This is a genomic window from Amycolatopsis coloradensis, from assembly GCF_037997115.1.
Classification (GTDB): domain Bacteria; phylum Actinomycetota; class Actinomycetes; order Mycobacteriales; family Pseudonocardiaceae; genus Amycolatopsis; species Amycolatopsis coloradensis_A.
Window position 1 is genome coordinate 5,725,105 of the sequence record NZ_CP150484.1, and the last position, 57,671, is coordinate 5,782,775.

Annotated in this window: 46 protein-coding genes and 1 pseudogene (1 of these 47 running past the window's edge); 21 read left to right on the plus strand and 26 right to left on the minus strand. The window is 70.8% G+C overall.

What is annotated here, in order from left to right; translation table 11 throughout:
* Nucleotides 1-54 precede the first annotated feature (54 nt).
* Entirely contained in the window at nucleotides 55-996 is a 942-nt protein-coding gene (locus LCL61_RS26840; protein ID WP_340682283.1) for an aldo/keto reductase, read from the minus strand.
* A gap of 69 nt (nucleotides 997-1,065) precedes the next feature.
* On the opposite strand from LCL61_RS26840, the gene LCL61_RS26845 reads away from it, so the two are divergent.
* Nucleotides 1,066-1,782 (plus strand): SDR family oxidoreductase, encoded by a 717-nt coding sequence (locus LCL61_RS26845; protein ID WP_340688687.1) that lies wholly within the window; start codon nucleotides 1,066-1,068, stop codon nucleotides 1,780-1,782.
* Here LCL61_RS26845 and LCL61_RS26850 read toward each other — a convergent pair.
* Nucleotides 1,699-3,078: an amidohydrolase gene (locus LCL61_RS26850; protein ID WP_340682284.1), complete on the minus strand. Its 1,380-nt coding sequence runs from the start codon at nucleotides 3,076-3,078 to the stop codon at nucleotides 1,699-1,701. The two genes, LCL61_RS26845 and LCL61_RS26850, sit on opposite strands and share 84 nt — an antisense overlap.
* Nucleotides 3,079-3,128: 50 nt before the next feature.
* Between LCL61_RS26850 and LCL61_RS26855 the strand changes: the two genes are divergently transcribed.
* The 3 genes from LCL61_RS26855 (at nucleotide 3,129) to LCL61_RS26865 (ending at nucleotide 6,195) form a co-directional block, all read left to right on the plus strand.
* The gene (locus LCL61_RS26855) at nucleotides 3,129-4,232 is read left to right on the plus strand and encodes a zinc-binding dehydrogenase (RefSeq protein WP_340682285.1); all 1,104 of its coding nucleotides are present in this window, start codon (nucleotides 3,129-3,131) and stop codon (nucleotides 4,230-4,232) included.
* A gap of 83 nt (nucleotides 4,233-4,315) precedes the next feature.
* Nucleotides 4,316-5,275, plus strand: coding sequence for an aldo/keto reductase (locus LCL61_RS26860; protein ID WP_340682286.1), 960 nt, complete (start codon nucleotides 4,316-4,318; stop codon nucleotides 5,273-5,275).
* Nucleotides 5,272-6,195: an alpha/beta hydrolase gene (locus tag LCL61_RS26865; RefSeq protein ID WP_340682287.1), complete on the plus strand. Its 924-nt coding sequence runs from the start codon at nucleotides 5,272-5,274 to the stop codon at nucleotides 6,193-6,195. The genes LCL61_RS26860 and LCL61_RS26865 overlap by 4 nt, the downstream gene beginning before the upstream one ends.
* Here the strand turns inward: LCL61_RS26865 and LCL61_RS26870 are convergent.
* Nucleotides 6,179-7,624 carry a GMC family oxidoreductase gene (locus tag LCL61_RS26870; protein ID WP_340682288.1) on the minus strand — a complete coding sequence of 482 codons (1,446 nt, stop codon included), beginning with the start codon at nucleotides 7,622-7,624 and terminating at the stop codon, nucleotides 6,179-6,181. The two genes, LCL61_RS26865 and LCL61_RS26870, sit on opposite strands and share 17 nt — an antisense overlap.
* A 138-nt stretch (nucleotides 7,625-7,762) precedes the next feature.
* Between LCL61_RS26870 and LCL61_RS26875 the strand changes: the two genes are divergently transcribed.
* Together LCL61_RS26875 and LCL61_RS26880 are read left to right on the plus strand one after the other, a co-directional pair.
* The gene (locus tag LCL61_RS26875; RefSeq protein WP_340682289.1) at nucleotides 7,763-9,196 is read left to right on the plus strand and encodes an aldehyde dehydrogenase family protein; all 1,434 of its coding nucleotides are present in this window, start codon (nucleotides 7,763-7,765) and stop codon (nucleotides 9,194-9,196) included.
* On the plus strand, nucleotides 9,193-9,864 hold the full coding sequence (locus tag LCL61_RS26880) for a GntR family transcriptional regulator (protein WP_340682290.1): 672 nt from the start codon (nucleotides 9,193-9,195) through the stop codon (nucleotides 9,862-9,864). Before LCL61_RS26875 ends, LCL61_RS26880 begins: the two co-directional genes overlap by 4 nt.
* 141 nt (nucleotides 9,865-10,005) lie before the next feature.
* Here the strand turns inward: LCL61_RS26880 and LCL61_RS26885 are convergent, their stop codons facing one another.
* Complete coding sequence (locus LCL61_RS26885) at nucleotides 10,006-10,902, minus strand: hypothetical protein (RefSeq protein WP_340682291.1); 897 nt, start codon at nucleotides 10,900-10,902, stop codon at nucleotides 10,006-10,008.
* A 290-nt stretch (nucleotides 10,903-11,192) separates the two neighbouring features.
* Here LCL61_RS26885 and LCL61_RS26890 point away from each other — a divergent pair, with 290 nt between their 5' ends.
* The gene (locus tag LCL61_RS26890; protein WP_340682292.1) at nucleotides 11,193-12,071 is read left to right on the plus strand and encodes a DUF2268 domain-containing protein; all 879 of its coding nucleotides are present in this window, start codon (nucleotides 11,193-11,195) and stop codon (nucleotides 12,069-12,071) included.
* Here the strand turns inward: LCL61_RS26890 and LCL61_RS26895 are convergent.
* Nucleotides 12,068-13,693 carry a choice-of-anchor A family protein gene (locus tag LCL61_RS26895; RefSeq protein ID WP_340682293.1) on the minus strand — a complete coding sequence of 542 codons (1,626 nt, stop codon included), beginning with the start codon at nucleotides 13,691-13,693 and terminating at the stop codon, nucleotides 12,068-12,070. The genes LCL61_RS26890 and LCL61_RS26895 overlap by 4 nt on opposite strands.
* A gap of 176 nt (nucleotides 13,694-13,869) precedes the next feature.
* Between LCL61_RS26895 and LCL61_RS26900 the strand changes: the two genes are divergently transcribed.
* Both LCL61_RS26900 and LCL61_RS26905 read left to right on the plus strand, forming a co-directional pair.
* Nucleotides 13,870-14,832, plus strand: a complete 963-nt coding sequence (locus LCL61_RS26900; protein ID WP_340682294.1) for a permease — start codon at nucleotides 13,870-13,872, stop codon at nucleotides 14,830-14,832.
* Nucleotides 14,829-15,476, plus strand: coding sequence for a TIGR03943 family putative permease subunit (locus LCL61_RS26905; RefSeq protein ID WP_340682295.1), 648 nt, complete (start codon nucleotides 14,829-14,831; stop codon nucleotides 15,474-15,476). Before LCL61_RS26900 ends, LCL61_RS26905 begins: the two co-directional genes overlap by 4 nt.
* Here LCL61_RS26905 and LCL61_RS26910 read toward each other — a convergent pair whose 3' ends face one another.
* Nucleotides 15,477-16,385, minus strand: a complete 909-nt coding sequence (locus LCL61_RS26910) for an XRE family transcriptional regulator (RefSeq protein ID WP_340682296.1) — start codon at nucleotides 16,383-16,385, stop codon at nucleotides 15,477-15,479.
* A gap of 194 nt (nucleotides 16,386-16,579) precedes the next feature.
* On the opposite strand from LCL61_RS26910, the gene LCL61_RS26915 reads away from it, so the two are divergent.
* The 10 genes and pseudogenes from LCL61_RS26915 to LCL61_RS26960 all read left to right on the plus strand — a co-directional run.
* Entirely contained in the window at nucleotides 16,580-18,703 is a 2,124-nt protein-coding gene (locus LCL61_RS26915; RefSeq protein ID WP_340682297.1) for a metallophosphoesterase, read from the plus strand.
* 15 nt (nucleotides 18,704-18,718) lie between these two features.
* The gene (locus tag LCL61_RS26920) at nucleotides 18,719-19,933 is read left to right on the plus strand and encodes an MFS transporter (protein ID WP_340682298.1); all 1,215 of its coding nucleotides are present in this window, start codon (nucleotides 18,719-18,721) and stop codon (nucleotides 19,931-19,933) included.
* Nucleotides 19,930-20,829, plus strand: coding sequence for a hypothetical protein (locus LCL61_RS26925; protein WP_340682299.1), 900 nt, complete (start codon nucleotides 19,930-19,932; stop codon nucleotides 20,827-20,829). Before LCL61_RS26920 ends, LCL61_RS26925 begins: the two co-directional genes overlap by 4 nt.
* A complete protein-coding gene (locus LCL61_RS26930; protein WP_340682300.1) occupies nucleotides 20,826-21,854 on the plus strand; it encodes a hypothetical protein in 1,029 nt (342 codons plus the stop codon). Before LCL61_RS26925 ends, LCL61_RS26930 begins: the two co-directional genes overlap by 4 nt.
* A gap of 8 nt (nucleotides 21,855-21,862) precedes the next feature.
* Entirely contained in the window at nucleotides 21,863-22,966 is a 1,104-nt protein-coding gene (locus LCL61_RS26935) for a sensor histidine kinase (protein WP_340688688.1), read from the plus strand.
* Nucleotides 22,959-24,029, plus strand: coding sequence for a histidine kinase (locus LCL61_RS26940; protein WP_340682301.1), 1,071 nt, complete (start codon nucleotides 22,959-22,961; stop codon nucleotides 24,027-24,029). Before LCL61_RS26935 ends, LCL61_RS26940 begins: the two co-directional genes overlap by 8 nt.
* Nucleotides 24,008-24,664 (plus strand): response regulator transcription factor, encoded by a 657-nt coding sequence (locus LCL61_RS26945; protein ID WP_340682302.1) that lies wholly within the window; start codon nucleotides 24,008-24,010, stop codon nucleotides 24,662-24,664. Before LCL61_RS26940 ends, LCL61_RS26945 begins: the two co-directional genes overlap by 22 nt.
* Nucleotides 24,665-24,764: 100 nt before the next feature.
* Nucleotides 24,765-25,310, plus strand: a complete 546-nt coding sequence (locus tag LCL61_RS26950) for a hypothetical protein (RefSeq protein ID WP_340682303.1) — start codon at nucleotides 24,765-24,767, stop codon at nucleotides 25,308-25,310.
* 142 nt (nucleotides 25,311-25,452) lie between these two features.
* Nucleotides 25,453-26,076 carry a hypothetical protein gene (locus LCL61_RS26955; protein WP_340682304.1) on the plus strand — a complete coding sequence of 208 codons (624 nt, stop codon included), beginning with the start codon at nucleotides 25,453-25,455 and terminating at the stop codon, nucleotides 26,074-26,076.
* 224 nt (nucleotides 26,077-26,300) lie between these two features.
* Nucleotides 26,301-26,579, plus strand: a pseudogene (locus tag LCL61_RS26960) (AfsR/SARP family transcriptional regulator); the annotation flags it as partial.
* A gap of 138 nt (nucleotides 26,580-26,717) precedes the next feature.
* Here the strand turns inward: LCL61_RS26960 and LCL61_RS26965 are convergent.
* From LCL61_RS26965 to LCL61_RS27040, 16 genes are all read right to left on the minus strand, one after another.
* The gene (locus LCL61_RS26965) at nucleotides 26,718-27,740 is read right to left on the minus strand and encodes a 3-deoxy-7-phosphoheptulonate synthase (RefSeq protein ID WP_340682305.1); all 1,023 of its coding nucleotides are present in this window, start codon (nucleotides 27,738-27,740) and stop codon (nucleotides 26,718-26,720) included.
* Nucleotides 27,727-29,133: a DHA2 family efflux MFS transporter permease subunit gene (locus LCL61_RS26970; RefSeq protein WP_340682306.1), complete on the minus strand. Its 1,407-nt coding sequence runs from the start codon at nucleotides 29,131-29,133 to the stop codon at nucleotides 27,727-27,729. Before LCL61_RS26970 ends, LCL61_RS26965 begins: the two co-directional genes overlap by 14 nt.
* Complete coding sequence (locus LCL61_RS26975; protein ID WP_340682307.1) at nucleotides 29,130-39,086, minus strand: amino acid adenylation domain-containing protein; 9,957 nt, start codon at nucleotides 39,084-39,086, stop codon at nucleotides 29,130-29,132. The genes LCL61_RS26970 and LCL61_RS26975 overlap by 4 nt, the downstream gene beginning before the upstream one ends.
* Complete coding sequence (locus LCL61_RS26980) at nucleotides 39,080-39,856, minus strand: ABC transporter ATP-binding protein (protein ID WP_340682308.1); 777 nt, start codon at nucleotides 39,854-39,856, stop codon at nucleotides 39,080-39,082. Before LCL61_RS26980 ends, LCL61_RS26975 begins: the two co-directional genes overlap by 7 nt.
* The gene (locus tag LCL61_RS26985; RefSeq protein ID WP_340682309.1) at nucleotides 39,853-40,893 is read right to left on the minus strand and encodes a FecCD family ABC transporter permease; all 1,041 of its coding nucleotides are present in this window, start codon (nucleotides 40,891-40,893) and stop codon (nucleotides 39,853-39,855) included. Before LCL61_RS26985 ends, LCL61_RS26980 begins: the two co-directional genes overlap by 4 nt.
* On the minus strand, nucleotides 40,890-41,873 hold the full coding sequence (locus LCL61_RS26990) for an iron ABC transporter permease (RefSeq protein ID WP_340682310.1): 984 nt from the start codon (nucleotides 41,871-41,873) through the stop codon (nucleotides 40,890-40,892). Before LCL61_RS26990 ends, LCL61_RS26985 begins: the two co-directional genes overlap by 4 nt.
* Nucleotides 41,870-42,874 (minus strand): ABC transporter substrate-binding protein, encoded by a 1,005-nt coding sequence (locus LCL61_RS26995; RefSeq protein ID WP_340682311.1) that lies wholly within the window; start codon nucleotides 42,872-42,874, stop codon nucleotides 41,870-41,872. The genes LCL61_RS26990 and LCL61_RS26995 overlap by 4 nt, the downstream gene beginning before the upstream one ends.
* Nucleotides 42,875-42,902: 28 nt before the next feature.
* Nucleotides 42,903-43,757: a siderophore-interacting protein gene (locus tag LCL61_RS27000; protein ID WP_340682312.1), complete on the minus strand. Its 855-nt coding sequence runs from the start codon at nucleotides 43,755-43,757 to the stop codon at nucleotides 42,903-42,905.
* Nucleotides 43,754-43,987: a phosphopantetheine-binding protein gene (locus LCL61_RS27005; protein ID WP_016333892.1), complete on the minus strand. Its 234-nt coding sequence runs from the start codon at nucleotides 43,985-43,987 to the stop codon at nucleotides 43,754-43,756. The genes LCL61_RS27000 and LCL61_RS27005 overlap by 4 nt, the downstream gene beginning before the upstream one ends.
* The gene (locus LCL61_RS27010; protein WP_340682313.1) at nucleotides 43,984-44,655 is read right to left on the minus strand and encodes an isochorismatase family protein; all 672 of its coding nucleotides are present in this window, start codon (nucleotides 44,653-44,655) and stop codon (nucleotides 43,984-43,986) included. The genes LCL61_RS27005 and LCL61_RS27010 overlap by 4 nt, the downstream gene beginning before the upstream one ends.
* Nucleotides 44,652-46,274: a (2,3-dihydroxybenzoyl)adenylate synthase gene (locus LCL61_RS27015; protein WP_340682314.1), complete on the minus strand. Its 1,623-nt coding sequence runs from the start codon at nucleotides 46,272-46,274 to the stop codon at nucleotides 44,652-44,654. The genes LCL61_RS27010 and LCL61_RS27015 overlap by 4 nt, the downstream gene beginning before the upstream one ends.
* The gene (locus LCL61_RS27020; protein WP_340682315.1) at nucleotides 46,271-47,467 is read right to left on the minus strand and encodes an isochorismate synthase; all 1,197 of its coding nucleotides are present in this window, start codon (nucleotides 47,465-47,467) and stop codon (nucleotides 46,271-46,273) included. Before LCL61_RS27020 ends, LCL61_RS27015 begins: the two co-directional genes overlap by 4 nt.
* 149 nt (nucleotides 47,468-47,616) lie before the next feature.
* The gene (gene dhbA / locus LCL61_RS27025; protein WP_340682316.1) at nucleotides 47,617-48,366 is read right to left on the minus strand and encodes a 2,3-dihydro-2,3-dihydroxybenzoate dehydrogenase; all 750 of its coding nucleotides are present in this window, start codon (nucleotides 48,364-48,366) and stop codon (nucleotides 47,617-47,619) included.
* A 445-nt stretch (nucleotides 48,367-48,811) separates the two neighbouring features.
* Nucleotides 48,812-49,273 (minus strand): GerMN domain-containing protein, encoded by a 462-nt coding sequence (locus tag LCL61_RS27030; protein ID WP_340682317.1) that lies wholly within the window; start codon nucleotides 49,271-49,273, stop codon nucleotides 48,812-48,814.
* Nucleotides 49,270-50,676 (minus strand): ATP-binding protein, encoded by a 1,407-nt coding sequence (locus tag LCL61_RS27035; RefSeq protein ID WP_340682318.1) that lies wholly within the window; start codon nucleotides 50,674-50,676, stop codon nucleotides 49,270-49,272. Before LCL61_RS27035 ends, LCL61_RS27030 begins: the two co-directional genes overlap by 4 nt.
* Nucleotides 50,673-51,407 (minus strand): response regulator transcription factor, encoded by a 735-nt coding sequence (locus LCL61_RS27040; protein WP_340682319.1) that lies wholly within the window; start codon nucleotides 51,405-51,407, stop codon nucleotides 50,673-50,675. The genes LCL61_RS27035 and LCL61_RS27040 overlap by 4 nt, the downstream gene beginning before the upstream one ends.
* Before the next feature lie 154 nt (nucleotides 51,408-51,561).
* Between LCL61_RS27040 and LCL61_RS27045 the strand changes: the two genes are divergently transcribed.
* On the plus strand, nucleotides 51,562-52,068 hold the full coding sequence (locus LCL61_RS27045; RefSeq protein WP_340688689.1) for a D-alanyl-D-alanine carboxypeptidase: 507 nt from the start codon (nucleotides 51,562-51,564) through the stop codon (nucleotides 52,066-52,068).
* 412 nt (nucleotides 52,069-52,480) lie between these two features.
* On the opposite strand, the gene LCL61_RS27050 is transcribed toward LCL61_RS27045, so the two are convergent.
* Nucleotides 52,481-53,482: a saccharopine dehydrogenase family protein gene (locus tag LCL61_RS27050; protein ID WP_340682320.1), complete on the minus strand. Its 1,002-nt coding sequence runs from the start codon at nucleotides 53,480-53,482 to the stop codon at nucleotides 52,481-52,483.
* A gap of 99 nt (nucleotides 53,483-53,581) precedes the next feature.
* On the opposite strand from LCL61_RS27050, the gene LCL61_RS27055 reads away from it, so the two are divergent.
* Nucleotides 53,582-54,511, plus strand: a complete 930-nt coding sequence (locus tag LCL61_RS27055) for a helix-turn-helix domain-containing protein (protein ID WP_340682321.1) — start codon at nucleotides 53,582-53,584, stop codon at nucleotides 54,509-54,511.
* Here LCL61_RS27055 and LCL61_RS27060 read toward each other — a convergent pair.
* The 3 genes in view from LCL61_RS27060 to LCL61_RS27070 are tightly spaced (at most 10 nt apart) and all read right to left on the minus strand, a layout consistent with a single transcriptional unit that may run on beyond the window.
* Nucleotides 54,492-55,313, minus strand: a complete 822-nt coding sequence (locus tag LCL61_RS27060) for an SGNH/GDSL hydrolase family protein (protein WP_340682322.1) — start codon at nucleotides 55,311-55,313, stop codon at nucleotides 54,492-54,494. The genes LCL61_RS27055 and LCL61_RS27060 overlap by 20 nt on opposite strands.
* Before the next feature lie 10 nt (nucleotides 55,314-55,323).
* Complete coding sequence (locus tag LCL61_RS27065; protein ID WP_340682323.1) at nucleotides 55,324-56,580, minus strand: carboxyl transferase domain-containing protein; 1,257 nt, start codon at nucleotides 56,578-56,580, stop codon at nucleotides 55,324-55,326.
* Nucleotides 56,573-57,671 carry the 3' portion of an acyl-CoA synthetase gene (locus tag LCL61_RS27070; RefSeq protein ID WP_340682324.1) on the minus strand. Its footprint extends 317 nt past the window's final position, so 1,099 of the gene's 1,416 nt are visible here — the last part of the coding sequence; its start codon lies beyond the right edge, outside the window — the gene reads right to left on this strand; the stop codon is at nucleotides 56,573-56,575. The genes LCL61_RS27065 and LCL61_RS27070 overlap by 8 nt, the downstream gene beginning before the upstream one ends.

Genomic DNA, 57,671 nt, shown 5'->3' on the forward strand with positions numbered 1-57,671 from the left:
TTTCATAGCAAATTCTGCTATGAAAGCGTCCTTCATCGCAGCCGCGAAAGGCGTTCAGAAAGTTCCGTCCGTGGCGACCGAGCGGTCCAGCCAGAGATCCTCCAGAGCCGCCCGCACCTCAGAACCTCGGGAAGCAGCCAGCGCGACAGCGCCCAGGTTGTCCTCCAGCTGAGCCATCCGGCTCACGCCGAACAGCACGTTCGCCACCGGCGTGTACGCGAGGCAGAACGCGAGAGCCAGCTGCGAAGGACTCACCCCGAATTCCCCGGCAACAGCGGCGACACGCATGGCGGCGGCACGGATCGACTCGCGGATCCCGCCCGGGTCGGCGCCGATCTTCCGCGACGGAGTCTTGCCGAGCAGCACGCCACCCTCGAACACGTCGGACGCCTGCAACGTCAACCGTCCCGCCTCGAAATGCGCGCCGTAGAAAGGACCTTCCGCCATCGAACGCCGCACGACGCTGTACTTCAGCTGAGCGAATCGCGGTGCCGGAAGCCCTTCGCGGGAAGCGAAGTCCAGTGCCCGGTCGAGGTCCGCGGCCTGCCAGTTGTTCACGCCCCAGACATCGAAGCGGCCGAGCCGGATCTGTTCGGCCACCTCGGTGACGATCCGCGGGATGTCCGGGCGCTCGAAATAGTCGCCGACCACGACGGCTTCCGCACGCTCGACGCCGACACGGTCGAACGAGGTCGCGAGCTGCTCGGCGAAACCGGTGTTCGGGTAGTCCCAGAGCCAGAGTTTCCCGCACAGCTGGTACTCGTCGCGCTTGATGCCGGCGGCACGGACGGCCTCGCCGAAGAGGAGGTCCGTGCGCGATTGCTCGGAATGCGGCCCCATGTTGTAGTGAGCCACGTCGAAGAGCGTGATCCCGGAGTCGATCGCGTACCGGAGCAGGCGCACCGCGTCGTCGAAGTCCATGCGGTCCCAGGTGTTCCAGGATCCCAGGCTCAGCGCCGAAGTGACGAAGCCGAGCCCGTTCTGCTTCTCGTCCACGAGATTTCCTTTCGCTGGTAACGGAAACCAGTTTTAGTCTACGATCGTAGAATGAACAAGAGACTTGTTGTGGTGACCGGCGGTGCCAGTGGCATCGGCCGTGGAGTCGCCGAAGCCTTCCAGTCCGCGGGTGACCGCGTGGTCATCGCCGACGTCGATGTCCGCGCCGCGCACGACCTGGCCGGAGAACTCGGCGCGGAGCACGTCGAACTCGACATCTCCGACCCCGGATCGGTCGACGCGGCGCTGGCGCTGGTCACCGATCGGTTCGGCCCGGTGGAGGTCCTGGTCAACAACGCGGGCCTCGCCGGGGGCGGCGGGCCGTTGGTGGGCTTGGACATCGGCGTCTTCGACCTCTGCATGCGGGTGAACTTCCGCGGCACGTTCCTGATGACGCGCGCGGTCGGCGCGCACATGCTGGAAGCGGGCACCCGGGGCGCCATCGTGAACATCACCTCCATCGGCGCCCGGCAGCCGACCCCGGGACTCGGCCATTACGAGGCCACCAAGGCAGCCGTCGAGGCCCTCACCCGCTCGGCCGCGCTCGAACTGGCACCGCACGGCATCCGCGTCAACGCCGTCGCGCCCGGCCCGGTACTCACTCCGATGACCGCCGGGTTCGCTTCGGACACCGCCGCCCGCGCGGCATGGGAAGCGAGGATTCCCCTGGGAACCATCGCTTCCGTCGCCGACGTGGTGCCGTCAGTCCTGTTCCTCGCCTCCGCCGACGCCGGCCATCTCACCGGAGTGAGCCTCCAGATCGACGGCGGGCAGCTGCTCACCTGAGTACACGACGCGGCCGCCGGACACGGTGAGTTCGACACCGACGTCCGGCAGGTCCGCGAATCCGACCTCAAGCGGGTTCGCCGCCAGCACACAGAAGTCCGCGACGCGGCCCACGGTCAGCGATCCCTTCCAGTCCGCCCCACCGTCCTGCTCGGCGGCCGCGACGGTGTAGCAGCGCAGCAACCGGCTCATCAGCTCGGCGTCCACATCGGACACTTCCAGCATCCGGGCGGCCGCCGCGATGTGCACCCGCCAATCGGGCGTCACCACCGGCGCGTCACTGCTCAAGGTCAGCGGGACCCCCGAGGCCAGCATTTCCGCCAGCGGCCAGGCACGGGCACCGACCTCGGCACCGAGTGCGTCCGTCAGCATCCCCCGCATGGCCACCGCGATAGCGGGCTGCGTGGTCAGGCCCACGCCCGCCGAGGCCATTCGCGCGAGTTGATCCGTCGTCACCAGATCGCCGTGCACCAGATGGTCGCCACGGCGGAGCGAGGCGAGCGCCGCCTCGATGCTGCGATCCCCCGTGGCGTGCACCGCCACCGTCATCCCGGCGTCGTGGGCGAGACTGATCATCGCGGCCAGATTGCCCGCACGGCCAGGATCGTCGTCGCCGTCGACGAGCAGCGCTCCGTGTGAACCGTCGGCGTAGCAGTGGCGCGTCCACGCGGAGCGCATCGGCGGAATTCCGTCGGCGAAGATCTTCACGCCGGGCACGGTGAGCCACAACGGATTCGCGGCAGGCGGCGGAATCGCCAGCCCGCGCCGGAAGTCCGCCAGCGAACTGGCACCGTCGAGCAGCCCGAACAACCTCAGCGCGGTCACCCTCGCGCGCAGAAGCCCGTCATCGGCCAGCCTCGCGTACTCCTCCAGCACCTCGACGCTGAAACACCCGGTCTCGCCAGGCCCCAGGCCGGGTTCGGTGTAGCTCGTGATGCCCAGCGACGCGCACAGGTCACCCGCACGCAGGATGGCGGCTCGCCGTTCGACCGCGGAACGCACCGTTTTCTCTTCTCCCCCGGTGAATCCGGCACCGCCGATGAGCGTGTCCGGCCACCGCGCACCGAGCCAGGTCGCATGCAGATGGGAATCGTTGATACCGGGCAGAACGGTTCTCCCCGCCAGGTCGACCACCTCGGTCTCCGGGCCGATGTGGTCCAGCGCGACATCGCCGAGGGCGACGATCCGGCCGTCACGCACGGCCATCGCCCGCACGACGGTGTCCGCCGGGTCGAAGGTGAGCACAGGACCGCCGCGAACCACGAGTGAAGCGGGACGAATACGGTGCGACGGCATGGTTTCCTCCAGGATCTGGACTTTTTCTCCTACGACTGTAGACTAAAAAGATGGTCAACAGAACCGAAGCGGCGGTGCTCACCGAACACGGCTCCGCGCTCACCTTGCGGGAACTACCGCTGCCCGAGGAGCCGGAACCGGGCGCCGCGCTGGTCCGGATCACCTGCACCACCTTGTGCGGCACCGACGTGCACCTCTGGTCCGGCCAGATGACCTTCCCCGGCATGCTCCCGATGGTGCTGGGCCACGAAATGGTCGGCGAGGTGGTGGCCGTCGGACCGGGGACCACCGACACGCTCGGCCGCGAGATCACTGAGGGCGACCGCATCGGCTGGTCCGAGTCGACCTGTGGAAAGTGTTACGGCTGCACGATCTTGCGTGAACCGGTCGCGTGCGACAGACGCGGATACGGGTTCCTCCAGCGTTCCGACGTCTTCCCGTACGCCACCGGCGGGCTCGTGCGGTACTGCTACGTGACTCCCGGCGCGGCGAAGCTTCTCCTGCCCGACGACGTCAAGGACACTTGGGCCTCGATGTCGGGCTGCGCGGGCAAAACCGTGCTGCGAGCCGTCTCGCGATCGGGCGGGATCCGTCCTGGGGCGACCGTCGTGGTCCAGGGCGCGGGCGCGCTGGGCGTGTTCGCCACCGCGGTCGCGCGGATCTCCGGCGCGGGCGACGTGATCACCATCGGCGGTCCCGCCGATCGGCTGAAGATCGCTGAGCGTTTCGGGGCCACAGCGACGATCCCGGTCGACGGCAGCGCCGAAGACCGCGTCGAGCGAGTCAAGGAACTCACCGGCGGCCGGGGCGCCGACCACGTCTTCGACTTCGCCGGCGGGCCGACCATCGGCGAAGAGGCCGTCGCCTTCGCCGCCCAGCGCGGGACCATCGCGATCGTCGGCTCCACCGGTCCCGCGCCCTCCCCCGTGGCGCTGGGCACTGTGATGGGCAAGGAACTCACGGTCGTCGGGTCGCTCAACGGCGACATCGCCGACTACCACGGCTCGGTGGACTTCTTCCGCACGTTCGCCGATCGGCTGCCGTGGGACGAACTCTTCAGCGCGCCCGTCGGTCTTTCCCAAGCTTCGCAGAGTGTCGAGTCGATGTCGCGGCTCGGTGAACTCAAAGCCGTCATCGACCCCCGTCTGCCCTAGTCAGGCGTGGGCCGGGCGGATTCACGCGTACGGCACCTTCCCGACTACACCTCGGCTCCGCCACCCCAGCCCTAGGAGACTCCATGACCGTCATCCCGCAGCGCCGGATCGGCCGCGACGGCCCGCTCACCGGCGTCCTCTCGCTCGGTTCCTGGCACACCTACGACCGGATGGACTTTCGCGAGGCGGTGGACCTCGTCCGCACCGCGGTCGATTCCGGAATCACGCTCTTCGACGTCGGTGTCTACGGTTTCCCCGGCGCCGCACCGGTTTTCACCGACGTGCTGTTCTCCGCCATGGTCCGCGCGGCCGGGATCCGCCGGGAGGACTACCTGTTCTCGGCCAAGCTCTGGCTGGAGGGCTATCCGGAGCACAACCTCCGTGGCCAGCTGGACAACGCACTGTTCCGCGCGGGCGTCGAGCACGCCGATCTGGTGGTGCTGGGCGACCTCCGTCGCGACGACACCGATCTGCACCGGCTGGTGCTGGATCTGAACGAGCTCCGCGAGGCCGGGCTCATCCGGCAGTGGGGCGTCAACAACTGGTCCGCCGGCACGATCCAGGCCCTGCACGATTTCGCCGCGGCCGAGAACGTGCCCGGTCCCGCGATCGCGCAGCTGAAGTACAGCGTCGCGCGACGGTCCATTCCGGACGGTGACCCCTTCAAGAAGGTCTTCGGCGAACTCGGGGTCACGCTCCAGTCGTCGGACATCTTCGAAGGCGGGATCCTGCTGGGCAAGAACAGCGGAGCGCGCCAGGTCGGCCGCGACCCCGGCGACATCCGCGAGCGCATCGCCGCCTCCGCCCCGGAACTGGCGAAGATCGCGGCCGGGCTGGACGCGACACCCGCTCAGCTGTGTCTCGCGTTCACCCTCACCCATCCGGCCAACACGACCACGCTCTTCGGTGCGACGAGCACCCAGCAGCTCAAGGACAACCTGGGCGCCGTCGACCTCGTCGAGCGCGTGGGAGCGGAGCAGCTCCGCGAACTCGTCGAGCCGTATTGGGCCGACCGGGGCGTCGTCGATCCGGAGGGACCGTGACGGCCTTCGATCCCGAACTCGCCGAAGCCCTGAGCGGGCTGCCTTCCGGACCGCCACTGGGCGCCGAATCGCTGGCGGAGATCCGGCGGGTGATGGCCGACGCGAACCTGAGTTGCGCCGAGGCGATCGGCGACCGGGATCTCGTGTGGGAGGACCGACGGGTCCCTGGCACCGACGTGGTCGTCACGGTCGTCAGGCCGAGGGACGCCAAGGACGCGCCGGGGTTCTACAACATCCACGGCGGCGGGATGGTGCTGGACGACCGGTTCGCCGACCTGCCCAGAATGGTCTCGCTGGTCGAGGAGTTCGGCTTCGTCGCGGTGACCGTGGACTACCGGCTCGCTCCCGAACATCCGCATCCGGCGCCGATCGAAGACTGCTACGCGGGCTTGACGTGGATGGTCGAGCACGCGGGCGAACTCGGCTTCGACCCGGGACGGCTGATCGTGGGCGGCGGCAGCGCCGGAGGCGGGCTCAGCGCGGGTATCGCCTTGCTCGCCAGGGATCGCGGTGGACCTGCGCTCGCCGGTCAGCTCCTGCTGTGCCCGATGATCGACAGCCGCAACGATTCGGCGTCCACAGTAGAATTCGCCGAGCGCGGGGTGTGGGGCAGGGCGGCCAACGAGTTCGGCTGGCGATCCCTCCTGAATGGACAGACGTCGCCATACGCCGTTCCGGCCACGGCGACCGATCTCACCGGTCTCCCGCCCGCCTTCATCGAGGTCGGCGCGGCCGAGATCTTCCGCGACGAGGACGTCGAGTACGCGCGGCGGCTCTGGCAGGCGGGCGTGCCCACCGAACTGCACGTCTGGGCGGGCGCGTACCACGGCTTCGACCGGATCGCCCCGGACAGCGAGGTGGCCCGGGCCGCGCTCGCCGCCCGGGCCTCCTGGCTGCGCCGCATTATCGGCCGAGCATGAACCTGGCGGCCTGCTCGCCGACCAGCACCGCCGGCGCGTTGGTGTTGCCCGTGGTCACCCGCGGCAGCACCGACGCGTCGGCGATCCGGAGCCCGCGGATCCCGTGCACGGCGAGCTCCGGGTCGACCACGGAGTCGGCGTCGGTGCCCATCCGGCAGGTCCCGACCTGGTGGTGGTAGGTGATCGCGGTCCGCCGGACGTACTCGCGGACATCGGCGTCCGGCCCCGGATACAGCTCGCGGGCGCCCCAGTCGTCGGCCAGCGCGGACGCGCGGCCGATCTCCCGGCACTGCTCGACCGACGCGACCAGGCTCTCGAAGTCGGCCGGATCCTCCAGCGCGGCCAGGTCGATCAGCGGCTCGTCGAGCGGGCTCGGCCCCGAAAGCCGGAGACTGCCCCGGCTGCGTGGCGTGACCATGCCCGCCATCAGCGAGAACCCGGTCTCCGGACCGGTCATCCACGACTCGTACATCGGCACGCTGAAGTGGATCGGCTGGGTGTCGGGCACCTCCAAATCAGGGTGGCTGCGCCAGAACAGATGGGTCTGCGTGACCGAGCGGCCGGGCGCGGGCGGATCGACCTGACGGCGATCGGTCGCGAAGATGACCGGCGAGAGCAGATGGTCGTGCAGGTTCTTCCCGACGCCCGGCAGGTCCGCGACGACGTCGATACCGTGCACCTCCAGCTCGTCGACCGGGCCGATCCCACTGCGCAGCAGGATCGCCGGGGACGCCAGCGCGCCGGCGGCGAGCACGACCTCGTCGGCGAAGACCTTGCGCAGTTCGCCGTCGACCTCGGCGAGCACGCCGGTCACCCTGTCGCCCTCGATGAGCAACCGGTGCACGAGCGCTCCCGTGTGCACGGTCATCCGCTCGGCCGCGGGCCGGCCGTAGGCGAGCCAGGTGTTGAGCCGTTTGCCGTCGCGCGTGGTGACGCGTTGCACCGACACGCCGTCGAGCTCGTCGCCGTTGTAATCCGGATTGAACGGCAGGCCGATCTGCACCGCCGCGTCCACAATGGACTGCTGGATCGGATGCAACGGCTCGTTCGGTACGACGTCGAGCAGATCCTTCTCGATCCGTTCGTACACCGGGCGAACGTCGTCCCATCGCCAGCCCGGCAGGTCCCAGCCGTCGTAGTCGGCCGGGGCGCCGCGCACCCAGATCATCGCGTTGAGCGAATGCGACCCGCCGAGCACCTTGCCGCGTGGCAGGTGCAGCCGCCGGTTCGCCGCGTGCGGCTGCGGGACGGTGTAGTAGTCCCAGTCCTCCGGGCCGTGCCACAGCTCTCCGGCCCGCGAAGGGTCGTGAATGGCCGGATTGGTGTCCGGCCCGCCCGCTTCGAGCAGGGTGACCCACGCCCCGGAATCGGCCAGTCTCCTGGCGACCACCGAACCGGCCGAACCCGCTCCCACCACGATGACGTCCATGTCCCCCACCCTCGCAAGGCGCGACGACGTCCGGCGGATTCGGTTCGCTGGCCGACAATCGGCGTGCCCTGGCGGGCAAGACCGGAGACCTCGTGGCGCCCGATACTCGATCACACACCGGTCGAGGAGGAGCTAGCCATGGCCACACGCCTGTTCATCGACGGACAGTGGACCGCCGCGGGAGGCGGGTCGCTGCCGACGTACGATCCGGCCACCGGCCAGGTGATCGAGGAGGTCGGCACCGCGTCGGCCGCCGACGTCGACGCCGCCGTCGGTGCCGCACGGAAGGCATTGGACGACCCCGCATGGGCGGGACTGCTGCCGGTTCAACGCGCGGCGCTGCTGTTCCAGCTGGCGTCGCTGGTCGACGAGCACCACGAGGAGCTGGCCGCGCTCGAGACGCGCGACCAGGGCCAGCCGATCGGCATCTCACGCCAGGTCAGCGTCACCGGCGCGGCGGAGCACCTCCGGTACTTCGCGGGCTGGGTGACCAAGATCCAGGGCACCACCAACCCGGTGTCCTTCCCGGACACGCTGCACTACACCCGCCGCGAGCCGGTCGGGGTGAACGCGCTGATCACGCCGTGGAACTTCCCGCTGATGATCCTGGTGTGGAAGCTCGCGCCCGCACTGGCCACCGGCAACACCGTGGTGATCAAGCCCAGTGAGGTCACCCCGCTGACCAGCATCCGCCTGGTGGAGCTCGTGCACGAGGCCGGGTTCCCGCCGGGGGTGGTCAACCTGGTCACCGGTGACGGCGCGGTGGGCGCGCTCCTGAGCAGGCACGACGACGTCGACCACTTGTCCTACACCGGGTCCACCGCGGTCGGGAAACTGATCACGGCGGCGAGCGCGGAGTCGAACCTCAAGCGCCTGACCCTCGAACTCGGCGGCAAGGCCCCCAGCATCATCGCCGACGACGCGGACATCGACGCCGCCGTCGCGGGCAACCTCGCGGGCGCGACGCTGAACAGCGGGCAGGTCTGCGCCGCGTACACCCGGTTCTTCGTGGACCGCAAACGCGAACAGGAGTTCGTCGCGAAGCTGGCCGCCGGGCTCGAAGACCTCAAGATCGGGCCGGGGCTGGACGAATCCACCCAGCTCGGCCCGCTCGTGTCCGCGAAGCACCGTGAGCACGTGGACTTCCTCGTCTCGACCGGCAACGAGCAAGGTGCGGAACTGGTCACCGGTGGCAAGCCCGTCGACCGCGACGGCTACTTCTACTCTCCCACGTTGTTCGCCGGTGTCGCCGACGACATGACGATCATGCGTGAGGAGATCTTCGGCCCGGTCCTCGCCGTCACCGCCTACGACGATCCGGACGAACTGCTCGCACGGGCGAACGACACCGAGTACGGGCTCGCGGCGACCGTGTGGACCCGCGATCTGGGCGTCGCGCAGCGGTTCGCCAACGGTATCCGGGCGGGCGCCGTGTTCGTCAACATGCCGTCGATCCCCGACATGGCGGCACCTTGGGGCGGCTACAAGGCTTCCGGCTGGGGCCGCGAGATGGGGCCGTGGGCGATCGACGCGTACACCGAGATCAAATCCGTCTGGCTGCACTACTCGTGACCACGGGCGACGCGGTCAACTCGACCACGATGAGCAAGTCGCAGATCGCCTACCACTGGATCAAGGCGAGGATCGACGACGGCACCTTCTCCCCCGGTTACCGCCTCGTGTTCGGGCAGATCGCGCAGGAACTCGGGGTCAGCACCGTGCCCGTGCGCGAGGCTGTCCGGCGGCTGGAGGCCGAGGGCCTGGTGACCTACGAGCACAACATCGGCGCGCAGGTCGCGATGGCGGACGAGAGCGACTACCAGCACACCATGCAGACGCTCGCGCTGGTCGAGGGCTACGCCGCCGCGCTCGCGGCGCCGTCCTTGCCCGGCGAGGCGCTCGACGAGGCCAAGGCACTCAACGCGGAGCTGACCGCCTGCCTGGACAACTTCGAGCCGTCGCGATTCACCGCGCTGAACCGCGACTTCCACCGCGTCCTGTTCGGCACCTGCCCCAATCCGCAGGTACTCGATCTGGTGAACCGCGGCTGGAACCGGTTGGCCGGGCTGCGCACGTCGACGTTCAGCTTCGTCCCCGGCCGCGCGCACGAGTCCGTGCAGGAGCACCAGAAGATCCTCGACCTGTTCGATCGGAACGCGCCGGCCGGCGAAATCGAACTGGCCGTGCGCGAACACCGGTTGACCACCTTGGAGACGTTCCTGGCCTGGCGGCACCCGTAGCTTGAGTTTCCTAAGCCAAGTCGGCGGTCTTCGCGCCCAGGTTCTCACTGGCGGCACGAAGCCTTGTCGAACATGTTTAACAAAGGTGGCGTGCCCGCGGGGTGGTCGGTAGCCCCGAGTACGACACATTTGCCTTACCTCTCACTGTGAAACACGCCCTAGCGGCTGCGGAAAAGCGTAGAAGCGCACGGAAAGTTCCTTTTCCCCCTCCACCTGACGACGACGGCGTCGGCAGTACCGCGTGATCAGTTCGCGGTACTCCGCGTCCAGCTCACGGAACTCCTCCTCGGTCAGCCTCGCCGAGGTCCGCTGGGCCGTCGACCACGGGCCGAACTCGTCGCGGTGCGCCGCGGCCCAAGACAGCAAGGCGACCTCGTCCGCGTACTTCGCGTCGAGGAACGCCGCGATCCGTTCCCGATCCGCGCCGTCGTAATCCTCCGGCCTCGGCTCACGCAGGTCTTGCGGGATCGCGATCCAGTTCCCTTTCCGGTCACAACGTACAAAACCGTTGTCCCGCAGAGTGTTCAGACATTCGGTGACTTCGGCGCGCTCCAGCCCCGTCCGGCGCGCGACCGTCTGCGTGTCGCCGGGAAGCTCACGCGTCACCCGCTGGTATCGCGGGTCCTCCCGCATCGCGATGTCCCGCAAGGTGACCGATCGCCGCGGCAGCGCGTCGCTCAACAGCCGGCGCGCGGTGAAGGCCAGCACCACGGCGACCGGGATCTCGACGAAGACGGCGAGCGCGACACTGGTCCACCGTTCGGCCGACGTCCAGCCGAGCATGACGTCGAACCACGCGTCGCAGCACAACATCGCGGCCGTGGCCGACAGCAGTGGCACGGCCGCCCGGCGGCGGCGCGTCCCCAGCCACGCGCCGGCCGCGAAGCAGAGCAGAAGTGCGACGTCGAATCCGACCCAGGCCGCGCGCCACTGGCCGGTGTCGTACCGGTCGGGCAGGGTTTGCGCGAGGTAGACGGTCCAGGGCACGAGCAAGACCGCCGCGCCGGCGAGCACCGTCAGGAGTATCCGTCGGATCATGATCACGACGCTAGAAGCGGGCGGCGGCCCGGGCATCCGGGATTCTCCCTGGTCCGGGCTCAGGGGTCCGCCGACCTCGAATCCCGCGGGAACTCGACCGGCAGGGAGCCGCCGGCGGTGCCGCGCGGGCAGGCCGCCCCGATCGACGTTGCGAAAGCCACTTTCGCAACGTCGAAGGTTGCGAAAGTCGCTTTCGCAACACGCCGTGCTTGCCTCATCCCCTCGTGTGCCGTCCTGGCCGCCCACGAGGACTTGAGTCTCCACCCACTGGAGCCTTTACCGTCGCTCCCATGACGATCACCGTTCTCGACACCTACCCCGCGATGCGAGCGATCCTGCGCGCGCCGCGGCCGGACCGCGCCGCGATGCTCAAGGCGATGGTCGAACCCGCTGCCGGAATGTACCGCTACTTCCCCGGCGACGTGGATCTCGTCGCGATGCACGCGATGGGTTCCGGGTTCCCGCTCGACCGCGACGAGGAACGCTGCCTGGAGGCACTCGGAGCACTCCACGAGGCGGACGCCTGGAACCGGATCCAGCGGGCGCTCGACGACGCCGTCACCGCTCAGCTCGCCGCGACGCCCGGACTGACGGTCCCCGACATCACCGTCCTCACCGTGCTGGGTGATCCCGGCGACGAGCACTTCATGGGCCCGAATCTGGGGATGACGGCGAACGGGAGTGTGCCCGGCTACATCCACCTCAACTTCTGGCCGTATCCGGAGAACCTGGCGCGGCTGGAAGCCACGGCCGTCCACGAGTTGAACCACAACCTGCGCTACAGCCCCGGCGGGGTGATCTGGGACCCGGCGACGGTCACCGTCGGCGAGCAGATCGTGTCCGAGGGCCTGGCCGACGCGTTCGCCCGCCAGCTGTACGGCGACGAACTCGGCTACGCCCGCATCGGTGTGCCGCATCTGCACGACGACGCCGTGTTCGCGAAGGTCGTCTCCGGGCTGGAGATCACCGGCATGCGGAACTTCACGGCGTGGGTGCACGGCGACGAGACCGCCGCCCGCTACGGCGCCACACCCGTCGGCCTGCCGACCGGCGCCGGGTACGCGGCCGGCAACCGGCTCGTCGACGCCTATCTGGCCGCGACGGGCCGGACCGCCGCGGAGGCCCTGCTGGCGGACCGCCGCGACGTCATCGACACCGCCCTCGGCTAGGACTCGCGGCGCCTCGACCGGATCGTGAGTGCCACCAGCACGCCACCGACGAGCAGCAGGAACAGGCCGGAGACCAGCAGGCCCCGGACCTCGCTGCCGGTCGAGGCCAGCGGGCCGCCGTCGGACGGCCCGCCGCCCGGCGCGGTCCCGCCCGGCTGCCCGGGCGTGGTGGGCACCGTGACGCCGGGGCCCGGGGTCGTGGTCGAAGTGCTGCTGCCGGTGGTGGTCGGTGCGGTGCTGCTCGAGCTCGACGACGGCCTGGAGCTGCTGCTCGTCGGGCTCGACGACGTCGCGCTGCTGGAGGAACTGCTCGATGTCGAGCTGGTGCTCGTCGGGCTCGACGACGTGGTCGAGGTCGGCGTCGTCGAGGTGGGCGCCGTCGACGTGGAAGTCACCGACGTGGAAGTCGCCGAAGTCGGGCTGGTCGACGTGGCGCTCGTCGGTGTCGAGCTGGTCGGTGTCGAGCTGCTGGTCGTGGTGGTGCTGCTGCTCGTGGTGGTCGAGCTGCTGCTCGTCGGCGAACTGCTCGACGACGAAGAAGACGTGGAGGTGCTGGGCGTCGTGGTCGGCGTGCTGCCGCATTCGGGCAGGTCGCCGTTGAACGGGTAGGCGTGGAACTCCTGCCCGCCACCGCCGGTCGCCTCGGAGGTGTGCACCAGCGATCCCGTGGTGAAGAAACGGCCGTTCATCCCGGAGGCGGTGACGGTCGCGGTGCTCCCCGGCTCACCGATCAGCACACTCCCCTGGAACTGGGCGCCTCCGGCGATCTTCACTCCGGTGGCGTCCGGGAAGTTCCACAGCAACCGCTCGCGCAGCTTGTTCAGCGGATCCTGGTCGTTGAGGTCACCGGTGTAGGTGTTGATCGTCCGGGCGGCTCCCACCATGTTGACCAGAATCGTCGCCCCGGCCGGGATGCCCTCGAACTCGATCCCCTGCATGCCACCGGTGGCGCCGGTCAGGTCGAAGTCCACGGTGAACACCTGCAGCGCGGATTTCCCGTCCCCGGTGAACAGGGTGCGGTATCCCTGGTTGACCGCCGTGCCCGTGGCCGGACGCGGCGTGGTGCCTTCCCGTGCGTAGCACTTGCTCGCCACTCGAAGTTCCTCGCGCAGGCCCAGATAGGGTTTCGCCGCGTCGGGGTCCTTTTCGAGCTTGCCGGTCACCGTCCCGGTGACGGTTCCCGCGTGCCGGACGACGCCGCCGTCGGCGAGCAGCCGCTGGTCCGCCGCGACGCTGACGTTCCCGCCGGTGGTCAGGAAGTCGGCGCCGTCCGATGGCGGGACACGCGAACCGACACCGGCGATGCCGACGTTGTAGACGGAGGACGCGCCAGCTCGTTTCGCCATGTCGAAATCACCGAGGACGACGACCCGCCCTTCGGCTTCCGCGGCGGCTTCCCGTACCTGGAATTCGCCGCCGACATAGACATTGATGCCGTCGTCCCGGCCCGCGTAATCCTTGTTGTTCACCGGTGGGTACACATCGGGACAGGCCGGCCCGACGCACGGTCCCAGACCGCCCGGTAAAGGGGCGGCGACCGCGCCGTCGGTGACCACGAGCGCCGCCACGCACACCGCGGCGGCGGCACCGGCAGAAAGAGAGGCGAATCGCCTTGCACGCATGCGGCGATTCTTGTGCCCATCGACCGTGCGAACACAATCGGAATGCGGAAATACCCCCGACCGGGCGAGGCGGGTAACCCACCCCATTCGTGGACGTCCAGCGTTGTCCAGACAAGGGAATTCCAGGTGGAACGCGAAATCCCTAGAGTCTTGCCGGACGATGGGAGGTTCGCCACATGACGGACACCGAAGTGGGCAGGCGCGCCGGTTCGGTGGAAGTGCTCGCGGGCCTTCTCATTCTAGTCCTGCTGGTCCGAGGCCCGCTCGACGACGTCCTCGGCACGCCGATCGTGCAGACCTGGACGACGGTCTTCGTTTCGATCGTGCTCCAGGCCGTTCCATTCCTCGTCTTCGGGGTGACCCTTTCCGCCGCGATCGCGGTCTTCGTGCCGCGGGAATTCTTCGCGAAAGCCCTTCCGAAACGCCCGGTTCTCGCGGTTCCGGCGGCCGCGGCGACCGGAATGGTGCTGCCGGGTTGCGAATGCGGTTCGGTCCCGGTCGCCGGCGCCTTGGTGCGCAAGGGGGTCACCCCGGCGGCGGCGCTGGCGTTCCTGCTCGCCGCCCCCGCCCTCAATCCGGTCGTGCTGGCCGCCACGGCGATCGCGTTCCCGGATCAGCCGTCGATGGTCTTCGCCAGGGCGGCGGCCGGGCTCGCCGCCTCGGTCGTGATGGGCTGGCTGTGGCTCGGCCTCGGCCGGACGGAATGGATCAAGCTGCCCGCGCACGCCCACGACGGCCCGCGCTGGCGGGCGTTCGCCGGCGCGGCAGGCCACGACCTGGTGCATGCGGGCGGATTCCTGGTCATCGGTGCCATGGCGGCCGCGACGCTCAACGTCCTGATCCCCGGCCGCTGGCTCCAGACCGTCGCGGACCATCCGCTGCTCGGTGTCCTCGCGCTGTCCCTGCTGGCGGTCCTGTTGTCGATCTGCAGCGAAGCGGACGCCTTCGTCGCCGCCTCGCTGAGCCAGTTCTCCCTCACCGCCCGCCTGGCGTTCCTCGTGGTCGGGCCGATGGTCGACCTGAAGCTGTTCGCCATGCAGGCCGGCACCTTCGGCAGGCGGTTCGCCGCCCGGTTCGCGCCCGCCACGTTCGTGGTCGCGCTCGGTTGCGCGGTCGTGACCGGGACGGTGCTCTGGTGAACCGGACCGCCGCGACCGTCGTGCTGCTCCTGCTGGGCGCGGCCGTGGTCAAGGTCTGCTTGACCGGCCAATACCTGCGTTATGTCAAGGAAGGGCTGTGGCCGTTCCTGCTCGCGTCCGGTCTCCTGGTCCTGGTGCTGGCGGCGACGAACCGCCATCGTCATCCGAAAGTGGCCTGGCTGCTCCCTCTTCCGGTTCTCGCCTTGCTGTTGGTCGCCCCGCAGCCGCTCGGCAGCTACGCGGCGGGCAACGCGGGCACTGCGCTAAGCCGATCCGACGAATATCCGGCACTGCCCGACGGCGACCCGGTGAAGGTGACCGTCCTGGACTACGCCTCCCGCGCGGTGTTCGACGAGGGCCGGTCCCTCGGTGTGAGAAGGGTCGTGCTCACCGGTTTCACCGCCACCGGGCCGGACGGCGCGTCACTGCTCGTCCGGATGATCCTGACGTGCTGCGCAGCGGACGGCCGCCCGGTGAAGGTCGTGCTGGACGGCCAGGTCCCGAGCGCGCCCGACACCTGGATCGAGGTGACCGGCACGTTCCGGCCGGGGTCCGTCGTGGACGCCGTCAACGGCGAACGCATCCCGTTCCTGAAGGTCGAAAACGTCGTACCGGTGGCCGCGCCCGAACGTCCCTACGAATAGTCAGGCCCAGCTCCATTGGATCCCGTACTGGCCGGGGAGCGGGTCGAGGGTGATGAACTGGAAAGTACTGGTCGCCCTGTCGAATCTCGCCTCGCCGCGTTCCTCGCGTGGCTGCCCGCTGCGCGGCTGGAAGAACGCGGTGCAGCGTTTCGGCAGCCGTCCGGGGTCGAACGCGAGCTGCACGACGATGTCCCGCGCGGGCCGGTAGAGCGCGATCTGCGCGTGCCGGTTGGTCTGCCCCGGCGGAAACCGGACCCCGAACTCCACAGAGGCCAGTTCGCCCGCGGCCAAGGTCCGGTCGAGCGCGAATTCGAAGACGCAGGTGGACGACGGGACGTCCGCGCGGAACCGCGCCGGACGGCAGCCTTCGGTGAACAGCACCACGGGCGGCTGCGTGATACTGGAACACCGGCTCACGAACACGAACCGCGAGGTGCCGTCGTGATCGGCGCGGACGAGCCGCCGAACCCGGATCGATTCCTGGTGCCCGTGCCCGTCGACGCGGTAGCACACGTTCTGCGAAATCCGGTGCGGTGTATCGAGTTCGTCCGGCGTCGCGTCCATTTTGGCCAGTGCGCGCACCACTTCCTCCGGCCGCCGCCACACCTGGTCGTAGGGCAGGGCGTCGCCGGTGCGGCTCGTCCAGCGGCCGCGGGGGCGCCGCGGGCCGAGCAACCCGGTCAGCGTTTCCGGCGGTTGGCCGAGAATGGTCTCCAGCGCGGTCACCGCGGCGAGTGAACTGGCCCGTTCCGGCCGGTTTTCGCCATTCTGCCAATAGCTCAGCGCACTGATGCTGACCGGCGTGTCCCGCGCCCGCAATCGGCGACTGATCTCGCTGAGACTCAGCCCGCTGCGTTCGATCGCGGTGCGCAGTGCGGCACCGAATTCCGCCGGAGCGAGACTCGTCATGAAGGCGCAGCGTACCGTCCGGAACGCCCGACTTTCGTCGGGTGAACCAGGCCCCGTTCAGAGTTATCCAGCCTCCCGGCGACTTTTCGTTGACCCTCCTCCGGCCGTGATTAGGGTCGGAATCGTCGGAAGAATCCCCGAATCGCCGACGACTCGCACGTCCTCCCGCCGATGACCGAAGAGGATGATTTCCCATGCGCTCAAGCACAAGACGATGGCGCCGCCGGACGCTGGCCGTCTCGACCGCCACGCTGGCGGCCGGGGCCTTCCTGGTCGCCGCGCAACCACAAGCGGGCGGAGCCGCGCCACCCGCCGCGCCCGAAGTGGCCGATCAGATTCCACAACTGACCGAGGCCGGGGTCACCACCGGCGCCGCTTCGGTCTCCGGTGCCGGCGCGTCCACCATGGCCACCCGCTCCGTCTGCGCACCCGGCGCGCAGTGGCTGCGAGTCCGGTTCACGGAACTTTCGCTGCGCGGCGAGGACTCGGTGACGCTCACCGGCAGCCGCGCGGGCGCGTTCACGCTCACCGCGCGGAACTGGCCTGGCAAGGCGTTCCACAGCCGCGCGTTCGAAGGTGACTGCGTGCGGGTTTCGGCGGCGCTGTCCGACCCCGCCAGCCGCTTCGCCATCGACGCCTACCAAGCCGGAGACCAGCCTCTCGCCTCGGCGACCACGACCGTCGCGGCGGTCGGCGATGTCTGCGGGTCTTCGTGCAACCAGACCGCCCCGCTGATCAAGAACATGAACCCGCAGGCGCTCATTCTGGCCGGGGACAACGCTTACAACTCGGGCACGCTGTCCGAGTACAAGAACACTTACGACCCCTATTACGGGCAGTTCAAATCCATCACCTATCCGACGCCGGGCAACCACGAGTACAACACCTCCGGCGCCTCGGGCTACTTCGACTACTTCGGCGCGCGTGCCGGTGAAAGAGGCAAGGGCTACTACAGCTTCGACGTCGGTGATTGGCATTTCGTCGCGCTCAACTCCAACATCGCCCGGAGCGCCGGCTCCGCGCAGGAGACCTGGCTGAAGAACGATCTGGCGGCGAGCACCAAACCGTGCACGGCCGCGTTCTTCCACCATCCGCGGTTCAGCCGCGGCTCCCACGGGGACGACACGTCGGTGAGGCCGTTCTTCCAGGCGCTGTACAACGCGAAGGCGGACCTGATCGTCGTCGGCCACGACCACAACTACCAGCGGTACGCGCCCTCGCGGCCGGACGGCACCCGCGACGACGTGAACGGCGTCCGCGAGTTGCTGATCGGTACCGGCGGCCGGGGTTACTACAACTTCGACCAGTCGTCCGCCGCCGTGCAGGAAGCGGGCAACACCAACACCTTCGGCGTCGGGAAGCTGACGCTGAGCGCGACGGACTACCGCAGCGACTTCGTGCCGGTATCGGGCCGCACCTTCACCGACACCGCGACCGGCAAATGCAAGAAGGGCGTCTCGTCCCCCGCCTTCTCCGTCGGCACCAGCCCGTCGTCGGTGTCGGTGGAACCGGGCGGGACGGCCTCGGTGACGGTGAACGTCGGCAGCACCGGCGGCTTCAGCTCCGAGACCGCGCTATCGGTTTCGGGCCTGCCCTCGGGAGTGACCGGCACGATCTCGCCGTCGTCGGTCACCCCGCCCGCCAACGGCAGCGCGACGGCGACGCTGACCTTGACCGCGTCGGACACCGCGACCGGCTCGGCGACCGCCACGGTCACCGGGTCGTCGGGCTCCACGACCCAGACCGCGAAGGTCTCGGTGAGCGTCGGTCCGGCAGGCGGTGAGGCGTTCGCGGACGACTTCGAGACCGACAAGGGCTGGCAGCTCAACGCGGCCGGCGCGGACACCGCCACCTCGGGCAAATGGGAACGGGGCGATCCGGAGCAGACCACGTCGACCTACAGCAACCAGATCAAGCAGCGCGGCGACACGACCAGCGGCGCGAACTGCCTGGTCACCGGGCGGCTGGCCGGATCGGCGTACGGCGTCAACGACCTCGACGGCGGCGGTTCGTCGATGGCCTCGCCGTCGTTCACCGTGCCGGCGGGCGGGAAGCTGACGTTCTCCTACACCTTCGCGCACGGCGACAACGCCACCTCCGCCGACTATCTGCGCATCCGCGTGCTCGACGGCACCACACCCACGACGGTGTTCGAGAAACTCGGCTCCGCGACCGAAGTCGCGGGCGTGTGGCAGACCGCGACGGCCGACCTGTCGTCCTTCACCGGGCGCAGTGTGCGCCTGCTGGTCGAGGCGGCCGACGCGAGTACCGCGTCGCTGTGGGAGTCCGCGGTCGACGACGTGCGCGTCACCGCGTAGCCCGGGAAGGCGGACATGTACCTCTCCACGATCCGCTCAGCTGACCCGGCCCGGCCGGGAGGCCGCGCCAAGCACGCGGTGTCGGGCACCGTCATCGGTCTGGGCGTGGTCAGCCTGATCACGGACGTGTCCGCCGAGATGGTCACCGCCGTGCTGCCGCTCTATCTCGTGTACGGGCTCGGCGTCGGCTACCTGCAGCTGGGTGCGATCGACGGGCTCTACACGGGCGCGACGGCGTTGCTGCGGCTGGCGGGCGGCTACTTCGCCGACCGCCTCGGCCGTCCGAAGGCCGTGGCCCTGGTGGGCTACGGCCTTTCGGCGGCGACCAAACTCGCCTTGCCCGCGGCCGGATCCTCGCTCGGCGCGATCGGCCTGGTGATCGGGGCCGATCGCGCGGGCAAGGGCATCCGCACCGCGCCGCGGGACGCGATGATCACCCTCGCCTCACCCGCGGACGGCCTTGGCCGCGCTTTCGGCGTCCATCGGGCGATGGACACGGCGGGCGCGCTGCTCGGGCCGATCGTCGCGTTCGGCTTGCTGACCGTGCTCGTCGGCGACTATCCGGCGGTGTTCGGGGTGAGCTTCTGCCTCGCCGTGATCGCGGTGATCGTGCTGGCCGTGTTCGTCCGTGCCCCCGCCGGCACGGTCGAACGATCGCGCGTACGGCTGCGGGCGGGTTTCGCCCTGCTACGGCAGCCCGCGCTCCGCGGCACCTGCCTGGCCGCGGCGCTTCTGGGCGTCTGCACGGTCGGCGACATGTTCCTGTTCGTCGGTGTGCAGCGATCCGCCGGATTGCCACCCGGGGCGCTTCCCTTGCTGCCCTTGGCGACGGCGTTGACCTTCATGGCCTTGGCTTCCCCGGTCGGACGGCTCGCGGACCGGCTCGGCCGTTGGAAGGTGTTCCTCGCCGGCCACGTCGTCCTGCTCGCCGGGTACGTCGTCCTGGCCGCTTCGGTGAGCGGATGGCTCGTCGCGGCGGTCGTCCTGGCGGCACACGGCGTGTTCTACGCGTGCACGGACGGCGTCCTGATGGCGCACGCGGCGCCGCTGGTGCCGGAACCGTTGCGGGCCACCGGTCTCGCCATCGTCCAAACAGGACAAGCGCTGGCCAGGGCGGCGGGTGCGGTGGCGTTCGGCGCCCTCGCGGCGGGAACGGCGTTGCGGCCCGCGTTCGCGGTGTTCGCCGTGGTGCTGCTGGTATCGGTACTGGCCGGAACGAGGATCAAATGAAGCGGACCTGGGTGGGCGTCGCGGCGGTCGTGCTGACCGTGGTGGCCGGGGCGGTCTTCGTCGGGCTTCGCACCGGCGACGCGGCGGCGGAGCAGCAGCTGGACCTCGCGCGTGGCGGCCTGCTGTACGTGGACGAGTCGGGCCGGGTCCGGCAGGACGACCGCGTCGGCCCCTCCTGTCAGCGGGTGGACGTCGCCGCGGGCACCCTGGCGTGCCTGCGCGCGACGGCGCTACCCGACCAAGCCGAGCTGCTCGTCACGAAACCCGGAGCCGAACCCCGGCTGATCTCGGAATGGGGACTGCCGTCCCGAGTCCGGGTCTCCCCCTCCGGCCGGCTGGTGGGCTGGACGGTGTTCCGCTCCGGCGACTCCTACCTGGGCGGGGTAGGCACGTTCTCCACCACCGCCGGGATCTTCGACCTGGCGACAGGGAACCACTACGGCTCGCTGGAGGACTTCGCGCTCACCGTGGACGGAAAGCCGTACCCGGCCGCGGACCTGAACTACTGGGGAGTGACCTTCGCCAGAGACGATCTGACGTTCTACGCCACCGCCAGGTCCGCGGGTGGCACCTGGCTGGTTCGCGGCGACCTGCGTACCAGGACACTGACTTCCCTGCGGCGCAATGTCGAATGCCCGTCGCTCTCCCCGGACGGCACCCGCGTCGCCTACAAGTTCCGTGACGGCGACCGGTGGCGGCTGCACGTGCTCCACCTCGCCAACGGCCGCGACATCCCGCTCGCCGACCCCGCGCATCTGGACGACCAGCCTCAGTGGCTCGACGACCGGACCGTCGCCTACGGCCGGGACAAGGCGATCTACGCGGTACCCGCCGACGGCACCGGAGTGCCCGCGCTCCTCCGCGCGGGTGCTTCCTCCCCCGCGGTGGTGCGGTGATCCCGCGCGACTGCACCCTCACGGGTCTGGCACTCGCCGCGCTGGCGGCCGTCGTCGTGGTGGTTCTGCCCGGGCCCGCTCCCGAGGCCGAGGTTCCCGCCGTCCCCGCGCTCACCGACGTCTGGCCGGACGCCCGGATCACCGCGAACGCCGTCACCGGTGCTCCCTACACCCCGCTGGCGTTCCTCGATTCCGGCATCTCCGCCGGGGTGACGCGGGCGAACGACGTCGTCCGGCTCGTGGTGGGAGATCGCGTGCTCCGGGAAGTCCCACCGTCGGGCTCGCCCCGGTTCGTCCTCGCCGTGTCCCCGGAGGCTCTGGTGTGGCTGGAACTGTCCGACATCACCGGGACGGGGACGCTGTGGCGAGCCGGGCCACGCGGTGAGGACCCGGTCCCCGTCACCGCCGACACCGGGCGGGTCGTGCTCCTGGACTCCCAATACGACCTCGTCGTGCACGACGGCAAGGCCGGCTGGGCGGCCGTACGCGGCGACGCCACCGAGGTGCGGACGGTGGCATTGTCCGGCGGCCCGGTGACCCGGGCTCCGCTGCCCGGTGAGTACGCCCTCACCGCATGGCCCTTCGCGACGGCGGCGGCGGTCGAGCAGGCGGGACCGTCCGAACTCGTGGACCTCCGCGACGGCCGCGTCACGAAGGTCGACGGGCAGAGCGTTGAACTGGTCGACTGCACACCGTCCTGGTGCCGGGTACAGGTACTGCGCCAGAGCGGGACCGCGCGGCTCGACCTCATGAGACCCGACGGGTCCGAGCGAAGACGGGTCGGCGGGAAGGGGATCCGGCCCGCGTTCGGCGACGTCGTCGTGCTCGACCGATATGCGGTGGTGGTCGACGACGACCGCGGCGTGCTCGCCCTCTACGACACCGCCACCGGCCGGATGGCCGACCTGGCGGCGGAGTTCGGCACCGTCCTCGCGCGAGGGCCGTTCGTCTGGTGGTCGGAGGGCGGGAACGAAGCCCTGACCTGGCGGGTGCTGGACCTGCGCACGCTCAAGGCGTCTGCTTGACTGCTGCCGTGCCGTCCGATCGTGAGACCTCCGTCGAAGCGGAGTTCTCGCGGGTGGTCGGCCGGTTCGCCGGGTCGGCCAGGGGGGCCGGACTGCTGGTGATCAGCGTTTTCGGGGTACTCGCCACGCCGTCCGGGGCGCTCCCGCTCGCCTTCGGCCTGCTCGCGCTGGCCCTGGTCACCGCCGTGGCCGAGCACCTCGTGGGGAAGACGGGCCGGGGCAGGCCGGTGGCGTTCGCGCTGACGCTGGTGCGCGCGGCGGCGATCTGCGGCACCCAGTTGCTGACCGCGCCCGAAGCGGCCGAGCTGAACCAGTGGGCGCTCAACGTCCTCACCATCACCGCCATCACCCTCCAGTGGGAATGGCCGCCGAAGGTCACCGTGCCCGCCATCGCCTGCCTGCTGGCGATCGAGGTGGTACCTCTCGGCTTCGAGGACGGTTTGTCGGTGGTGGTGCGAGTGCTGATCGAAGCCACCCTCGCCAGGGTCGCCTTCCTCCTGCTGTCGCGGACGACGCGCCGGATCGATGATCTGCGCGAGCGCCAGGCACGGCTGACCCGGGAGGAATCCCTTGCCGTGCAACGACGGCTGCAGGAACGCGAGTATCTGGCCGTCCTGCACGACACGGCCGCGGCCACCTTTCTCACGGTGGCCCAGCGCGGCGAAACGACGGAGCCGTCCGAGGTCGCCGGATACGCCCGCCGCGATCTCGCGATCCTCACCGGCGAATCCGGGCCCGGTAGCGTCGTCGACCTCGAAACCTCGTTGCGCGGTGTGCTCGCGCAAAGCCCGGTGAAGGTCGAGACGCGCTGGTCTCCGGTCGGGCCGATCCCGGCGTCGGCGGCGCTCGCGCTGGTCCGTGCCGTGCGCGAGGCGCTGGCGAACGTCGAGCGCCACGCCGGTGTCGGCGAGGCCCGCCTCACGGTGGAAGACGGGGTTCGCGTGACCGTCCGGGACGAAGGCCGCGGTTTCGACCCGGCGAAGACCCCGGCCCAACGGCGAGGCGTCCGGGGCTCGCTCGTCGAACGCATGGCCGCGGCGGGCGGCAGGGCCGAGGTGACCTCCGCGCCCGGTGCGGGGACCACGGTGGAACTGGTGTGGCCGCATGAATGAGACCGCGGACCGGGTGCTCGGCGGCTGCCGGATCGCGGTACTGCTCGCGACGGCGGCGATCCAGCTCGGACTCAGCCTGACCCGGCTGGACGACACCCCTGGCCGGGTCGCGTTCGCCGCGCTCGCCGGCGTACTCGTCGTCGCGGCGTGGTGGGTGCTGCGCTGGAAGCCGGTCCCCTTGCCGGTCGCGCTCGCGGGGGCGATCGTGGTCCTCGCCGCCTCAGCGGTCGCCATCTGGACCCTGCCCCCGGACCGGCTCCTCGGTGACGAGGACTGGGCGTCCGGCCTCGCGGGCTGGCATCTGCTGGTGCTGTTGCTGGACCGCCCCGCGGTCGCGATGACCGCGCTCGTCCTCCAGATGACGCTCACCTTCGTCCGGCAGATCGGCGCCGCGCCCACCGATCGCGGCGAGATCGGCAGTGTCGTGATCGCCGGGCTCAGCGTGCTCGCCTTCCAGGCCGCGACGCTGGCGCTGATCAGGGTCGTCAACCGGCGGGCGGGCGAAGCCGCGGAGGCTTCGGCCGAACGCGACCGGCAGGCCCACCGCAAAGCGCTCGCGGAGGAACGCGAGGCCGACCAGCGGAGCCGGTTCGCCGGGCAGCTCGGCGCCACCCTGCCGCTGCTGGCCGGACTGGCCGACCGCACCCTGGACCCGCGTGACGACGCGGTCCGGCGGCGTTGCGCGCTCGCCGCCACGCAACTGCGGCGGCTGTTCGCAGAGAACGATGACGTGCCCGACCCGCTGCTGCACGAGGTCTCGGCCTGCGTCGATCTCGCCGAGCGGCGGGGCTTGACCGTGACGCTGGCGGTCAGCGGCGAAGCGGCGCCTGTCCCGACCTCGATCCGCCGCGATCTGACCGGTCCGCTGATGACCGCGCTGGCCGCCGCCCGGACGCAGGCCAGGGTCAGCGTCCTGCGCACCGACGACGAGATCCGCGTCGCCGCGATCACGGACGGTGAATCCGGCCCGACGGCGAACGGATCGGGCCCCGTCGACGTCGAATGGCACGCACTGGGAGAACGATCGTGGATGGAGGCGAAATGGCGTTCGCGACCGAACTGACCGCGGTGGTCGTCGACGATCATCCGGCCGTACGGGCCGGGGTCGTGCACTGGCTGTCCTGCGGTACCCCGCCGGTCACCGTGGTGGCCGAGGGCGAAGACGTACGGGCCGCGTGGATCGGCGAGGGCGCAAAGGCCGACGTCGTCATCCTCGACCTGCACCTGAACAGCACGACCCCGGCGATGGGCGATCTGCGGCGGCTCACCGAGGCGGGCCGTCGCGTCGTCGTCTACTCGATGCGGGCCGACGACGAGACGGTCTTGCAGTGTCTCGAACTCGGCGCGCTCAGCTATCTCACCAAGTCCGAAGGCGCGGAACACATCGTCGAAGCCGTGCGCGCGGCGGCGGCCGACCGGTCGTACACGCCGCCGTCCCTGGCGGGCGCGATGGCCGGTGACCGCTCGGAGCGGCGTCCCGCCCTCTCCGCGCGCGAGACGGAAGTGCTCATCGAGTGGTTCCAATCCGAGTCGAAGGACTTCGTCGCCCATAGGCTGGGGATCTCGCCGAACACGGTCAACTCGCATCTCGAGCGGATCAGGGTCAAGTACGCCCAGATCGGCAGGGAGGCCCCGACCAAGGCCGCGCTCGTCGCGCGGGCGATCCAAGACGGGCTGATCGGGGTAAGCGATTTGTGATCGGGTGTGGTGCGAACGGCCCACAGTCGCCGCCTCCGGTTGCGGCTACGGTGCGTGACGAGCACGCCGGTACAGATTCGGCGGGAGTCCGAGGAGATCCATGAAGCCCGCCCGTACCGCCTTGATCGTCACCGGCTGCGCCGCCGCGCTGCTGCTTTCCGCCTGCGGTGAGGAGGCAGGGAAGACCGTCAGAGCCGACGGCACGATGGCCCCCGGCAGCGAGCTCAAGGTCGGCGAACGCGCAGTCGTCTCGTTCAGCGACGCGGGCAAGTCGGGCACGATCGCGATCACCGTCAAGTCGGTCGAGATCGGCCCCAAGGAGGATCTCGCCAAGTTCAAGGACAAGGGCGAGGGATCGCTTCCGGTGTACGTCCGGATGGTGATCGAGAACGTCGGCGGCACGGACCTCGCCGACACTTCGGTGTCGGTGCGCGCGGTCGACGCGAACGGCAAAGGCACCAAGGTGATCATGGCCGGCGGCACCGCGGCCTGCAAGGGAGAGACGGCGCCGGCGACGTTCACCACGCCGGGCGCGACCTACGAGACCTGCGACACCGAAGGCGTCAAGGACGGGGGCGAGGTCGGCGGCGTGTCGTTCGTCGACGGCGACGGTTACAAGGACGGCCCCGTCACTTGGAAGAAGTGAACACCTCCCCGATGGGCCGAACAGCGTAACCGTTTCGTGACCATTCGTGGTGCGAATGGCCCACACCGTCTTACTCCCTCATCGACTACGGTGCGTGGCGAGAACGCCGGAGCAGGATTCGGCGGGGAGTCCGAGGAGATCCATGAAGTTCGACCGCATCGCCCTTTCCGCCACCGGCTGCGCCGCCGCGCTGCTGCTTTCCGCCTGCGGCGGCAAAGAGGAGGGCGGCAGTCCCGCTCCCGCCCCGTCGCCCGCGCCGACGTCGGCCGCGGCGTCCTCGCCCGCGACCAGCGGTACGGTCCCGGTCTCGAACGCGGACGCCACCGCGCCCGGCAGCGAACTCAAGGTCGGCGAGCGCGCCGTCGTCCCGTTCAAGTACGGCAACGACAAGTCCGGCACCATCGCGATCACCGTCAAGGCGATCGAGCTCGGCCCGAAGGAAGACCTCGCCTCCTACGGTGAGAAGGCCAAGGGCATGACGCCGGTGTACATCCGGATGTCGGTGGAGAACGTCGGCGGCACGGACCTCACCTACAGCACGGTGCGCCTGCGCGCGGTCGGCCCGAACAACAAGAGCACCGGCGTGATCATCACCGGCGAGACCCCGAACTGCCAGTCCGAGTCGGCGAAGAAGGACTTCAAGACCGCCGGCGCGACCTACGAGACCTGTGAGCTCCAGGCCATCAGGGACGGCGGCGAGGTCGGCGGCGCGGAGTTCAACGACGGTGACGGGTACAAGGACGACCCGATCGTCTGGAAGAAGTAAGCCATAGCGCGTGAAGGCCCCCTTCCCTCGGCTGAACCGAGGGAAGGAGTGTCGGTTTTGCTTAAGCCTGCCGCACGAGGTCGACGNGGGTGAGCGGAGGTGGCCGCGTGGAGTTCCGCGTCCTCGGCGCCGTCGAGGCGCGGGCCGGTGGCGTTCCGGTCGATCTCGGCTCGCCCAAACAACGGCTCGTGCTGGCGGTTCTGCTGCTGGAGGCGGGCAAGCCGGTGCCGCGCGACCGGATCATCGACCTGCTCTGGCCCGAAGAACCCCCCGCCAGTGCACGGAACACCGTTCAAGCGCTGGTGTCCAGGCTGCGTGCGGTGTTCCGCGGCGCGGGCGGGCCGGAGATCGTCTCCGAGGGGACCCGGTACCTGCTCAAGGTCGACCCACGTCAGGTCGACCTGCACCGCTTCACCGAGCTGACCGCGCGAGCCCGCGACGCCGACGACGAGACCGCCGTGGAGCTCTTGGACGAGGCGCTCGGCCTGTGGCGCGGCGAGGCGTTGTCCGATGTGGTGACCGGCGAGGTCGCCCAGCGGCTTCGCGGCGGCATGAACGAGGCACGGCGATCCGGGTCAGAACCCGAATCGCCACTCACGACCACCCCCGGCCCACCTGCCTACCCAAGACACCCTCACCGCTCACGAGGCGATGCGCCGCACCGCGTTCGCGCAGGCGAGAGACTCCAGCAGCGGAACCGTCCGCTCCCAGCCCAGGCAAGCGTCCGTGATACTCAGGTCCGGCCGGGGCCGCGCGAAACCGACGTCCTGCCTGCCGTCGGAGAGGTACGACTCGATCATCACCCCGGCCAGCGCGTCGTTGCCCGCGGAGATCTGGTCCGCCAGGTCGGCGACGACCACGGGCTGCCGGTCGTGGTCCTTCCCGCTGTTGCCGTGCGAGGCGTCGACGACGAGCCGGTGCGGCAGACCGGCGGCGGTCAGCGCGTCGAGGGCGTCCGCGATCGCGTGCGCGTGATGGTTGGGTTTCGGGCCACCGCGCAGGACGAGGTGCGCGTCCGGGTTTCCGGCGCTGCGCTGGATCCGGGCGCGCCCGTCGGCCGCGGCGCCCGGGAACACGTGCGGCAGCGCGGCCGCCCGGACCGCGGCGACGGCCGTGTCCAGCCGCCCGGACACGCAGTTCTTCATGCCCACCGGCATCGGCAGCCACGACGCCAGGTGCCGGTGCGGCTGGCTCGCGACGGTCCGCGCGCCGATCGCGCCCCAGCTGACGGTGTCCGCGAAGTACGGCGCGAGGAACGGGTCGACGAACTCGTACGCGAGCGGCAGCCCGGTCGCGGCGGCCTCGTCCAGGAACCGCCGTCCGATCCGGACACCGGACGCGAGATCGCCCTTGCCGTCCAGGGTGGGGTCGGGCACCAGACCGGTCCAGCCCGCGATCGTCCGCGGTTTCTCCAGGTAGGCGCGAAGGACCACGACGAGATCGTCGGCGAACCGGCGGGACGCCTCGGCGAGCCGGTGCGCGTACTCGAGCGCGCCGTCGGTGTCGTGCACGGAACACGGGCCCACGACGACGAGCAGCCGGGAGTCGCGGCGGGCGAGGACGTTCGCGACGGTTTCGCGGTGCCGGACGATCTCATCCGGCGCGACGCCGCTTGTGGCCACTTCGGCCGGACTGGGCAGTGTGTCCTGGTCAAGCATCCGCATGACCTCTCTTCTTGTCGGGGGCGGCCACCCCGGCCCGGGGCAGCCGCGTCGCACCGGCCACCGCCACGACGGCGAGGCCGAGAACACACCAGAAGGCGTCGGCGAAGGCCGCGGCGACGTCCGGGCCGCGGGCGGCCAGCCGGGCCTGCAGCACCACGGCCAGCACCGCGGTGCCGATCGAGCCGCCGAGCGTGTTGAGCAGGTTCAGCGCCCCGGCGGCGCGGGGCAGCCGGGCGGGTTCGACCCGGCGGTAGACGATCGTCATCACCGGCGCGCCGATCATCGCCGCGCCGAAACCGCGTAACAGCAAGGAAAGCACGATGACCCAGTCCGGAAGACCGGGACCGAGCCGGGTGAAGGGCGCGGTGCCGAGGGCGACCAGGCCGATCCCGCTCAGCACCAGGGTGCGCGGCGAGATCCGGTCGACCAGGCGGTTCACCAGTACGGAACCGGCCGCCGCGCCGATGCCCTGGGGCACCAGCAGCAGTCCGGTGTCCCAAGTGGACAGTCCGGGACCACGCTGCAGGTAGAGCGGGAGCAGGAACATCGTGCCGAACACCGACGCGCCGAGCAGCACCAGCGCCAGCGCGGCGACCCCGAACGGAGGCCGCGTGAACAAGCGTGGATCCAGCAAGGGCGCTTCGGCGAGCAGGCCGTGCCGCACGAACGCCGCGAGCATCACGACGCCGAGCACGACGGCGATCCCGGCGACCACCGGCGTCCCCTGCTCGAACCAGGTGAGCCCGAAGACCAGGACGGCGAGCCCCGGCGAAAGCAGCAGCGCGCCGCGGAAATCGAAGCGCGCACCCTTGCCGCCGGGTTCACCCGCCGGAACCCAGCGCCGGGCCAGGATCACCGCCACCACACCGATCGGGAGGTTGACATAGAACAGCCATGGCCAGTCCGCGACGGCGAGGATCGTGCCGCTCGCCATCGGGCCGAGCACCGGCGACAACAGCGGTACGAGACCGACGACGCTGATCACGCGCCCGATCCGGTCCGGTCCTGCCGCTCGTGCCAGGAGCGCCTGGCCGGTCGGCGGCAGCAGGCCACCCGCGAGCCCTTGCAGGACACGGAAGGCGATGAGCGCGGGCAGGGTCGGCGCCAGCGCGCACAACAGCGACGCCAGCAGGAACACGACGACGGCGGTGAGCCAGACCCGCCTGCCGCCGAACCGGTCGGCGAGCCAGCCCGACGCCGGTACCGCCGTGACCACGGCCAGCAGGTACGCCGTCGTCACCCATTGGACACCGGTGACCGGCGCGCCGAACTCGTCGGCGAGGGTGTCGACGCCGACCGAGACGATCGTGCTGTCCAAGGTCGCCATGAACGTGCCGAGCACCAGGACGGCCGCCGTGCGCCACAGGGCGGCGTCGATCGGGCGCGCGGTCACCGCTCCCCCACGAAGCCCGCGGCGTCACCGTCGAGCCAGGACGGCAGTTTCCGCAGGAAGCCGACCAGGTCGTCGGCGAGCGACCGGGCGTCGGTCTCCCTCGTGTACAGAACGCCTTCCCAGCCGTGCTCGCCGGGGACGACGGTGACGCTCACCGGATGGTGCGTGCGTTCACGGAACCTCGTCCCGGTGACGGTCAGGCCGGGCGCGGGTTCGCGCAGTTTCGCCGGGTCCACCGGATAGTTCTCGAAGACGAGCAGGCTGTCGAACAGGCGCTCGCGGCCGGCCAGCGACGCGAGCTCCGGCAGGCCGATCCGGTGGTGGCCGGCCATCGAATGCTGCCGCGCCTGCAAATCGGCGAGCGCCTCGGCGACCGTCCCGGTGAACCGGGCGCGGACCGGGACACTGTTCGCCAGCAGGCCGATGATGTCCTCGACACCGTCCACATCGGATGTCCGGTTCGAGGTCATCACCCCGAAGCTGACGTCCCGGCGCCCGGCGTGGGCCGCCAGGACGGCCGCCCACGCGCCCTGTAGAAGGGTGTTGGCGGTGAGTCCCCGCGCCGCGCCCAGCCGGGTCAGCTCCGCGACCAGTGGAGCGTCCACAGTGAACAGAGCGGGCTCGGCGGATCCGTCGGTACGCGACACGTGATCGCCTTCGGGCAGGTCGGCGAGTTCCGCCCGCCAGGCCCGGACGTCGGCCGAGTGATCGGCCGCGGCGAGCAGGCGGGTGTACCGGGTCGGCGGCACCGGCTCCGGCAAAGGCTTCCCCGCGTACAGTGCGAACAATTCGCCGAGGATGCGCGGCGCGGACCAGCCGTCGGACAACAGATGGTGACCGGTCAGCACGAGGGTCTGCCGGGCGAGGCCATGCCGCAGCACCGTGACCCGCCACAATGGACCATGGGCCAGGTCGAACGGCTCGGCGAGTTCCTCGTCCAGCGCGGCGTCCACTTCGGACACTTCGCGGACACGGAACCCGGCCCGCGGCTCCGCGGGGATCACCTGGACCTCGTGCGACGCCGGGAACACCGCGCCCAGGTTCGGCTGCCGTCGGACCAGCGCGGTCGCCGCCGCCCGCAGTGCCTCGACGTCGAGGTCACCGGACAGCGTGAACGCGGCCTGCACCGGATACGGATCCTCCTCCGCCGCGCGGGACTCGCGCAGGATCACCTCCTGCAACGGGGTCAGCGGCATGATCTCACCGGGCCCTGGCACGTCGGCTGCGAGGGCGTCCAACTCCCGGCGGAAATGCTCGCCCAGCACGACGATCTCGTCTTCGGTGAACACCGCGGACGGCCACGTGAAGCGGACACCGAGCGTGCCACCGTCGGGGACCATCGCGTTCACCGTGAGCGCGTACGGCAGTGGCATCTCCGCACCACCGCCGGAACCGAGCGGATCGGCGTCCGGCGGGCGCTGCCACAGGGTCTCCGCGACCGGAGCCTCGGGGAACCGGCCGAGATAGTTCCAGGCGATCTCGGGCCGCGGGCCGCCGACGCCGAGGATTCCGTGCCCGAGGCCGTCCCCCGCCGCGCGCAGATGGTCGCGCACCGCCCGCAGCGCGTCCGGCAACGGTCCGTCCGGTGGGGCGATCCGCGCCGGATGCACGGCGGTGAACCAGCCGGCGGTCTGCGCCAGATCGACCGTGCCCGTGAAGTCCGGGGTGTGTCCCGGCCTTCCGTGACTTTCGACGGCGACGACCAGATCGGCGACGGTCCCGCGCCAGGCGGCGACAGCGCGGGCGAGCGCGGTCAGCAGCACGGTGTCCGGGCCCGTGCGATACGCCGTGGGCAGCGCGGTGAGCACGGCGTGGGTGGTGTCCTCGCCGATGTCGAGCCGGTGGTGCCGGGCGGTCGCCACGGTGTCGCGCGCCGGATCGAGCCGGGTGCGGCCGAGCGTGGTCTCCGGCGCGGCGGCGATCCCTCGCCAGTACGGCAATTCGTCCTCTCGATGCGGGGCGGCCGCGCGCAGCGACCGCGCCCAGCCCAGGAACGACTGCCCGCGCCGGTGCAGGGTCTTGCCGTGGAAGGCCTGTTCGACGTCGTCGAGCAGGACACGCCAGGTCACCGCGTCGGCGACCAGGTGGTGCGCCACCAGCAGCAACCGCCCCGGTCGCTCCTCGCCGACGTCCACCAGGACCGCCCGCACCAGCGGGCCGGTGCGGGGGTCCATCCGCGCGGCGATCTGCACGACCTGCGCGTCCAGCGCCGCGCGCGGATCACGGGACACGCGGATGGCGGTGAGCACGTCGGCACCGGTCACGGCGCCGACGTCCGGGACACGAAGCGCGTCTTCGACCAGATGTGCGCGCAGGACGTCGTGGCGGGCGAGAACGGCGTCGAGCACCGCGGTCCAGCGAGGGACGTCGTCCGCCGAAGGCACGCAGATCTCGACCCATTGGCAGAACCCGTCGGCCGCCTTTCCCGCGCGCCGCAACAGATCGCGCATGATCGGCGTGAGCGGGGCATCGCCGACGGCGTGAGCTTCCTCGGCCTGTTCGGGTTCGCCACAGCGCGCGGCGATCCCCGCGACCGTGCCGCCTTCGAGGACGTCGCGCGCGGTCAGGTGCAGCCCTTCGCGGCGGGCACCGGAGACGACCCGCAGCGAGGCGATGCTGTCGCCGCCCGCGTCCAGGAAGCCGTCGTCCAGCCCGACGTCGGGTCCGAGCAGATCGCGGACCACTCGCAGCAACACCGCTTCCGCCGGGGTGACGGGTTCCCGTCCGCCGTCGGAGCGGGCTTCCGGCGCGGGCAGCGCGGCGCGGTCCAGCTTGCCGCTCGGTCCGAGCGGAAGCCGGTCCAGCGCGACGAACGCGGTCGGCACCATGTACGCGGGCAGCTCCGCCGCGAGGTGTGCGCGCAGCGCGGCCGGGTCGGGTTCGGCACCGTCCACGGGGACGAAGTACGCGACCAACCGGTCCTCCCGGACGATCACCGCGGCGGCGCGCACGTCATCGTGGGCGGTCAGCGCGGTCTCGATCTCGCCGAGTTCGATCCGGAACCCGCGCAGTTTGACCTGGTGGTCGGCGCGGCCGAGGAAGACGATCTGCCCGTCCGGCCGCCAGCGGACCAGGTCGCCGGTGCGGTACATGCGCTCCCCCGGCGGCCCGAACGGGTCGGCGACGAACCGTTCGGCGGTCAGCGCCGCCCGGCCGACATAGCCCTGCGCGAGCTTCGGCCCGGCCAGGTACAGCTCGCCGGTCACGTTCGTCCCGACCGGGAGCAGTCCGCCGTCGAGCACGTACGCGCGGACCTCCGGGTCCGGGCGGCCGATCGGGAGCGGGCCGGGGTCGGCCGGGTCGTAGTGCCAGGTGACCGAGTTGATGGTGACCTCGGTCGGGCCGTAGGCGTTGAACAGCGCGCGCCGGTTCCCCCAGCGCCGGGCCAGTTCCGGGTCGAGCCGTTCGGCGCCGACGACGAAGAACACGTCCGGGTCGACGGTCGCGTCGTCGGGCATCGCGGAGAGGAACGAGGGCAGCAGGTTGAGCCCGGTGACGCGGTGTTCGGCGGCGTAGGCCAGCAGATCGTCACCGGAGACCCGTACCTCCTCCGGCGCGATCACCGACGTGCCTCCGGACAGCAGCGGCAGCATGAACTGCCAGAAGGCGACGTCGAAACTCGTCGAGGCGAAATGCAGGTACCGCTCGGCGGTCCCGATCCCGACGATGTCCTCCTGCAGCGCGATCAGGCTCGGGACACCGCGATGCGGCACCGCCACACCCTTCGGTTTGCCGGTGGTGCCGGAGGTGTAGATGACGTAGGCGATCGCGTCCTCGCTCAGCCGGATTCCCGGATCGGTGTCCTCAGTGGACAGATCGGCCGGGTCGATCACCGGAAGGCCGTCGACGTCCGAAGTGGACACGACGGCGGCGGGCTCGATGTCGCCGAGCATGTACGCCAGCCGGTCGGCCGGATAGTCCGGGTCCATCGGCACGTGCACCGCGCCCGCCTTGATCACGCCGAACAAGGCGACCACGAGGTCGACGTCACGGCGCAGCAGGACCGCGACCGGATCCTGTGGTTTCACTCCGGCGTCGATCAGGGTGTTCGCGAGCCGGTTGGCGCGACGGTCCAGTTCGGCGTAGGTCAGGCTCCGGTCCCGGCACACGACGGCTTCCGCGTCCGGGGTCTCCCGGACCCAGCGGCCGAACTCCTCCAGCATGCCGCCGCGTTCGCGCTTCGGTTCCGGTCCTTCGCCGAGGCGCAGCATCGCGCGTTCTTCCTCGGCGTCGAGTGCGCGCAGCCGAGAGACCGGCCGCGCCGGATCGGCCACGATCTCGTGCAGCACGGCACGCAGCCACCGACCGTAGGACTCGGCCTCCTCGCGGGTGAACGCCTGAGGCTGGTAGCCGAGGCCGACGGTGAACTCGTCGCCGGGCAGCACGATCACCGTGAGCGGGTAGTGCGTGGCGTCGGTGATGTCGACGCCGACGAGATCGAGGCCGGGCGCCGGCGTGGTGCGGGCGCGGCTGGAGAGCGGGAAGTTCTCCATCACGAGCATCGTGTCGAACAGGTCGCCGACGCCGGCCGCGCGCTGGATGTCCGGCAGCCCGGCGTGATGGTGATCGGTGAGCCGGACGCTTTCGGTGTGCACGCGCTCCAGCACGGTGACCGCGGTGTCGGCGGCGTCGAAGCGCACGCGTACCGGGATCGTGCTGCCGAGCTGCCCGATCATGCGCTCGACGCCGGGGACGTCGGCCGGGCGGCCGGAGACCGGGCAGCCGAAGACCACGTCGCGACGGCCGGTCAGCCTGGCGAGCAGCACTCCCCACGCGGTCTGGAACACCGTCGTCGGGGTGATCCCGCGTTCACGGGAGAAGGCGCGCAACCGCTCGCTGAATTCCCCGCCCAGTTCCACGATGACGCGTTCCGGACGCTCCACAGTGGTCTCGACGCTCGCCGGGGCGAGCCGCGTTCCTTCCTCGAGTCCGGCCAGCGCCTCGCGCCACGCCTCCGATGCCGCGTCCGGGTCGCGTTCGCCGAGCACGCGGTGGTACTCCGCAAGCGGGGGCGCGACCGGGGCGGCCGGGCCGCCGCCGAGTTCGGCGTAGGTGGCCAGCAGCGTGCGGCCGACCAACGGCATCGACCAGCCGTCGAGCAGCGCGTGGTGGTTGGTGAGCACCAGGCGGTGCTCGTCCGGGGCGAGGGTCAGCAGCAGGAACCGGATCAGCGGCGGAGTCGCCGGATCGAAGGGACGGGCGAGTTCGGCGCGGCACTCGGCCTCGACCTCGTCGGGGGACACGCTCGCGAACCGCCAGTCCAGCGTGACCTCGGCGGGCACCACCTGGACGACCTCGCCCGCGTCGGTGGTGTGCAGGTGGACGCGCAACGCGGGATGCCGCCGCAGCATTTCCGCCGCGGCCTCCCGCATGCGGCCGGCGTCGAGCGCGCCGCTGAGCAGGGTGACGGCCTGCACCACGTAGACGTCGGTGTCTTCGGTGCCGCGCGCCAGAGTGTGGAACGAAAGCCCGGTCTGCAACGGGGTCGCGGGCAACACGTCTTCGAGCCGGCCCCGGCGTTCGAGCGCGTCGATGTCGGCCTGGTCGAGGCCGACCAACGGCAGATCCGACGGCGTGAGCCCGCCTCCATCCGGTCCGATCCGCGCCGCGTGCGCGGTCAGGGCGTCCAGCGCTCGGGACCACGCTTCCTGAAGCGCCGCAACGCTTTCCTGTGGCAGGACCTCGCCCGCAGCGGTCCATTCGACGGCGAGCCGGGGACGGCCGTCCTCGCGGACGAAGCAGTTCAGCGCCAGTACCTGTTCCAGCGACTTCGCCGCCGGTTCGGTGACCGCGAACGGGTCCTCCTCCGGCAGCCGCCAGCCGGTGCCGGGCAGTGCCGCGAACCGGCCGAGGTAGTTCAGGACGACGTCCGGCGGTGGGACGGCGGCGAGTTCGTCCCGGGTCAGCGGGTCGAGATACCGCAGGACGCCGAAGCCGACGCCGTTGTCCGGAACGCCGCGTTTGGCCTCCTTGGCGGCTCGCAGCAGCCTTCCCGCCGCGTCTCCGCCGGTGAGCGCGCTTTCGAAGTCCGTGGTCGCCGCCACCGCGGTGGCGGGAACCCGCAACGGATGTTCGGCGGTGAACCAGCCGACGGTGCGCGAAAGGTCCAGACCGTCTTGATCCCGGCCGTGTCCTTCGAGGGACACGGTTTCCGCCTCGACCGGAGCACCCCGCCACGACCGGAGGGCGAGCACGAGCGCGGCGAGCAGGACGTCGTCGGGTCCGGCGCGGTAGGCGGCGGGCAAGGCGGTGAGCACCGCGTCGGTCTGCTCCGGGGTGGCGACGGTGACCGAACGCCGTGCGGTCGCGACCGTGTCGGCGGTCCGATCGAGCGGCCGGTGGCCGAGGCGCGGGCCGTCGAGCGCGCCACGCCAGTGTTCGAGTTCGCCGCGCCGGGCACCGGAAGTCCCTTGCTCCGCGAGAAGAAGCGCGTGACGCCGCCAGGAGGTCCCGACCGGTTCGAGCACTTCACCGGCGCACGCGGCGCGCAGATCCGGCAGCAACACCCGCCAGGAGACACCGTCGACCGCCAGGTGGTGGAGCACGATGACGAGGTGATCCGGCAGCAACGCGACCTTCAGGACACCCGCGCGGAGATCAAGGGACTCCGCCAGTTCCGCCGCGACCTCGGCCGGGTCCCCCGTCGTCTCGATCACCACGTCGGACGCCTTCACGGCCCCGCGTTCGCGAACCCGCATTTCGTCCTCTAAATGCAAACGCAGGACGTCGTGGTGGTCCAGCAGCGTTTGGACGCCTTCGGTTAGCCGGGCGGGAAGAAGATCCTCGTCGAGCCGGAGCGCGGTCCATTGCGTGTACCCGGCGAACGTCGCGACGTCCGGATGCGGGTCGAGCAGGGCGCGGACGATGGGCGGGGCAGGCACCACGCCGATCGGCTCGTCCGGCGGTGCGGCCGGGCCGCCGATCTCCGCGCTCGCCGCGGCCAGCGCCTCGAAGCTGCGGCGGGCGAGCAGATCACGCGGCCGCAGGTCTAGGCCGTGGGCGCGGAGCCTGCTGCTGACGCTGATCGCGGTGATGCTGTCACCGCCCAGCGCGAAGAAGTCGTCGTCGACGGCGACTTCCTCGACGCCGATCACCTCGGCGATGGTGGCGCACAGCAGCCGTTCGCGTTCGGTGGCGGCGGTCCTTCCGGCCGCCGCGCGCGGGGCGGGCAACGCGGCCCGGTCGATCTTCCCGTTGGAGGTCAACGGAAGCGTGTCGAGCACGACCACCGCGGCGGGCACGAGATGCTCGGGCACCCGCCCGGCGAGTTCCGCGCGGACCTCGTCCGGGACGACCTCGCCGACGACGTAGCCGATGAGCCGGGGGCCGCGCACCGCGGCGGCGGCCGCACGCACTCCGGGAACGGCGGCCAAGGCGGCCTCGACCTCGCCGAGTTCGACACGGTGGCCGCGCACCTTCACCTGGCCGTCGCGGCGGCCCAGGTACTCCAGACCGCGACCGGGCACCCAGCGGGCCAGGTCGCCGGTGCGGTACATCCGGTCGCCGGGCGCGCCGAACGGGTCGGCGACGAACCGTTCGCCGGTCGCGCCGGGACGCCCGAGATAGCCGCGCGCCAGATGCGGCCCCGCGAGGTACAGCTCACCCGGCGTTCCGGCGGGCGCCGGACGCAGCGCGGCGTCGAGCACCCGGACCGCCGTCCCGGGCACCGCGGTGCCGATCGTCGGCTCCCCGTCGTCCAGCCAGGATCCGGCTCCGTCCACAGTGGCCTCGGTCGGGCCGTACATGTTGCGGGCGCGGACACCCGACTCCGCGACCCGGCGCCACAGCGCGGGCGGAGTCGCCTCGCCGCCGAGGACGAGCAGCGCGGGTGGGTTCGGGCCGTCGAGCAGCCCGGCGTCGACGAGCGGCGTGGCCATCGACGGTGTGGTGTCGACGACGTCGATCCGGTCGCGGGCGAACGCGGCCAGCAGTTCGTCGGCGTCCCGCGCGACGTCGGTGCCGTAGACGTGCAGCTCGTGCCCGAACAGCAGCCACATCAGCTGGTCGAGCGCGGAGTCGAAGGCGAACGAGTAGGTGTGCGCGACGCGCAGCCGCCTGCCCGCGGCGCGTTCGGTCTCGGCGACCGTGGTCGCGCGGTGATGGCGCAGCAGCGTCGCGAGCCCGCCGACCCGGCCGAGGACACCCTTGGGACGCCCGGTGGAGCCGGAGGTGAAGATGACGTACGCGAGATGTTCCGGATGACGCGGAACATCCAGCGGCGAGGAGTCCAGAGTGGACAGATCGGTCTCGCCCAGCAGCAGTTGCGGCCCCGGCACGATCTCCGGGTCGTGGGCCACGGTGAGCACCGCGCCCGCTTCGGCGGCGAGCTCCCGCAGCCGCTCGACCGGATGGGCCAGATCCAGCGGCAGGAAGGCGGCCCCGGCGTCGAGCACCGCCAGCAGGGCGACGACGAGATCCGCGGACCGCGGCAGGGCCAGCGCGACGACGTCGTCGGCCCCGACGCCGCGTGCCCGCAAGGCCCGGGCGAGACGGTGCACCCTTGTGACGAGTTCGCCCGCGCCCAGCCGTTCTTCACCGAAGACCAGTGCGGTCTGCTCGGGATCGAGTCGCGCGAGAAGTTCAGGTACACCAAGGAGTTCGCTGTCCGGGGCGGGGGTGGACCACGCCTCCAGCAAGGTGTCCCGCTCCCCCGGCGGCACCAAGTCGGCACCGGCGACCGCTGGGCCGTCCGGTTCGGTCAGCGCGGTGATCAGGCAGCGCAGCGCGGTCAGCTTGGCATCGACGGCGGCCTGGTCGTGGGTCCGCGCGTCGACCTCGAAACCGAGCAACAGCCCGCCGTCCGAGGTCGGGAGCACCGACAGCCCCATGTCCTCCGGCGGCCCGCCCGCGACGTTGCGCATGGTGCCGTGCGAGCCCGCGAAGTCGAGCTTCAGGTCGAACGCCTTGAGGTTGATGCCGCGGCCGTGAAGCAGCGCCCCGGCGCCGGGCACCGCGAGATCCTGGGGCAGGTCCTCGCCGCGATACCGCTGATGCGTGCGCATCTCCTTCAGCGCGCCCGCGACCCGCGTGGTCAGCTCGGCCGCCGAGTCCTCCGGGAGCACCGTGACCCGCAGCGGCAGCACGTTGACCGCCATCGCCGGGGTCCGCAGCGCGGCTCCTTCACGGCACATCAACGGCATCGCGAACACGACGTCGGTCCAGCCGAGCACGCGGTGCAGGAACGCGGCGTAGCAGGCGATCAGCGCGTCGCCCCACGTCGTCCCGGCGCGTTTGCCCAGTTCACGCAACCTCGCCACGTCCGACGCGGGCAGGACCGACCGGGCGGTCACGATGTGCTCGGGCGGGCCTGCCGCGCTGCCGCCGTCATCGAGACCCGGCAACGGGGTGAACCGCTCGCGCCAGTACGCGCGATCCTGCTCGAACCGTTCGCTTTCGCGGTAAGCGCGATCGGCCTCGACGAGATCGGCGAAGCGGGCGAACGTCGAGGGCGGCATCTCCTTGCCTTGGACCGAAGCGGTGTAGTGAGCGGCTGTCCGGCGGGCGAGCATCGCCGCGGTGTAGCCGTCGAACACGAGGTGGTGCCCGAGCTGGGTGAACCACACATGCGAGTCGGAAAGCCGCAGCACGAGATGGGCGAACAGGGGCCGGTCCACCATGCCGCGGCACGCCTCGGCGACGCGGCGGCGTTCGGCGTCCACCCGCGCGTGCGCGGCGGCCACCGGATCGGCCTCACCGCGCAGGTCCACGACCTCCGGCAGCGGTACCGCGTCTTCCGACACGACCTGGCGCGGGCCGCCCGGCGTCTCGAAGACGCGCAGCCGCAGGCTGTCGGCCTCCTCGGCGGTCGCGCGGATCGCCTCGGTCAGCGCGACGACGTCGACCGCCTTGTCACCGACGATCTCGATGACATCCCCGACGACGTAGTAAGGCGAGTCGGGTTCGAGGCGTTGCGCGGTCCAGATCCCCAGCTGGGCACCGGTGAGGTTCAGCATGAGGGCACCACCATCGGGGTTCCGGTCACCGGGTCGGGCACGACGACGCTCGGGAGATCGAAGACCTCCTTCATCAGCTCGGCGTCGACGATGTCGGCGGGCGCTCCCTCGGCGACGATCAGGCCGTCCCGCAACGCCACGAGATGATCGGCGTACCGGCAGGCCTGGTTGATGTCGTGCAGGACGGCGATCACCGTGCGGCCCTCGTCGCGCAGGCGCGCCAGCAAGTTCAGCAGCTGGTACTGGTGCGCGATGTCGAGGAACGACGTCGGCTCGTCGAGCAGCAGGTACGGCGTCTTCTGCGCCAGCACCAGCGCCACCCACACGCGCTGACGCTGTCCACCCGAAAGCTCCTGCACCGGCCGGTCGGCCAGCCCCGCCACCCCGGCCGCGGTCATCGCCTCGAGCACCGCGCGTTCGTCCTCTTCGGACCACGACGCGAACAGCGACTGGTGCGGGAACCGGCCGCGCGCGACCAGCTGCCGGACGCGGACGTCCTCCGGCGCCACCGGGTCTTGGGGCAGGAACCCGAGTTCCCGCGCCAGCCCCTTGCCGGGGAAGGAACCGACGTCCTTGCCGTCGAGCAGGACATCGCCGTCAGCCGGACGAAGCAGCCGGACGAACGCGCGCAGCAACGTCGACTTGCCACACGCGTTCGGTCCGACGACGGCGGTGAACGCGCGGTCGGGCACGTCGAGGCTCAGCCGGGTCGACACCACCCGGTCGCCGTAGCGCAGGGTCAGGTCCCGGGCGGTCAAGCGGGCACTCATGTGCGCCGCACCTCCTTGGTGAGCAGCCAGATCAGGTAGCCGCCGCCGATCACGGTGCTGACCACACCGACCGGCAGCGCTTCCGGCGCGAGCAGCATCTGGGCGGCCAGGTCGGCGCTGGTCAGCAGCACGGCGCCGGTGAGGGCGGCGGGCAGCAGGGAAATACCGGGCGTGCGGGCCAGCCGCCGCCCGATCTGCGGGGCGGCCAGCGCGATGAACGCGATCGGCCCGGCGACGGCGGTGACCGTGGCCGTGCAGCCGACCCCGATCAGCACCAGCACCAGCCGCAGCCGGTCCCAGCGGACACCGGTGGTGACCGCCAGCGCGCCGCCGAGCGCGGCCTGGTGCAACGCCGGCGCCCTGGTGAACAGCACGACGAACAGCACCGCGAGCACCCCGAACGGGATCGCGACGTCGTCCCAGCCGATCCCGTTGAGGGAACCGGCGTTCCAGCCGACGGCCGCGATCGCGATCTCGAGTTCGGCACGCAGCACGATCCACGAGTTGAAGGCGGTCAGCATCGCGTTGATCGCGATCCCGATGACGATCAGCCGCAGCCCGGACAGCCCGCCGCCGAGCGACAACGCGTACACGATCGCCGCCGTGATCACGCCGCCGAGCACCGAACCGACGGTCAGCTGCGTCGACGTCCCCGAGAGCACGGTGATCGCGAACAGCGCGCCGGTGTAGGCGCCGGCGTCGAGACCGATCACGTCCGGGCTGCCCAGTGGATTGCGGGTGATGTTTTGAAAGATCGCGCCCGCCAGGCCGAGCGCGGCACCGAACACCAGCCCGGCCAGTACCCGCGGCAGGCGCCATTCGCGGATGACCACGCCGGGGCCGCCGCCGGAACCCGTGAGTGCGGTGAACACGCGGGCGGGACTCGCCCACGCCGCGCCGTAGCAGAGCCCGAGCAGGGTCAGACCGGCGATGATCGCGAGCATCGCCACGAGAAAGACGAGGGTGCGGCGTTCCAGCCGGGCGGAGAACCGCCCGCGCCTCAGGACGAGGGCGCTCGCTCTGTTCACAGTGTTCACAGTGGCGCCGCCCCGTATTTGCGGACGGCCCAGATCAGCACCGGGCCGCCGAGGAACGCGGTCACGATCGCGACCGGCACCTCACCGGTCGGCAGCAGGACCCGGGAGCCGACGTCCGCGGCCAGCATCAGGACCGGGCCGAGCAGCGCGGCGAACGCGATCAGCCACGGGATCGACGCGCCCGCCACCCGCCGGGCCAGATGCGGCACGATCAGCCCGACGAACAGGATCGGCCCGGCCAGCGCGGTCGCCGCGCCCGCCATCAGCGTGATCAGCAGCAGGGTGATCGTCCGGACCCTGGCGACGTTCGCGCCGAGCGTGCGCGCGACCGTCTCGCCGAGCGCGATCGCGTTCAGCTGACGGCTCACCGCGAACGCTCCCAACAGGGACAGGCCGATGACGATCAGCGGTACCGTGGTCGGCGCCTGCTCACGTCCTGCCAGCGAACCCACCGACCAGAACCGGTAGACGTCGAAGGTGTCCGGGAACAGCAGCCGCAGGCCGAGGGTGAGCCCCAGCAGCACGGCGCTCAACGCGGTCCCGGCGAGCACCAGCCGCAGCGGCGACTTGCTGCCCACCGCGTACACCAGCGCCGAAGCGCCGACCGCGCCCAGCACCGCCAGGCCCAGCTCGGCGGGCGCCGAAGCGGCGAGCCCGAACGAGGACCCCACCGCGATGGCGAACCCGGCCCCGGCGGTCACACCGAGCACGCCGGGTTCGGCCAAGGCGTTGCGGGACAAGGCCTGCACGAGCACACCGCCGACGGCGAGGGCCGCGCCGACCCCGATCGCCAGCACCGCCCTCGGCATCCGGATGTCCAGTACCACCGCCCGGTCACTCGGATTCCCGTCGCCCAGCAGGGCGCGCACGACCTCGCCGGGGGCGATGGCGTGCGCGCCGATGCCGACGCTCAGCACGGCGACCACGACGAGCCCGAGCAGTGCGGCGCCGAGCAGCGCGGACCGCCCGGTGGTGGTCACTGCTCGAGCAGCGGCGCGAACGCCTGGCCGACGGCGTCCAAAGTGGACGTCGCGGCCCGGTAGGTGGCGGCCTCGGTGAAGCGGAACGGGTAGACCTTGCCCGCCTTCACCGCGGGGAGTTCCCTCCACAGCGGCGAGTCGAGGACGTACTTGACGGGCGCGGGCACGGAACCGTCGGCGCTGACCGAGTAGGTGATGGCGTCGGCCTCGGCGAACGCCGTCGAGAGCTCTTCGATCGACGGGTACTCGCTGACGTCCTTGGAGCCGCCGCCCTTGACCTTGACCTGGCCGTAGTAGGTGGCGCCGATGTCCTGCGCGACGTTGGTGCCCCAGGAACCGTTGAACTCACGCTGGAAATTGCCCTTGGCGACCTCGCCGTACGCTCCGACGTGCCCCAGCTTCAGCTGCGGCAGCACGGCCTTGTACTTCTCGGCCAGCCCCTTGGCCTTGGTGTCGTACGCGGTCTTGAGCGCGTCGAACCCGGCGGCCGCGCCGGCGGCGTCGGCCTGCTTGCGCGACAGCTCGCGCCACATCGACGGCACCGACGGGCCGATCGCCACGACCGGCGCGATCGCTTCGAGCCGCTTGATGTCGATGTCGGCGAGCACCGGCTTCGGCACACCGATGACGATGAGGTCCGGATCCGCCTGCGCGATCGCCTCGTAGTTCGTCTCCGACGCCGACTCGCCCGCGACCTTCGCCAGCTCGTCGTACTTCTTGCGCTCCTGCTCGTTGAACAGCGGGATGCCGCGCTTCCAGCTGGACACCCCGACCAGCGGCGCGCCCGCTTCAAGCAGGGCCGGCACGGCGTAGCCGGTGGCGATGACCCGCTTCGGCGAGACCGGGATGGTGATCTGGCCGTTGTCGGCGGCGAACACCCGGGTCTGACCGCCGTCGGCGGCCTTGCCGTCTTCGCCGGAACCGCAGGCGGTGGCCGCGGTCGCGACCGTCAGCGCGAGCGCGATCGCTCCGGCAAGGCGTCGGGTTCTGGTGGTGCGCATGGGTTTTCCTCGGTTTTCTCGGTGGGGATCAGTGGTCGTGCTCGTCGTCGAAGTCCGCGACGCCGCGTTTCCAGTAGCCGGTCACGTCGTGGTCGTCCTTGCCGAGCCCGAGGTCGTTCTTGAGCCAGCGGCGCAACGGCTTGATCTGCCCGGCTTCACCGGCGACCCAGGCGTAGAGCCGTTCACCGGCGGGGACCTCGATCGTCATGACCGCGCGGGCGAGCATGTCCGAGGCACCCGGCGCGACGTCGCCTCGGTGCAGCCAATGCACTTCGACGTCCTCGGGTGCGGACAGCTCGATCTCCTCACCCGCGTCGGCGACCTCGATGAACGCCCAGCCCGCGGCGGTGCGCGGCAGTTCTTCGAGCCAGCGTGCGATCGCGGGCAGCGCGGTGAGGTCACCGGCGAGCAGGTAGCGGTCGTAGGTGTGCGGCACGATCAGCCCACCGGGCGGACCGGCGACGTGCACCGGGGTGCCGGGGGCGACCTTCTCGGCCCAGCCGGAGCCGAGTCCGCCTTCGTGCAGCGCGACGTCGAGGTCGAGTTCCCCGGAAGCCGGGTCGTACCGGCGGACCGTGTACTCGCGCGACGTCGGGGAGGGCTTGGGCCAGCGCAGCATGTCGCCGTCCTGGACCGGCAGCTTCGGCTCGGGATCCAGCTCGGGGAACAGGACCTTCACGTGCTCGTCGGGCGAATGCGCCTCGAACCCCGCCGTTCCCGGCCCGCCGAGGGTGACTCGGAGCAGTCCGGAGCCGACCATCTCGGTGCGCACCACCTCGGCCTGCCGGATGCGGATCGGATACGGCACCTTCTCCGCGTGCTGTCCCGCGCGGACTTCGGCGATGCGTTCCAGGTGCCGGTGGCGATGGTCGGCGCGGCTCACGCGGTGCTCCCGGTGAGGACCCGCGTCCAGTGGCCGAGGGTCGGCTGCTCGGCGAGGTCGGCGAATTCGAGCGTGTCGGCGCCCTCGGTGCGCCACTGCTCGACCAGGCCCATGATCCGCATCGAGTCGAGGCCGAGGTCGGTGAGGTCGGTCTCCGGTTTCAGCTCGGCCGGGTCGCAGCCGAGGAGTTCGGCGACGTCGGCGTGGATCTTTTCGACGGTCAAGCTCATCGCGGTGCTCCGGCGTGGATCAGGGCCAGCGCGGCGAGCGCGGCGGCCGTGGTGGTCAGTGCGCCGCAGCGCTGGGCGACGTACTCGCAGGCCTGGTCGTGGCGCTCGCGGGAGAAGTCCGCGACCGCGTCGCCGACCAGGAACGGCTGGATGTCGCGCATGAACGCCTCGACGGCGGTGGCCTGGCAGCCGATATGCGCGTAGACACCGGTGATCAGCAGCTGATCCCGGCCCGCTTCGGCGAGCTGCTCGGTGAACGTGCTGCGCTGGAACGCGCTGTAGCGCCACTTCGTCAGGACCTTGTCCCCCGGTTTCGGGGCGAGCTCGGCCACCACGTCGGCCGCGGCCGGGTCGTCGTCGATGACCGCGCCGATCCCGTCGCCCCAGAACTCGGTGAGCAGGCCGCGGTCCTCGGCGGCCTGGTGACCGGGCTGCGCGGTGTAGAACACCGGGACACCCGCGGCGCGGGCGGCGTCGGCCAGCGCGGCGATGTTCGCGACCATCTCCGGCACCGGGGATCCTTCGTACGGCGCGAGGAAGTACCGCTGCGCGTCGTGCACCAGCAACGCGGCGCGGGCGGGGTCGGGCTTCCAGCCGACGCGGCCGGCGGGCAGCTCGGCCTCCGTCGGCAGGGCATACGGCTGAATCTTGGGCAGTGACACTCTCACTTCTCCTTCGCCAGGGCGGCCAGTGCCGCCCGCAGCTCGCGTTTGCTGGTCTTGCCGACGCCGGTGACCGGGAACTCCGGCACGATCTGGACCAGATCGGGCACCTTGAACGCCGCCACTCCGCGTTCACGCACGAACCGGCGCAGTTCCGCCGCGACGGGCTCGGCACCGGCAGCGGGGACGACGTAGGCGCAGGTGCGCTCGCCCAGGTACGGGTCCGGCACCGCGACGACGGCGGCGTCGAGCACGCCGGGGTGGGCCATCAGGTGGTTCTCGACCTCTTCCGCGGCCACCTTCTCGCCGCCGCGGTTGATCTGTTCCTTGGCCCTGCCGACGACTTCGAGGTGTCCCGACGGGTGCCGCCGCACGAGATCCCCGGTGCGGTAGAAGCCGTCCTCGGTGAACGCGGTCTTGTTGTGCTCGGCGGCGCGGTAGTAGCCGCGGATCGTGTACGGACCGCGCGTCAGCAACGCGCCGATCTCGCCCGGCGCGACGACATCGTCCGAAGTGGACAGTGGGTCCTCCGGGTTCACGACGCGGATCTCGTCGTCCGGCGAGATCGGCCGTCCTTGCGTGGCGAGGACGTACTCGTCCGGGTCGTCGAGACGGGTGTAGCAGACCAGTCCCTCGGCCATGCCGAACACCTGCTGCAGACGGCAGCCCAGCGCGGGACCGATCTTCTCGGCCAGTTCACGCGCGCACTTCGCGCCGCCGACCAGCAGTACGTCCAAAGAGGACAGATCACGGGTGGTCCGCGCCGCCGCCTGTGCCCACGCGGCGGCCAGCGGCGGCACGAGCCCGGTGATCGTCACGCCCTCGGCTTCGATCAGCCGGAACGCGGTGTCGGCGTCGGGACGCGGCGCGAACACCGTGGCCGCGCCCGCGTGCAGCGCCCCGAGAAGACCGGGCGAGCTGAGCGGGAAGTTGTGCGCGACCGGCAACGCGGCCAGGTACACGCTTTCCGGGCGCAGGCCACAGATCCTGGCGCTCTCCCGGACGCTGTAGAGGTAGTCGTCGTGCGTGCGCGGGATCAGTTTGGGCAGGCCGGTGCTGCCGCCGGACAGCTGGAGGAACGCGACCCCGGCGGGATCCGGATCCGGCAGGGCGCGCGGGGTCGCCGCTTCGAGCACGGCGAACTCCTCCGTGCCGACGACGAAGACGTTCCGCACCGAAGCGATTTCGGCGGCGACCGCGTGCGCCATGGCCGCGTGGTCGAACCGTTCGTGCTCGCCGACGGTCAGGATCGCCGCCGCCTCGCTCTGTCCGGCGAAATGCCGCAGTTCGCTCGCGCGATGCGCGGGCAGCGCGAACACCGGCAGCGCACCGGCCCGCCACAGTCCGAACACGACGGACGCGAACTCGGGCACGTTCGGCAGTTGCACGACGACCCGGTCGCCCGGCTGGATTCCGGCCCCGGCGAATCCGGCCGCGAGCCGGTGCGCCCGCTCGTCGAGCTCGGCGAAGGTCCAGCGGGCGTTCTCGCCGATCACGGCGAGACGCTCGGCGTAGGCCTCGGCCAGGCTGGTCAGCAGTATGCCGAAGGTCTGGCCGCGCCAGTATCCCGAAGCCCGGTAGCGCGCGGCGGTTTCGGGCGGCCAGGGCACGTGGTCGGAGGTCATTCCACTCCCTCCAGGCCGAGCGCGCGCAGCATGGTGCCGAATTTCGCGCCGGTCTCGGCGAGTTCGGCCGCCGGATCGGAACCCGCCACCACTCCCGCGCCGGCGAACAGCCGCACGGTGCGGTCGCGGACCTCGGCGCAGCGGATGGTGACGACCCATTCGCCGTCACCGTCCAGATCGGTCCAGCCGACGAGACCCGCGTAATAGCCACGATCCTCGGGTTCGAGCGCGGCGATCGTGTCGCGGGCGAGCGCGGTCGGGACACCGCAGACGGCTGGTGTCGGATGCAGCGCCTCCGCCAGCCCGAGCGCGGACGAACCGGCGTCGCCCGGGTCGGCCAGCCGTCCGCTGATCCTGGTCGAGAGGTGCCACATCGTGGGCGTGCCGATCACCTCGGGTTCGGCGGGGACGTCGAGGTCGACGCAGAACCGGCCAAGCACTTCGGCCACCTGGGCGGCGACATGGGCGTGTTCGGCACGGTCCTTTTCGGACGCCAGCAGATCGGCGACGCGGCGGGCGTTTTCGGCGTCGTCGACCACCCGCGGCCGCGATCCGGCCAGCGGGTTGGCCGTCACGACCCGGCCGCGACGGGAGACCAGCAGTTCCGGGCTCGCGCCGATCAGGGTGCGCGGCGCGGAATCCCCCGGCGCGCTGACGTCCACCGCGAAAGCGTGGGCCGCCGGATCCGCGTGGACGAGCCGGGCAAGCAGCCGCGGCACGGCGATGGGATCGCCACCGGTGACGTCGAGGCAGCGGGCCAGCACGATCTTGCGAAGGTCACCGTCACGGATCTCGTCCAGCGCCTTGGCGACGGCAGTGGTGTAGACCTCCGGCGCGGGCCGCGGCGACACCGACCAGGTCCCGCCGCCGAACGGGGCGACCGGACCACTCGCCTTCGGTGGTCCTGCCCGGCGCACCACGGCGGGCACCACCAGGCTGCTCGGCGCGTCGGGCCGGAATCCGATCGCCCCTGCCACCACGGGTTCGGTCACTCCCGCCACGAGGGCGGCGTCGAGGACTTCGGCGGCGGCACGGGCACGTTTGCCCGGCACCGCGTGGACCGGGGAATACACCCCGTCGGCGAGAAGCGATCCTCGAGCGGACGAGTAGTAGAACGATCCGGGCAGGTACGCCGCCAGCAGATCGGCCGCCTGGTGGACCGGCCTTGGTCGGGCCGGTGCAGGTGAGGACACGAATGGATTCCCTTTCGCGAATACTACTGACGAGGTCGGCACCCTCTGGGCGCCTCGTGCGTGGCGCGGTGCCTGACCCCCGGACGCGCCTCTTCGGTTAGCCTAACCTAATCATACGGACCCGAAAAGTCTTCGTTGCGTCATCGAGATCACGCGCGGAGCGTGGCCCCGCCGTCGACGTAGAGGTTCTGCATCGTGATGTGCCGCGCACGGTCGGAGGCCAAAAACAGGACGGCGTCGGCGATATCGGCCGGTTCGGCTATCCGGCCCAGTGGTATGCCGACCCGGTATTGCTCGGGTTTTCCCGCGATGACAAGGTCCGCGCCGTTCTCGTCCGTCCACAGCAGACGTTGCATATCGGTGTCGGTCGAGCCGGGAGAGACGATGTTGCAGCGGATGCCGGAGCCGGCGAGTTCGAGCCCGAGACAGCGGGTCAGCATCGTCGCGGCCGCCTTCGACGCGGCATAAGCGGCCATTCCGCTGCGCGGGACTCCCGCCGCGTTCGACCCGACGGTCACCAGCACACCGCTCCGGCGGGGCACCATCCGGCGGGAAATCTCGCGGAGCACGGTGAAGACACCGGTGGAGTTGACCGCGAAGGTCGCCGCCCAGTCTTCGTCGCTCGTGTCGCAGACAGACCCCGGCTTCAGTACACCCGCGACGGACGCGCCGATCCCGATCGGCCCGAGTTCGCGTTCGACCTTCTCGACGACCCGCGCGACGGCGGAGGGATCCCCGACGTCCGCGACGAACGAGGTCACTCCGTCCCGGAGAGCGCTTTCCGCCAGGTCCACCGCCGCCACGATCGCACCCGCCCGGGCGAGCCCGTCCACGACGGCCGCCCCGATCCCGCGCGCGCCTCCGGTCACGAACGCGACCTTGCCCTCGATCCCTTCCACGCCACAACCACCCCCGTTCCATTGCTTAGCCTTGCCTAAGCTAGCGGTCCGATCGAGGCAAAGCGAGGGACCGGCACCGGTGATTCGGGACACTTCCGGCCTGAACAGGACGGGTAATAATGCCGTGGTGCGTGACTGTCCGGGTGTGCTCGGCCCCGCTCCGTGAAGGCCTCCTTCCCTACCCTGAAGGTAGTGAAGGAGGCCTTCACTACTTCGTGGCCGCCGGACCTCGGGTTTCCTTCAGGGGTAAGTCAACCGTGTGGATTTCGGGGCGTTGGACGACCCAAAATCCACACGGTCCCCAAGTCACCGGCTCGGTCATGACCTCAGAGAGCCGAAGGCTCCTTTCGTCGCATTAGACGCGGCGAAGGGAGCCTTCAGCCCACCGGCCGGCACCGCCCACGAACACGACCCTTCACCACCCTTGATACGCCACTGGCGACCCCTAGCCAGGCAAGGGACACGACAGCGGACCGCGGACGGATCCTTCGCCCCGCAACGTGATCTGCGCGCTCCCGCCGAGAGAATCCCTGGCGGTGCACACGATCTGGTCGACGGCCCTCGCCGACAATCCGGCGACGCCGACCGACAAGGTCACCGTGACCCCGTTCGGCGCGGGCGTCTGGTCCAGAACGACAGTGCCGGGTGGGACTTCCGTGGTGTAGTCCCGTTCCCGCTCGCTCTCGTCCGGCCCGGTGGCGAGCAGATCGACGGGACTCGCCGGAGGAAGTTCCTGGGCCAGTGGGCGTAACACGCGCACCGGCTGCCCGCCGGACAGGAAGTAGAGCACCGCGCCGTTCGCGGGGCCCACCGGCGCGGGCGCGCCGGAGATCACGGCACTGGGCCGGACGCCGCAGCCCGAGACCACCGAAACGATCAGGAGCGCCGAAAGCCAGTTCTTCCTCATGCCGTCACTCCCAGCCGGGGCAGGCGCAGGGTGAACACCGCGCCGCCGTCGACGCCGTTGGCCGCGCTCAAGGTGCCGCCGTGCAGCCGGGCGTTCTCCCAGGCGATCGCCAGTCCGAGCCCGCTGCCACCGGACCTCGCCCTGGCCGAATCCGCCTTGTAGAACCGGTCGAACACGTGCGGGAGCACCTCGGGCGCCAGCCCGGGACCGCGATCCGAGACCTCCAGCGTGATCCACTCCCCCGCTTCGGACAGTCGGAGCGCGACCGGCTTTTCCCCGTGCCGCAACGCGTTCCCGACCAGGTTGGCCACGATGACGTCCACCCGCCTGGGATCCCACTCGGCGAAGATCCCAGAGGGCAGGTCTCCCTCCACCTCGCCCGTCCAGCCCCGGATACGCAAGCTCGCCGTGATGACCTCGGCGACGTCGACTTCTTCCGGTGCCAGCGCGGCCGCCCCGGCGTCGAAGCGGGAGACCTCGATGAGGTCGTTCACCAGCCGCGTCAGGTTGTGCGTCTCCTCGATGCTCATCTTCGCCGCGCGCCCGGCGTCCCCCGGCAGCTTCGACGCCTCCTGCTCCAATACGTCCGCGACCGCGGTCATCGCGGCGAGCGGGGTGCGCAGCTCGTGGGAGACGTCGGCGACGAACCGCCTCGCGTCGGCTTCCATCCGTTCCAGCTCGCCGACGTGCCGCTCCAGCGCTTCGGCCGTCTCGTTGAACGTGCGCGCCACCCCGGCCAGTTCGTCCGAGCCGCGGACGCTGATCCGCGCGCGCAGGTCGCCCTTCCCCAGCCGCCGCGCCGCGTCGCCCAGTTCCCGCACCGGCCGCAGGACTCCGCGGGCGGCCAGCAACGCCAGCCCGATCGCGAAGACGAGCGCCACCCCGCCGATCAGCCAGGCCCGGGTGGCGAGTTCGTCGATGCTCTTCGCCTCCGGCGCCATGCTGCGCGCGATGTAGGCCTCGATGCCCGAATCCCGTTGCTGCCCACCGGGAAGCAGAACCGTGAACCTGGTGCCCACCACCAGCATCGGCGTGCCGCGGGAGTCGACTCGTTGCCAGGCGACATTTCCCGACCGGACTCGCTCGCGAAGCTCGGGTGAGATCAGCGCCCGCATCTGCTCGTTCCCGCTCGACTTGTCCTCGTACAGGACCAGTGAGCTCAGATCACGGTCGGACAGCTCGCCGCTGATCCGGCTCAGCGTCCCGTCGGCCGGCGGCAGCGGGCCGAGCGGGAACAGCGCGGTGGCCTTGTCGACCAGGACGCGGGCGGTGGCGTCCTGCGCCTGCTGGAGGATCACGGTGCGGGACTGGACGTAGGCGCCGCCGGCGACCGTCGCGGCGGTGATCACGACCAGCAGACTGAACGCCAGGAGCAGCCGGGTGCGCAGGCCACCGAGCTTCACAGTGGTCCGAACCGGTAGCCGAATCCCCGGACCGTCTGCACGTATACCGGCGCGGACGAATCGTCCTCGATCTTCGCGCGCAGCCGCTGTACACAAGCGTCGACGACGCGCGAGTCACCGAAGTACCCGTGCTCCCACACGCTTTCCAACAGGTACTGGCGGCTGAGCACCCGGCCAGGCACCTGGGAGAGTTCGAGCAGGAGCCGTAGTTCGGTCGGGGCAAGGGCGACGGGCTTGTCCCCCTTGGTCACCGTCAGCGCGGCACGGTCGATGCCGAGGTCGCCGTGCCGCTCGATCTCGGCCGGCGTGGGCGCCGCCGCCGCGGGTTGCCCGCTGCGGCGCAGCACCGCGCGGATCCGCGCCTCCAGCACCTGCGCCCTGGCGGGTTTGACCACGTAGTCGTCCGCGCCGGCGGCGAGTCCGGCCACCACGTCGATATCCTCGTTGCGCGCGGTGAGCATGATGATCGGCAGATCCCCCGCCGCCCGGATCCGGCGGCAGACCTCGAAACCGTCCAGTCCGGGCAGCATCAGGTCCAGTACGACGATGTCCGGCGGCCGGGACGCGAGCCGGGCGAGGCCTTCCTCGCCGGTGGCCACCGCGTCGACCGCGTGGCCACGGCCGCCCAGCGCCATGCTGAGCCCGTCACGCACGGCTTGATCGTCCTCGATGAGCAGCACCCTGGGCATGCCGACGACTATCGCAGCGCCGGACGGAATCCGCTCGTCCATGACACGCCATGGTGCCCATTCCGTTTCCGCGGAACGTCCACGGAATGTCTTCGTTCTGTCACGGCGGGCTCCGTGCGGAACGGTGACATTTTCGTCGGCGTCCGCGCACGCCGCCGCGATCGGGTTCGCACAGGCGTCGGCGAGTGTCGACGTCATGAAAGAACTCCTGCTCGCGGCGATCACCCGCGTCCTCGCGGTACTGCTGCTGATCCCGGCATGGCTGCGGTCCCCCGGCCAGGCACGGCGGCTCGCCTGCGGTTGGGCGCTGTCGCTGCGGTTCCCCGCCGAAAACCTCGCCGGGCTGACCGCCGGAACGCTCGCCGCGTTCACCACCGCCAGGACCGAGGCGTTCTGGCGGCACCGCACGCTCCTCGGCGTCACCTCGGGGCATCGGGACGCCGCCGAACAGCATCGGCTGTACCTCGCCGAGACCGCACGCGGCGGCAAGCGTGTCCTGCCGCCGCAGGATTCCGCGCACGTCAGCGGTACCGCGCTGGACGTCCGGCCGCGCGAAGGCGCGCAGTGGCTGGAGGACCACGGCGCCCGCTTCGCGCTCTACCGGATCTACGACAACGAGTGGTGGCATTTCGAGTACCGGCCCGGCGAGGCTCCGCCCGCGCGGCTGCCGCACCCGGGCTGGCGGGAAGGTGTCACCCGGTGACCGTGATCCGCGCGGGACCGTTCCACCCAATGTCACGTAGCTTAAGTTGATCTTGGGCGAAGTTGACAAGTGGAGTGAAGGCTCCCTTCGCTGCGTCTGATGCGACGAAGGGGCACCTTCGGCCCTGGTCGCGGGTCGGGTTGGTCGTGAGTGGCGTTTCGGGTTCNCAATCAGACATTGAGTCAGCGAAAAGTGTCCTTGGTGGACACTCAGGGGCGCAGTCGGCTCCTGTCGACCAGGGCAACCGAGCGCGTGACCTGCTGCAATCCTCACCGCTTACGATCAAGACCCCATTCAAGATCAACTCAAGTTACGTGGCATTGCGTTCCCACCTGCGCCGACTGCTGGTTGCGAAAGTGGCTTTCGCAACCCTGCCGGATGCGGCGTCGGTGCGGAGTTGCGTGTCGCTGGGTCACCTCTCCACCGTGATCCGCGGTGCCAGCGCCGCCAGGAAGTCGGCCGCGTCGAAGACCTCGCCCGCCGAGACGACCCCGGTCGCCTTCGTCCGGCCGTCGAGCACGCGCTGGACGGCCTCCACCACCAGCGGTGCCGTGATCGCGTAGATGTCCTGCCCCCGTGCGACGATCCGCCGTTCTTCGCCGCCGGACCGCACGACGACGTCGACCACGAACTCCTGCGAGGAAGTGCCGTCGGCGGGAGGCGCGGGCGTCTCGGGCGTCACGACCTCGCGAGCCGCGTTCACCGTCATGTACGTGGTCACCTCGGGAATGTCGAGGTGACTGGGGACGGTGACGACGTCGGCCATCGTGAACTCGCCGAGCACGGCGCGGGTCCCGAGCGGTGCGGGGAAGTCCCAATCCAGCTCCGGCAACGCGTCGTCACGGTGTTCGATCCGGCCGCCGGAGAAGCGGATCCGCTTGCCGTCACGCCGCTCCCGCGAGACCCTGCCCGCCGCGCGGGTCCCCTCCGTCGGATGCCAGCTGCTCAGCCCGTAGGCGACGTGGGCTTCATCGGCGAACGTCCAGTCGCCCATCGCGGCGGTGACCATCAGATCGCCGAGGCCACCGAAGAACGCCATCGCCGGGATCACCGTCGCTCCCGCCGCACGCTCGCCGAACTGCGCGAAGGTGTCGATGTTCGCTTCGAGCTCCGCGGCCACGTCGAGGTACGGGATCCCCGCCCGCAGCGCCGCTTCGATCACCGGAGCGGCGGTGCCGGCGAAAGGCCCGGCGGCGTTGATCACCGCGTCCGCGCCCGCGAACGCGCGGTCGAGCGAAGCCGGGTCGTCCACCGACGCCTGCCGCGTGTCGAGATCGGGCCAAGGCAGGCCGCGCAGTTTCGCCTCGTCGCGTCCCACGGCCAGCACGCCGAATCCGCGTTCGCGCAACTCCGCCACCACGAACCGCCCGGTGTGCCCGTAGGCCCCGAATACCGCGACGTCGTAGGTCCCCATGATTTCTCCTGTCCTCGGACGATCCACTGTGGACCATCCTGTTGGCGGATCTCGCCGATCGACAGTGTCCGGAACGCCATCATGCGTACACTTTCGGACATGAGCACGGTCGCCCTCGCCGCCACGGACGGGATGCTGCAGTTCGAGCTGTCCATCGCCCACGAGGTCTTCGACACAGGCCTGTACGAATTCGGCGTCTACGGCTCGAAGCCGGTGAGGGTCGGCCGGTTCCTGCTGGAACCGGATCACGGCCTCGACGGTCTGAAGCGCGCCGGCACCGTCATCGTTCCCGGCTGGGCGGACATCGACGTCGATCCGCCATCGGATCTGGTCGAGGCCGTGCGCGCCGCCCACGAAGCGGGCGCCAGGGTGGCATCCCTGTGCACGGGAGCGTTCGTGCTGGCGGCCGCCGGCCTCCTCGACGGCCGCCGGGCGACCACGCACTGGGCGCACACCGATGTCCTCGCCGCCCGGTTTCCCCTGGTGGAGGTCGATCCGGACGTCCTCTACGTCGACAACGGCAGCGTGCTCACCTCGGCGGGCAAGGCCGCCGCGATGGACCTGTGCCTGCATCTGGTCCGATCCGACCACGGTTCGGCGGTCGCGAACACCGTCGCCCGCCGCCTGGTCGTCCCGCCGCACCGCGCGGGCGGGCAGGCCCAGTTCGTCACCGCCCCGGTGCCCGACCAGGACGACCATCCGCTCGGCGGTCTGCTCCCCTGGGTCACCGACCGGCTCGACCGGCCGCTGACCGTCGAGGACCTCGCCCGCCAGGCGAACATGAGTTCACGCACTCTGGCCAGGCACTTCCGGTCGGCGACCGGGACGACCCCGCTGCGCTGGCTGCTGACCCAGCGCATCCGCCGTGCTCAGGAACTCCTGGAGCGGACCGACGACAGCGTCGAACTGATCGCGGAGGCCACCGGGATGGGCACCGCCGCCACGCTGCGGCGGCACTTCAACCGCACGGTCGGAGTGCCGCCGGACAGCTATCGCCGTACTTTCCGCGCTAAGGCAACCGTGCCGTGATCAGGTCCGCGACGGCTGCCATCCCGGCCTCGTTCGGGTGGTACGGCACGCGTCCCGGCGCGGCCACGTACCGCTCCATCCACGGAACGGCGGCGCAGGCGTCATGGTTCGCGCTGACCGCGGCCGCCGGGATCAGGGTCGCCCGTTCGGTGCGGGCCGCCCGGCGGGTCGCCGCCGCGAGCCGGTCCGCGACCTCGCGTTCGAAGGCCAGCTGCTCCGGGGTGAGCGGAACGCCGTCGCAGGCGGGCGTGGTGCGCGGGACGATCGTCAGGTAGTCGACGACCAGCACCCGCGCCCGCGGCGCGCGCCGATGGACCGCCGCGATGACGGCGCCGATCTTCTCGTGCACCGTGGTCAGCGCGGCCCGGACGGCGTCCTGGTCGACCTGGCCGCAGTTCGTGCCGCCGGTGTTCTGGCAGCCGTAGGTGAACAGGCTCCCGACGTAGCCGACGTCGTTGCCGCCGATGGTGACCGTCACGAGCCGGGTGTCCCTGGTGACGGCCTCGATCTGCGGCGGCTGCCCGGCCTGTCCGGTGGCGAGGATGTTCGCCGTGGTCGCTCCGCTGCAGGTGACGTCGGTGAGGGCGAATCCGCGTTCCCCGGCCACGAGACTCGCGTAGTTCTTCGTCGAACGTCCGCACGCCGCCGGCGTTCCGGGCTGCTGCGGCGGGATTCCCGGTCCAGCCGCGAAGGAACTGCCCATGGCGACGTAGCGGGCGGCCCCGGCGGCTTGGCCGGGCGGCGTGGCCAGGAGACCGATCGTGACCGCGGCGAGCACCGCGACGGCTATCCGCTTGACCATGGCGAACCCCTTATCTCAGGAAGGTGACCGGTTCCGGTCCCGCGATGCCGTCGATGGCACCGAGGGCGAGCAGATCTTCGGGACGTGGCTTCAGCGCATCGGCGAGGGCGGGGGTCTCTTCAGAGTCCCGTTTGAGGATCCCGGCCGCCAGTTCCGGGGCGATGACGGAGAAACAGGCGTCCGGGGTGAGCCAGAGCCGGTCCGCCGAGCAGAACGCGAGCGCGCCGCCAGAACCGCCTTCCCCGATCACCAGGGTCGTGATCGGCACCTCCGCCGCCGCGATCGCGCCGAACAGCTCGGCGATGGCGTTCCCGGCCCCGGCCGTCTCCGCGGCCGGATCGGCGGCCGCCCCCGGGGTGTCGACGAGGGTCAGCACCGGCAGGCCCAGCCGGTCGGCGAGCCGGAGCAGCCGGGTCGCCGTCCGGAAACCGCCGGGCGTGGTCGCGATGCCGGTCTGCGCCGCGAAGGCGATCGGCCGCCCGCCCCGGCTTCCGATCCCGCAAAGGACGCCGTCGTCGATACCGCCCCGGAGAGTGACGCGGGTGTCGAAGTAGTCGTCGAGGTAAGCACCCGCGCGGGGCCGTCCCGCAGACCGGGCGCGGAGAACGGCCTGCCAGCCGTCCGGAGCGGGATCGAGGGCGCCGAGTGCGCGGGGCAGCTCCGCCGGGCGGTTCCGGGAGGCACCGGTCAGGAGACCGAGCCAGACCTCGAGCCGGTCGGTGATCGCTTCTTCGGCCACGAGTTCATCGACATATCCGGCCGCGTACTGGTTTTCCGCCGTGTACGCCGGATCGTCGGCGTACCGCTCCGGCCGCACCCGGCGTCCGGCGAAACCCACCTGAGCACCGGGGACGGCGAGCACGACGTCGGCGTCGGCGCCGAGCGACGCCCACACCCCGCCGGTGGTGGGGTGCCGCGCGACGCTGATGTGCGGCAGCCGCTCTTCGCGCAGCAGCGCCAGACCGCGCGCGATCCGCTGCAGTTGCCGCAGCGCGGGAACACCCTCCTGCATCCGGGTGCCGCCCGTGGACAGCAGCGAAACGACGGGCAGCCGGTGCGAGCGCGCCTCGTCGAGCGCCCGCTCGATGAGCGCGCCGGTCCTCGTCCCGACCGAACCGCCGAGGAAGCCGAACTCGAAGCGGATCACGACGACCTCGTGGCCGCCGATCTTCGCGCGTTCCCAGACCACCGACTCGTCCGTGCCCGTGCGTTCCCTGGCGCGTGCCAGGGAAGCGGCGTAACCGTCCCAGCCCAGCGGGTCAGTCATGGAGAGCCCGCTTGAGGACCTTGCCCATCTCGTTGCGCGGCAACGCTTCCAGGTACCGCACCACACGCGGCCGCTTGTGCGGGGACAGCAGTCCGGCGACGTGGTCGGCCAGTTCGCCCGCCGTCGGCTTGGCCCCGGCCGGGACGATCCAGGCCACGATGCGCTCGCCGAGGTCGTCGTCCGGCTCCCCGGTGACGGCCGCCTCCGCGACCCCCGGATGCTCCAGGAGCGCGTTCTCGATCTCGCCTGCGCCGATCTTGTAGCCGCCGCTCTTGATCAGGTCGGTGGCGCGGCGGCCCACGATCCGCACGTAGCCGTCCGGATCGCGCACCGCCATGTCGCCGGTCTTGAACCAGCCGTCGCGCAGCGCGGCTTCCGTGGCGTCCGGCCGGTTCAGGTAGCCGAGGAACAGGTTCGGGCCGCGGACCTCGATCTCGCCGACGGACTCGCCGGTGAGCGGTTCTCCCGCGTCGTCGACCAGCCGCAGTTCGACGCCGGGCACCGGCGGGCCGACCGCACCTGGCCGCCGGTCCCCCGTCGCGCGGACACCGCAGTTCATCAGAGTTTCGGTCATGCCATAGCGTTCGACGACCCGCTGTCCGGTCGCGGCGGTGATCCGCTCGTGGTCGGTCGCGGGCAGGGCCGCCGAACCCGAAACCAGCAGCCGCGCCGCGCCCACTCCGGCGGCCAGCGCGGGATCGGCCTCGCAGTCGGCCGCGAGCCGGTGGTACATCGTCGGGACACCGAAGAGCATCGTGCCCTCACCGGCGAGTTCTTTCGCGGCCGCTTCGGTCGAGAACCGGCCGAGGTGGTGCAGCGCACCGCCCCGTCGCAGCGGCCCGACGACGCCCAGGATAAGGCCGTGCACATGGAACAGCGGAAGGGCGTGCACGAGGACGTCGGCGTCGGTCCAGTCCCAGATCTCCGCGAGCGCGTCGAGATTCGACGCCACCGCGCGGCGCGGGAGGATGACGCCCTTAGGCTGTCCGGTGGTGCCCGATGTGTAGATGACGAACGCCGGAGACTCAGGGTCGGGTTCCTCGCCTCGCCACGGCGTGCCCGAGGTGTCCAGCTCGACCGGAACCCGCGGC

Excerpts from the sequence above, each read along its gene's own strand:
- LCL61_RS26975 (WP_340682307.1), bottom strand. The coding sequence starts at position 39,086 with ATGCTGAACCTCACCGGTGCCCAGCTGGGGATCTGGACCGCGCAACGC.
- LCL61_RS26870 (WP_340682288.1), bottom strand. The coding sequence starts at position 7,624 with ATGGACGTCATCGTGGTGGGAGCGGGTTCGGCCGGTTCGGTGGTCGCC.
- LCL61_RS26945 (WP_340682302.1), top strand. The coding sequence starts at position 24,008 with ATGGCGTTCGCGACCGAACTGACCGCGGTGGTCGTCGACGATCATCCG.
- LCL61_RS26895 (WP_340682293.1), bottom strand. The coding sequence starts at position 13,693 with ATGCGTGCAAGGCGATTCGCCTCTCTTTCTGCCGGTGCCGCCGCCGCG.
- LCL61_RS27045 (WP_340688689.1), top strand. The coding sequence starts at position 51,562 with ATGAAAGAACTCCTGCTCGCGGCGATCACCCGCGTCCTCGCGGTACTG.
- LCL61_RS26885 (WP_340682291.1), bottom strand. The coding sequence starts at position 10,902 with ATGATCCGACGGATACTCCTGACGGTGCTCGCCGGCGCGGCGGTCTTG.
- LCL61_RS26915 (WP_340682297.1), top strand. The coding sequence starts at position 16,580 with ATGCGCTCAAGCACAAGACGATGGCGCCGCCGGACGCTGGCCGTCTCG.
- LCL61_RS26940 (WP_340682301.1), top strand. The coding sequence starts at position 22,959 with ATGAATGAGACCGCGGACCGGGTGCTCGGCGGCTGCCGGATCGCGGTA.
- LCL61_RS27030 (WP_340682317.1), bottom strand. The coding sequence starts at position 49,273 with ATGAGGAAGAACTGGCTTTCGGCGCTCCTGATCGTTTCGGTGGTCTCG.
- LCL61_RS27005 (WP_016333892.1), bottom strand. The coding sequence starts at position 43,987 with ATGAGCTTGACCGTCGAAAAGATCCACGCCGACGTCGCCGAACTCCTC.
- LCL61_RS26890 (WP_340682292.1), top strand. The coding sequence starts at position 11,193 with ATGACGATCACCGTTCTCGACACCTACCCCGCGATGCGAGCGATCCTG.
- LCL61_RS26995 (WP_340682311.1), bottom strand. The coding sequence starts at position 42,874 with ATGCGCACCACCAGAACCCGACGCCTTGCCGGAGCGATCGCGCTCGCG.
- LCL61_RS26920 (WP_340682298.1), top strand. The coding sequence starts at position 18,719 with ATGTACCTCTCCACGATCCGCTCAGCTGACCCGGCCCGGCCGGGAGGC.
- LCL61_RS26875 (WP_340682289.1), top strand. The coding sequence starts at position 7,763 with ATGGCCACACGCCTGTTCATCGACGGACAGTGGACCGCCGCGGGAGGC.
- LCL61_RS26910 (WP_340682296.1), bottom strand. The coding sequence starts at position 16,385 with ATGACGAGTCTCGCTCCGGCGGAATTCGGTGCCGCACTGCGCACCGCG.
- LCL61_RS27040 (WP_340682319.1), bottom strand. The coding sequence starts at position 51,407 with ATGGACGAGCGGATTCCGTCCGGCGCTGCGATAGTCGTCGGCATGCCC.
- LCL61_RS27060 (WP_340682322.1), bottom strand. The coding sequence starts at position 55,313 with ATGGTCAAGCGGATAGCCGTCGCGGTGCTCGCCGCGGTCACGATCGGT.
- LCL61_RS27065 (WP_340682323.1), bottom strand. The coding sequence starts at position 56,580 with ATGACTGACCCGCTGGGCTGGGACGGTTACGCCGCTTCCCTGGCACGC.
- LCL61_RS27055 (WP_340682321.1), top strand. The coding sequence starts at position 53,582 with ATGAGCACGGTCGCCCTCGCCGCCACGGACGGGATGCTGCAGTTCGAG.
- LCL61_RS26955 (WP_340682304.1), top strand. The coding sequence starts at position 25,453 with ATGAAGTTCGACCGCATCGCCCTTTCCGCCACCGGCTGCGCCGCCGCG.
- LCL61_RS26925 (WP_340682299.1), top strand. The coding sequence starts at position 19,930 with ATGAAGCGGACCTGGGTGGGCGTCGCGGCGGTCGTGCTGACCGTGGTG.
- LCL61_RS26850 (WP_340682284.1), bottom strand. The coding sequence starts at position 3,078 with ATGCCGTCGCACCGTATTCGTCCCGCTTCACTCGTGGTTCGCGGCGGT.
- LCL61_RS26950 (WP_340682303.1), top strand. The coding sequence starts at position 24,765 with ATGAAGCCCGCCCGTACCGCCTTGATCGTCACCGGCTGCGCCGCCGCG.
- LCL61_RS27050 (WP_340682320.1), bottom strand. The coding sequence starts at position 53,482 with ATGGGGACCTACGACGTCGCGGTATTCGGGGCCTACGGGCACACCGGG.
- LCL61_RS26900 (WP_340682294.1), top strand. The coding sequence starts at position 13,870 with ATGACGGACACCGAAGTGGGCAGGCGCGCCGGTTCGGTGGAAGTGCTC.
- LCL61_RS27015 (WP_340682314.1), bottom strand. The coding sequence starts at position 46,274 with ATGACCTCCGACCACGTGCCCTGGCCGCCCGAAACCGCCGCGCGCTAC.
- LCL61_RS26860 (WP_340682286.1), top strand. The coding sequence starts at position 4,316 with ATGACCGTCATCCCGCAGCGCCGGATCGGCCGCGACGGCCCGCTCACC.
- LCL61_RS26855 (WP_340682285.1), top strand. The coding sequence starts at position 3,129 with ATGGTCAACAGAACCGAAGCGGCGGTGCTCACCGAACACGGCTCCGCG.
- LCL61_RS26980 (WP_340682308.1), bottom strand. The coding sequence starts at position 39,856 with ATGAGTGCCCGCTTGACCGCCCGGGACCTGACCCTGCGCTACGGCGAC.
- LCL61_RS26965 (WP_340682305.1), bottom strand. The coding sequence starts at position 27,740 with ATGCGGATGCTTGACCAGGACACACTGCCCAGTCCGGCCGAAGTGGCC.